Source organism: Sphingomonas sp. 7/4-4 (assembly GCF_027941955.1).
In the GTDB taxonomy this organism is placed as follows: Bacteria; Pseudomonadota; Alphaproteobacteria; order Sphingomonadales; family Sphingomonadaceae; genus Sphingomonas.
Map to the genome: position 1 here is coordinate 2,115,738 of NZ_CP115960.1, position 56,075 is coordinate 2,171,812.

The 56,075-nt window shown below is 66.4% G+C and carries 53 protein-coding genes, 1 tRNA gene and 6 pseudogenes (2 of these 60 cut by a window edge); 31 read left to right on the forward strand and 29 right to left on the reverse strand.

Annotated elements, in window-relative coordinates; all coding sequences use genetic code 11:
- From leuB to uvrC, 7 genes and pseudogenes are all read right to left on the reverse strand, one after another.
- Nucleotides 1-115, reverse strand: a pseudogene (gene leuB, locus PIB19_RS10620) (3-isopropylmalate dehydrogenase); it reaches 937 nt to the left of the window's first position.
- Nucleotides 116-174: 59 nt separating this feature from the next.
- Complete coding sequence (gene recO, locus PIB19_RS10625; RefSeq protein ID WP_271240788.1) at nt 175-906, reverse strand: DNA repair protein RecO; 732 nt, start codon at nt 904-906, stop codon at nt 175-177.
- Nucleotides 831-1,976 carry a GNAT family N-acetyltransferase gene (locus tag PIB19_RS10630; RefSeq protein ID WP_271240964.1) on the reverse strand — a complete coding sequence of 382 codons (1,146 nt, stop codon included), beginning with the start codon at nt 1,974-1,976 and terminating at the stop codon, nt 831-833. Before PIB19_RS10630 ends, recO begins: the two co-directional genes overlap by 76 nt.
- 5 nt (nt 1,977-1,981) lie before the next feature.
- Entirely contained in the window at nt 1,982-2,938 is a 957-nt protein-coding gene (locus PIB19_RS10635) for a polysaccharide deacetylase (protein ID WP_271240789.1), read from the reverse strand.
- 43 nt (nt 2,939-2,981) lie between these two features.
- Entirely contained in the window at nt 2,982-5,090 is a 2,109-nt protein-coding gene (locus PIB19_RS10640; protein ID WP_271240790.1) for a tetratricopeptide repeat protein, read from the reverse strand.
- Between the two features lie 131 nt (nt 5,091-5,221).
- Nucleotides 5,222-5,848 (reverse strand): annotated as a pseudogene (locus tag PIB19_RS23020) (DUF3857 domain-containing protein); the annotation flags it as partial.
- A 42-nt stretch (nt 5,849-5,890) separates the two neighbouring features.
- Nucleotides 5,891-7,811: pseudogene (uvrC, locus tag PIB19_RS10650) on the reverse strand (excinuclease ABC subunit UvrC).
- Nucleotides 7,812-7,906: 95 nt separating this feature from the next.
- Between uvrC and PIB19_RS10655 the strand changes: the two are divergent.
- Complete coding sequence (locus PIB19_RS10655; protein ID WP_271240791.1) at nt 7,907-8,641, forward strand: class I SAM-dependent methyltransferase; 735 nt, start codon at nt 7,907-7,909, stop codon at nt 8,639-8,641.
- A 27-nt stretch (nt 8,642-8,668) separates the two neighbouring features.
- Here the strand turns inward: PIB19_RS10655 and PIB19_RS10660 are convergent, their stop codons facing one another.
- From PIB19_RS10660 to PIB19_RS10700, 9 genes are all read right to left on the reverse strand, one after another.
- Nucleotides 8,669-8,908, reverse strand: a complete 240-nt coding sequence (locus PIB19_RS10660) for a hypothetical protein (RefSeq protein ID WP_271240792.1) — start codon at nt 8,906-8,908, stop codon at nt 8,669-8,671.
- 9 nt (nt 8,909-8,917) lie between these two features.
- Nucleotides 8,918-9,382 (reverse strand): vgr related protein, encoded by a 465-nt coding sequence (locus PIB19_RS10665; RefSeq protein WP_271240793.1) that lies wholly within the window; start codon nt 9,380-9,382, stop codon nt 8,918-8,920.
- A 49-nt stretch (nt 9,383-9,431) separates the two neighbouring features.
- Complete coding sequence (locus PIB19_RS10670) at nt 9,432-9,794, reverse strand: hypothetical protein (protein ID WP_271240794.1); 363 nt, start codon at nt 9,792-9,794, stop codon at nt 9,432-9,434.
- Nucleotides 9,795-9,827: 33 nt separating this feature from the next.
- On the reverse strand, nt 9,828-10,379 hold the full coding sequence (locus tag PIB19_RS10675) for a DUF3617 domain-containing protein (RefSeq protein ID WP_271240795.1): 552 nt from the start codon (nt 10,377-10,379) through the stop codon (nt 9,828-9,830).
- A gap of 73 nt (nt 10,380-10,452) precedes the next feature.
- Complete coding sequence (locus PIB19_RS10680) at nt 10,453-11,154, reverse strand: phosphocholine cytidylyltransferase family protein (protein ID WP_271240796.1); 702 nt, start codon at nt 11,152-11,154, stop codon at nt 10,453-10,455.
- A 7-nt stretch (nt 11,155-11,161) separates the two neighbouring features.
- Nucleotides 11,162-12,253: an inositol-3-phosphate synthase gene (locus PIB19_RS10685; protein WP_271240797.1), complete on the reverse strand. Its 1,092-nt coding sequence runs from the start codon at nt 12,251-12,253 to the stop codon at nt 11,162-11,164.
- Nucleotides 12,254-12,259: 6 nt separating this feature from the next.
- Entirely contained in the window at nt 12,260-12,985 is a 726-nt protein-coding gene (locus tag PIB19_RS10690) for a CDP-alcohol phosphatidyltransferase family protein (protein WP_271240798.1), read from the reverse strand.
- Between the two features lie 333 nt (nt 12,986-13,318).
- Nucleotides 13,319-13,861 (reverse strand): PH domain-containing protein, encoded by a 543-nt coding sequence (locus PIB19_RS10695; RefSeq protein WP_271240799.1) that lies wholly within the window; start codon nt 13,859-13,861, stop codon nt 13,319-13,321.
- 85 nt (nt 13,862-13,946) lie between these two features.
- Complete coding sequence (locus PIB19_RS10700) at nt 13,947-14,384, reverse strand: copper chaperone PCu(A)C (protein ID WP_271240800.1); 438 nt, start codon at nt 14,382-14,384, stop codon at nt 13,947-13,949.
- 176 nt (nt 14,385-14,560) lie between these two features.
- Here PIB19_RS10700 and dnaK point away from each other — a divergent pair, with 176 nt between their 5' ends.
- The gene (gene dnaK / locus PIB19_RS10705) at nt 14,561-16,474 is read left to right on the forward strand and encodes a molecular chaperone DnaK (protein WP_271240801.1); all 1,914 of its coding nucleotides are present in this window, start codon (nt 14,561-14,563) and stop codon (nt 16,472-16,474) included.
- A 118-nt stretch (nt 16,475-16,592) separates the two neighbouring features.
- Complete coding sequence (gene dnaJ, locus PIB19_RS10710; protein WP_271240802.1) at nt 16,593-17,708, forward strand: molecular chaperone DnaJ; 1,116 nt, start codon at nt 16,593-16,595, stop codon at nt 17,706-17,708.
- A gap of 132 nt (nt 17,709-17,840) precedes the next feature.
- On the opposite strand, the gene PIB19_RS10715 is transcribed toward dnaJ, so the two are convergent.
- Nucleotides 17,841-17,963, reverse strand: coding sequence for a hypothetical protein (locus tag PIB19_RS10715; RefSeq protein ID WP_271240803.1), 123 nt, complete (start codon nt 17,961-17,963; stop codon nt 17,841-17,843).
- A complete protein-coding gene (locus tag PIB19_RS10720; RefSeq protein WP_271240804.1) occupies nt 17,960-18,217 on the reverse strand; it encodes a hypothetical protein in 258 nt (85 codons plus the stop codon). Before PIB19_RS10720 ends, PIB19_RS10715 begins: the two co-directional genes overlap by 4 nt.
- A gap of 122 nt (nt 18,218-18,339) precedes the next feature.
- Here PIB19_RS10720 and PIB19_RS10725 point away from each other — a divergent pair, with 122 nt between their 5' ends.
- From PIB19_RS10725 to PIB19_RS10735, 3 genes are all read left to right on the forward strand, one after another.
- Nucleotides 18,340-18,975: a helix-turn-helix domain-containing protein gene (locus PIB19_RS10725; protein ID WP_271240805.1), complete on the forward strand. Its 636-nt coding sequence runs from the start codon at nt 18,340-18,342 to the stop codon at nt 18,973-18,975.
- Nucleotides 18,966-19,121: an MmyB family transcriptional regulator gene (locus PIB19_RS10730; RefSeq protein ID WP_271240806.1), complete on the forward strand. Its 156-nt coding sequence runs from the start codon at nt 18,966-18,968 to the stop codon at nt 19,119-19,121. The genes PIB19_RS10725 and PIB19_RS10730 overlap by 10 nt, the downstream gene beginning before the upstream one ends.
- Nucleotides 19,122-19,321: 200 nt before the next feature.
- Nucleotides 19,322-20,332 (forward strand): phage tail protein, encoded by a 1,011-nt coding sequence (locus PIB19_RS10735; RefSeq protein ID WP_271240807.1) that lies wholly within the window; start codon nt 19,322-19,324, stop codon nt 20,330-20,332.
- A gap of 10 nt (nt 20,333-20,342) precedes the next feature.
- Here the strand turns inward: PIB19_RS10735 and PIB19_RS10740 are convergent, their stop codons facing one another.
- Both PIB19_RS10740 and purB read right to left on the reverse strand, forming a co-directional pair.
- Entirely contained in the window at nt 20,343-21,257 is a 915-nt protein-coding gene (locus PIB19_RS10740; protein ID WP_271240808.1) for a peptidoglycan-binding domain-containing protein, read from the reverse strand.
- A gap of 33 nt (nt 21,258-21,290) precedes the next feature.
- Nucleotides 21,291-22,601: an adenylosuccinate lyase gene (gene purB, locus PIB19_RS10745; RefSeq protein ID WP_271240809.1), complete on the reverse strand. Its 1,311-nt coding sequence runs from the start codon at nt 22,599-22,601 to the stop codon at nt 21,291-21,293.
- A gap of 236 nt (nt 22,602-22,837) precedes the next feature.
- Here purB and PIB19_RS10750 point away from each other — a divergent pair, with 236 nt between their 5' ends.
- A complete protein-coding gene (locus PIB19_RS10750; protein ID WP_271240810.1) occupies nt 22,838-23,455 on the forward strand; it encodes a hypothetical protein in 618 nt (205 codons plus the stop codon).
- Between the two features lie 83 nt (nt 23,456-23,538).
- Here the strand turns inward: PIB19_RS10750 and radC are convergent, their stop codons facing one another.
- Nucleotides 23,539-24,222: a RadC family protein gene (radC, locus tag PIB19_RS10755; protein WP_271240811.1), complete on the reverse strand. Its 684-nt coding sequence runs from the start codon at nt 24,220-24,222 to the stop codon at nt 23,539-23,541.
- A gap of 164 nt (nt 24,223-24,386) precedes the next feature.
- Here radC and PIB19_RS10760 point away from each other — a divergent pair, with 164 nt between their 5' ends.
- From PIB19_RS10760 to PIB19_RS10780, 5 genes are read left to right on the forward strand one after another with little or no spacing between them, the layout of a single operon-like run.
- Nucleotides 24,387-24,704: an AtpZ/AtpI family protein gene (locus PIB19_RS10760; RefSeq protein ID WP_271240812.1), complete on the forward strand. Its 318-nt coding sequence runs from the start codon at nt 24,387-24,389 to the stop codon at nt 24,702-24,704.
- A 39-nt stretch (nt 24,705-24,743) separates the two neighbouring features.
- Nucleotides 24,744-25,526, forward strand: coding sequence for a F0F1 ATP synthase subunit A (locus PIB19_RS10765; protein ID WP_271240813.1), 783 nt, complete (start codon nt 24,744-24,746; stop codon nt 25,524-25,526).
- 52 nt (nt 25,527-25,578) lie between these two features.
- Nucleotides 25,579-25,806, forward strand: coding sequence for a F0F1 ATP synthase subunit C (locus PIB19_RS10770; protein WP_029936520.1), 228 nt, complete (start codon nt 25,579-25,581; stop codon nt 25,804-25,806).
- Between the two features lie 51 nt (nt 25,807-25,857).
- Nucleotides 25,858-26,349, forward strand: a complete 492-nt coding sequence (locus tag PIB19_RS10775) for a F0F1 ATP synthase subunit B family protein (protein WP_271240814.1) — start codon at nt 25,858-25,860, stop codon at nt 26,347-26,349.
- Nucleotides 26,342-26,923: a F0F1 ATP synthase subunit B family protein gene (locus PIB19_RS10780; protein WP_271240815.1), complete on the forward strand. Its 582-nt coding sequence runs from the start codon at nt 26,342-26,344 to the stop codon at nt 26,921-26,923. The genes PIB19_RS10775 and PIB19_RS10780 overlap by 8 nt, the downstream gene beginning before the upstream one ends.
- Nucleotides 26,924-26,947: 24 nt before the next feature.
- Here the strand turns inward: PIB19_RS10780 and PIB19_RS10785 are convergent, their stop codons facing one another.
- Nucleotides 26,948-27,871 carry a MauE/DoxX family redox-associated membrane protein gene (locus tag PIB19_RS10785; protein WP_271240816.1) on the reverse strand — a complete coding sequence of 308 codons (924 nt, stop codon included), beginning with the start codon at nt 27,869-27,871 and terminating at the stop codon, nt 26,948-26,950.
- Between the two features lie 307 nt (nt 27,872-28,178).
- Nucleotides 28,179-29,636, reverse strand: a complete 1,458-nt coding sequence (locus tag PIB19_RS10790; RefSeq protein WP_271240817.1) for a hypothetical protein — start codon at nt 29,634-29,636, stop codon at nt 28,179-28,181.
- Between the two features lie 289 nt (nt 29,637-29,925).
- On the opposite strand from PIB19_RS10790, the pseudogene uvrA reads away from it, so the two are divergent.
- Both uvrA and PIB19_RS10815 read left to right on the forward strand, forming a co-directional pair.
- Nucleotides 29,926-32,852 (forward strand): annotated as a pseudogene (gene uvrA, locus PIB19_RS23640) (excinuclease ABC subunit UvrA).
- 3 nt (nt 32,853-32,855) lie between these two features.
- Nucleotides 32,856-33,878, forward strand: a complete 1,023-nt coding sequence (locus PIB19_RS10815; protein WP_271240820.1) for a DUF4238 domain-containing protein — start codon at nt 32,856-32,858, stop codon at nt 33,876-33,878.
- A gap of 24 nt (nt 33,879-33,902) precedes the next feature.
- Here the strand turns inward: PIB19_RS10815 and PIB19_RS10820 are convergent, their stop codons facing one another.
- Both PIB19_RS10820 and PIB19_RS10825 read right to left on the reverse strand, forming a co-directional pair.
- Nucleotides 33,903-34,226 carry a DUF5615 family PIN-like protein gene (locus tag PIB19_RS10820; RefSeq protein WP_271240821.1) on the reverse strand — a complete coding sequence of 108 codons (324 nt, stop codon included), beginning with the start codon at nt 34,224-34,226 and terminating at the stop codon, nt 33,903-33,905.
- On the reverse strand, nt 34,223-34,378 hold the full coding sequence (locus PIB19_RS10825) for a DUF433 domain-containing protein (RefSeq protein WP_271240822.1): 156 nt from the start codon (nt 34,376-34,378) through the stop codon (nt 34,223-34,225). The genes PIB19_RS10820 and PIB19_RS10825 overlap by 4 nt, the downstream gene beginning before the upstream one ends.
- A gap of 183 nt (nt 34,379-34,561) precedes the next feature.
- On the opposite strand from PIB19_RS10825, the gene relB reads away from it, so the two are divergent.
- From relB to PIB19_RS10895, 14 genes are all read left to right on the forward strand, one after another.
- A complete protein-coding gene (gene relB, locus PIB19_RS10830; protein ID WP_271240823.1) occupies nt 34,562-34,738 on the forward strand; it encodes a type II toxin-antitoxin system RelB family antitoxin in 177 nt (58 codons plus the stop codon).
- Between the two features lie 584 nt (nt 34,739-35,322).
- On the forward strand, nt 35,323-36,651 hold the full coding sequence (locus tag PIB19_RS23025) for a DUF3597 domain-containing protein (RefSeq protein WP_336297309.1): 1,329 nt from the start codon (nt 35,323-35,325) through the stop codon (nt 36,649-36,651).
- 493 nt (nt 36,652-37,144) lie between these two features.
- Nucleotides 37,145-37,378: a hypothetical protein gene (locus tag PIB19_RS10840; RefSeq protein WP_271240824.1), complete on the forward strand. Its 234-nt coding sequence runs from the start codon at nt 37,145-37,147 to the stop codon at nt 37,376-37,378.
- Between the two features lie 252 nt (nt 37,379-37,630).
- Nucleotides 37,631-37,843 (forward strand): cold-shock protein, encoded by a 213-nt coding sequence (locus PIB19_RS10845; protein WP_077509887.1) that lies wholly within the window; start codon nt 37,631-37,633, stop codon nt 37,841-37,843.
- A gap of 72 nt (nt 37,844-37,915) precedes the next feature.
- The gene (locus PIB19_RS10850) at nt 37,916-38,128 is read left to right on the forward strand and encodes a hypothetical protein (RefSeq protein ID WP_271240825.1); all 213 of its coding nucleotides are present in this window, start codon (nt 37,916-37,918) and stop codon (nt 38,126-38,128) included.
- 132 nt (nt 38,129-38,260) lie between these two features.
- Entirely contained in the window at nt 38,261-38,410 is a 150-nt protein-coding gene (locus PIB19_RS10855; RefSeq protein ID WP_271240826.1) for a hypothetical protein, read from the forward strand.
- A 55-nt stretch (nt 38,411-38,465) separates the two neighbouring features.
- On the forward strand, nt 38,466-40,232 hold the full coding sequence (gene recJ / locus PIB19_RS10860) for a single-stranded-DNA-specific exonuclease RecJ (RefSeq protein ID WP_271240827.1): 1,767 nt from the start codon (nt 38,466-38,468) through the stop codon (nt 40,230-40,232).
- A gap of 63 nt (nt 40,233-40,295) precedes the next feature.
- Nucleotides 40,296-40,370, forward strand: a tRNA-Glu gene (locus tag PIB19_RS10865).
- Nucleotides 40,371-40,665: 295 nt separating this feature from the next.
- Complete coding sequence (locus tag PIB19_RS10870; RefSeq protein ID WP_271240828.1) at nt 40,666-42,345, forward strand: tannase/feruloyl esterase family alpha/beta hydrolase; 1,680 nt, start codon at nt 40,666-40,668, stop codon at nt 42,343-42,345.
- Nucleotides 42,346-42,607: 262 nt separating this feature from the next.
- Nucleotides 42,608-45,220, forward strand: coding sequence for a TonB-dependent receptor (locus PIB19_RS10875; protein WP_271240829.1), 2,613 nt, complete (start codon nt 42,608-42,610; stop codon nt 45,218-45,220).
- Between the two features lie 221 nt (nt 45,221-45,441).
- Nucleotides 45,442-46,323, forward strand: coding sequence for a glycoside hydrolase family 2 protein (locus PIB19_RS10880; RefSeq protein WP_271240830.1), 882 nt, complete (start codon nt 45,442-45,444; stop codon nt 46,321-46,323).
- Entirely contained in the window at nt 46,323-47,198 is an 876-nt protein-coding gene (locus PIB19_RS10885) for a glycoside hydrolase family 2 TIM barrel-domain containing protein (RefSeq protein ID WP_271240831.1), read from the forward strand. The genes PIB19_RS10880 and PIB19_RS10885 overlap by 1 nt, the downstream gene beginning before the upstream one ends.
- The gene (locus tag PIB19_RS10890) at nt 47,132-48,121 is read left to right on the forward strand and encodes a fibronectin type III domain-containing protein (RefSeq protein ID WP_271240832.1); all 990 of its coding nucleotides are present in this window, start codon (nt 47,132-47,134) and stop codon (nt 48,119-48,121) included. Before PIB19_RS10885 ends, PIB19_RS10890 begins: the two co-directional genes overlap by 67 nt.
- Before the next feature lie 23 nt (nt 48,122-48,144).
- On the forward strand, nt 48,145-49,779 hold the full coding sequence (locus PIB19_RS10895) for an FAD-dependent oxidoreductase (protein ID WP_271240833.1): 1,635 nt from the start codon (nt 48,145-48,147) through the stop codon (nt 49,777-49,779).
- An 8-nt stretch (nt 49,780-49,787) separates the two neighbouring features.
- Here the strand turns inward: PIB19_RS10895 and PIB19_RS23645 are convergent.
- From PIB19_RS23645 to PIB19_RS10915, 3 genes and pseudogenes are all read right to left on the reverse strand, one after another.
- Nucleotides 49,788-50,518, reverse strand: a pseudogene (locus PIB19_RS23645) (SDR family NAD(P)-dependent oxidoreductase).
- A 2-nt stretch (nt 50,519-50,520) separates the two neighbouring features.
- Nucleotides 50,521-51,729 carry an MFS transporter gene (locus PIB19_RS10910; protein WP_271240836.1) on the reverse strand — a complete coding sequence of 403 codons (1,209 nt, stop codon included), beginning with the start codon at nt 51,727-51,729 and terminating at the stop codon, nt 50,521-50,523.
- Nucleotides 51,730-51,740: 11 nt separating this feature from the next.
- A pseudogene (locus PIB19_RS10915) lies at nt 51,741-52,648 on the reverse strand (2-dehydro-3-deoxygalactonokinase).
- 198 nt (nt 52,649-52,846) lie between these two features.
- On the opposite strand from PIB19_RS10915, the gene PIB19_RS10920 reads away from it, so the two are divergent.
- The 3 genes from PIB19_RS10920 (at nt 52,847) to PIB19_RS10930 (ending at nt 55,790) form a co-directional block, all read left to right on the forward strand.
- Nucleotides 52,847-53,569: an IclR family transcriptional regulator gene (locus tag PIB19_RS10920; protein WP_271240837.1), complete on the forward strand. Its 723-nt coding sequence runs from the start codon at nt 52,847-52,849 to the stop codon at nt 53,567-53,569.
- Nucleotides 53,570-53,678: 109 nt separating this feature from the next.
- The gene (locus PIB19_RS10925) at nt 53,679-54,605 is read left to right on the forward strand and encodes a dihydrodipicolinate synthase family protein (RefSeq protein ID WP_271240838.1); all 927 of its coding nucleotides are present in this window, start codon (nt 53,679-53,681) and stop codon (nt 54,603-54,605) included.
- Nucleotides 54,606-54,620: 15 nt separating this feature from the next.
- Entirely contained in the window at nt 54,621-55,790 is a 1,170-nt protein-coding gene (locus PIB19_RS10930; protein WP_271240839.1) for a mandelate racemase/muconate lactonizing enzyme family protein, read from the forward strand.
- A 135-nt stretch (nt 55,791-55,925) separates the two neighbouring features.
- On the opposite strand, the gene PIB19_RS10935 is transcribed toward PIB19_RS10930, so the two are convergent.
- A protein-coding gene (locus PIB19_RS10935) for an AAA family ATPase (protein ID WP_271240967.1) crosses the window boundary here: on the reverse strand, nt 55,926-56,075 show its 3' end. It continues 351 nt past the right edge of the window; the window shows 150 of its 501 coding nt (coding positions 352-501); the start codon falls outside the window, past its right edge — the gene reads right to left on this strand; it ends in the stop codon at nt 55,926-55,928.

Sequence of the window (56,075 nt, forward strand, 5' to 3'; positions counted from 1 at the left end):
CGACCGGGGCCTCTTCGAACTGCAGCCCCAGATCGAGCGCTTCGAGCACCCGGCGCGCCTGGCTAGTGACTTCGGGCCCGATCCCGTCACCGGGCAGAACAGCAATCAGCGGCATTCGATTTCCTTCTTCGCCCTCGGAGGGAGTTCCGGGACGCAATGCCGACCCCTGCCGCGTTAGGCAACCGCCCGCATCAGCCGGTCGACCAATCGCGCGCGCGCCGCGCCGATTTCGGCGCCCTTGCCGATCAGCAGGTCGCGCTGGAGGAAATGCCCCGTGAGCCGCAGCCCGTCGACGATGTCGTCCCATTCCGCCGCGCCGCCGGCAGTCAGGAAAGGCGGCAACCGCAGCAGTTTCGCTTCATAGCCTTCGGCGCCCACCCGGCTGACCGCCACACCGCTCTTCGGGCTGACGAAAGCGAGATCGTCGTTGCGGCCAGTGGCGGCGCAATGTTCGAGATCGAGTCCGAAGCCGAGTTCGGCGAGCAGCAGCAGCTCGTAGCGCACCAACGCCACGGCCCAGCCCCGCGCCGCGGGTGCCGCCTCGATCGCCGCGAGCACCCCGTCGAGCGCCGAATAGAGCCGCGGATAAGGCTGCGCGTCGGGCAGCACCGTCGCGGTCAGCGCCGTCGCCCATTGCAGCGCGGCGGCGGGCAGCGGCTCGCCGAACAAGGGCGCGCGGCTGTGGATCAGCTCGACGGTGAGCCCCGCCAGTTGCTCCTCGGTCCGCGACCGCCATTCGCCGAGCACGAGGTTCGATGGCTGTAACACCGGGCGCAGCGCGCGCGAGCGACCGCCGCGGACATAGCCCGGCTGCAGCCCGTCGCTTTCGGTCAGCGCACGCACCACCGCCCCATGCTCGCCATGCGCGCGGACGCTGAGGAGAATGGCTTCGGCGCGCAGGTGCATGGGGTGGACCTAGACGATCCTCCCCCGGAGGGGAGGGGACCGCGAAGCGGTGGAGGGGTAGTCGCCACAAAGGCAGGACCACAACTTGCGGAGACTACCTCTCCACCAGCTTCGCTGGTCCCCTCTCCGGGAGAGGATTCAGGCGCCCCGCCGCAGCCGTTTCGCCAGGCCGCCCAACCCAGCGCCTTGCACCACCCGTTTGGCCAACGCCACCGCGCCATTGAATCCCCCAGCGCCGCCATCGTCAGCCGATTCGCCAGAGTCGGCCGCAGCAGCAGCAAATCGACGCATTCCACGCCGCTGGTCGCGAACTGGCGCTTGTGCTGCCCTTCGCCCTCGGTGAAGTCGAACGCGGCGAAGCGCGCCTCGCCGAACAGATCCTGCATCGCCTCGAGCTGGAGCACTGCGCCGGGCGACCAGTCGTTGAACTTCGGATCATGCCCGACATAGGCATAGATCACCGTATCGCCGTGGATCGGGCAATAGAGATACGCCGCCGGCTCCCCCGCAATGTTGAGCAGCCACGCGCGCACCTGATCGGCCGCGGCAAGCCTCGTCATCGAGCGCAGGAAATCCGCCCCTTCGGGAAGCCCCGATCCCAGCAGCCGCTCCTGATAGGTCGTCGCCGAGATCGCCCGCGCCACGGGATGGAACGCCGCCAGCTCCTCCGGCGTGCGGAAGCGGCGAACGTCGAGCGTGCCGCCCGATGCCGCAGCGATCTTCTTCGCCTTGCGCCGCAATCCCTGCCGCGCATTGGACGACAGGCTGGCGAACCACTCGTCATAGGTCCCGGCGAAATCGAGATAGTAACGGGTATAACGCTGCCGGACGAACGGCAGCATGCCCCCGGCTTGGGCCACGAGCGCCGCCATCTGGTCCTCGGGCAGCGAAGTCACGATATACCCATCGGCAGCGCGGTCTACCGGCGGCAGTGCCGGCGCCAGTCCGCTGCGTGCCTCCGCGAGCGTCAGCGGCACCCGCACCAGCGATCGCCGCACGCTCAGCAATGTCCGCGCCCCGATCTCGAACTTGAGCCGCACCGGCTGCGCCTCGGCCCGCACGTCCTGCATCGCGTTCACGCCGCGCGCTCCTCGACCCAATTGGACCAGAGCTGCTCGGCCTGGCGCAGCCGCGTTCGCAGCACGCTCGGCGCGAGCGGGCTATCGTCCTGCCCCAGCGCCATCTTCGGCCGATCGACGAAATGCGCGGTCTCCAGCGCGCCGCGCCGTTCCGCCAGCATCCGGCACAGCGCCTCGAAGCGCCGCACATGCACTGCATTCGCCCGCGTGCCGGCGCGGTTGGCGAGTTCGAAGCCGTGGCTCACCACCGTCACCGCGGCATGATCCTCGCGCACTGCATGATCGAGCGCAGCCTTCATCTCGGCGGCCGAGAGCGCGCAGATCTGGAAATGGCGAAGATGCCCCTTCTGATCCTCGATCAACGTCACCGGCACTTCGATCACGCCGCGATGCAGGACCGGGGCGATCCGGCGCGGTTCGAGGCCGATCGCGCTCGGCCAGGGATGCTCGGAGCCGTTGTGGCTCGAATCATAGACGAATTCGAGCTGCGCCAGCGCCCCCAGCGTATCGTCGCTCGCCGAATAGGAGCCAGATCGGAAGGCAATCGGATCGGGCGCGCCCGCTGCCGCCAGCATGTCCGCCGCGCCTGAGATCAGCTCGACCTGCTCGGCGAGGCTGTAATCGATCAGCTCGAACGGCCCATAGGTGGCGCCGCGATCGCCTGCGTGCGCGCCGGTCCAGTTCGGGTGAAGGTGCAATTGCACTTCCTGCCCCGCCTCGAGGATCGATCCCACCACGCGCTTGATCGGATCGAGCCCGTAGACCAGCGCCGGCATCGGATCGACGAAGAAGCACGCCTTGAGCCCATGTTCGGCAAGCTGCGCCAGCTGCCAGCCCACCCCCACCTCCGCCGGTTCGAGCGAGCGCTGGACGATCGTCGCAGCATCCAGCCCGGCGACGTGATGGCGCCACATCAGCTCAGTATCGACAGTCAGGAAGACGCGGGTCGGCATGCTGCCTCCGTAGCGCGCACGAGTGAAGAAACTCCCAACCGCGCTACGGCTTGATCCCGTAGCGCGCATAATCCTCGCCCACCCGCGGCCAGATCATCCGCGCCGCGGCGAGATCGGCATCGGCACCCTCCGCTCCGGTCTGCTTGCGGATCACCCCGCGCATGAACAGGCTCGCGGCCAGGTCCGGCGCCTGGTCGAGCGCGGCGTCGAAATCGGCGAGCGCTTCCTCCATGCGGCCCAGCCGGAAATAGACCAGCCCGCGGCTGTCGAGCACGCCGGAGGGCTGCTCGCTCAGCTCGATCGCCTTGGTGCAGTCCTTGAGCGCAGTGTCGAGCGCGATCCTGGCGGTGCCCTTGATCCAGCACCGGCTGTTGAGAAGCGTGGGATCGCCCGGCTTCGCCGCAATCGCCGCATCCAGCGCCGTGATCGCATCGGCGGGCTTGCCGTTCTCGGCGAGCAATTCGGCCTGCAGCATCAGGAAGCGATTCTTCTCCTTGCCGCCCGCCGCGACCTTGTCCTTGACGATCGTCAGCGCCTCGTCGACCGCGCCGCCATGCGCGCGCAGCGTCGCGAACTGGGCGAGCGCGTCGGCCGAGCCGGGGTCGAGCACGCGCGCCGAGTCGATATCGCCAAGGGCCTTCTTGTCGTCGCCGAGCGCCGACCAGAGCCGCGCGCGCCACAAATGATTCTCGGTGGTCGGGGCGATCGCGATCACTTTCTCGACATCGCGCATCGCCGCCTGGCGATCATAGATGCTCTCGAGGAAAGTCGCGCGGCCGGTATAGCCCTCCGCCTTTTTCGGATCCGCGGCGATGCGTTTGGCATAGGCGGCGAGGATCGGCTCGAACACCTTGGCCTGCTTCGCCGCGGCGATCTGTTGCCAGCGCGGCGGCGCGCTCGCCGGGGCCACCGCCTTGAGCAGATGGCTGCGCGCCAGCGTCACCTGCTGGCGCGTCGCGCCGATATCGGCAGGCGCGACTTCGTTGACGCCGGTGACCGCCCGGTCCTCGACGGCGAGCCATTCGCCTTCGATCCCTGCCTTGCGCGACAGCACCGCGCCGGCGAGCGTCGCGGGAAGCGTCCGGTCGCCTTCGAACGCGAAGCCCGTGCCGCCGCCCGGCAGCCGGATCCGAGTCGCGAGGCGGCTGCTCGCCAGATCGCCGGTGGAGACGGGGATGTCCTTCCACGCGGCGCGTGCGCGATCGGGATCGAAGCTGACGCTGTCGAGGGCGGTGTCGAGACCGAGCTTGAACCGGCCCTCCTCCTTCGACCAATCGGGCCTCGCGATACCCGAAGCGGTGACGATCATCGTTCCGCTCTCTTCGTCATAGCGCAGGTCGCGATCGACGATTTCGGCATTGGCGACATATTGGCCGGCCGTATGCTCGGCCATTTCGAGCGCCTTTTCCCGGCCCAACTGGGTCTGCGCCATGCGCAGCATCATCGCCGAGCCGCCGCGCAGCGCAGCGCGCAGCTTGAACGGCGCCGGAAAGCCGATCCCGGCGCGCGCGTCGATCTCGACATCGACATCCGCATCCGGTCGCGCATTCGCATGCATCGGCATCGGCAGCAGCTCCGCACCGGCCGCGCGGAGCGGAAGCGCGTTGCGGAAGGGCGGGACGTCGCCCAGATCGGCGAGCCGCGCGCCGCCGGCGGTCCCGTCGAGCCACAAGGTCTCGCCGCCGATCGTCGCACGGACGATGACATGATCGAACGCCCCCGGCATCGGCAGCCTCTTCGGCAGCACGTCGCCCGCATTGCTGTTGACCAGTGTCGCTTCTGCCTCGATCCCCAGCTCGTGCAGGATCGCGAGGAGCAGGAGCGTCTTGGCCTTGCAATCGCCATAGCGCACCGACCAGGTGTGGGCAGGCGCCTGCGGCACATAGGCGCCGTCGTCCATCCCGCGGAACAGATACCGCACCTGATCCTGCACAAGCCGCAGCGCCGAAGCCGCGCGTATGCGCGGATCCTGCGACGCGGCGGCGATCTTCGCGACTTCGCCGGCAAGCGGACTGCCCGGAGTGATCGTTCCTTCGGTGCGGTAAAGCGGCGCCATCGTCGCGGCGACATCGCTCCAGCTGGCGAAGGTCGCCGCCTCGAACAGCGGCAGCGGCTGGAAGCGCCCCGGCGCATCCGACGGCATCTCGGCCATCTCCGGGAAGGAAGCTTGACGCTCAATTCGTTGTAGCCGGCCGGAGTTTTGGTGACGACGAAAACGTCGCTCTGAAGATGCGCCTTCCAGTTGAGCTTCATCGACGCGGGCCAGATTACCCGCAGCCGCCCGAACTTGATCGGCATCGGCTTGAACAGCAAAGGCGCCAGCGACTGGAGCTGCCCCTTCAGCACCGGGTCCTTGCGCGTCATCGAGAACGAGACCTGGAGCACGTCGCCGATGCGCAGCCCCTCAACGGGCATGGTGGCTGTGAGCATCCCGCTCAGGAACGCGCGCTCGAGCATCTGCTCGCGCTGGAGGACCGTGAAACGCTGCCCGGATTTGAGCACGTCGATCCGCTCGCCACCGCGCAGGATCTCGATCGAATGGAAGATCAAATCGCCTTTGGACGGGTCCCAGGGCAGCGAGATCGTGCCCGCCTGGGTGAGCATCTCAGGCGAAGCGATCCGCATCGCGGTCGAAGCGTAGATCCACACCTGACCGTTCTCGAGTTTCTGCTGCTGGTCCATCACCAGGATCGCGGGATCGTCGTCGGTGAGCGCCGCGGCGTCGAGCTGCGGGCCGGGAGTGACCCAGGCCGGCGCCGCTTCGTAAAGCGGTTTGTCCCCTGCATGCGCCACGCTGCCGAAGCACAGCAGCGCAAGCGCCAACACCACGCGAAAAACCATCGATACGCCCCCGTTCAACTGCCTCAAACCTAGCGCCTTTCCGCACGCGCTCAATAGCCGATGAGGCATGCTTTCCGTGCTGTTTCGATGCAGTCCGCGGGGTCTGCGGAATCAGCGCGAATGGAAATAGTCGTAGAGCTGCTGCGCCACCGCAGCCGACACGCCCGGCGCCTTGCGCAGATCCTCGAGGCTCGCCCCGCGTACCGCCCGCGCGGTGCCGAAATGCATCAGCAGCGCCTTCTTGCGCGCCGGGCCGATGCCGGGGACCTCGTCGAGCGGGCTCGCGCCGATCGCCTTGGAGCGCTTGTCGCGGTGCGCGCCGATCGCAAAGCGGTGCGCCTCGTCGCGCAGCCGCTGGATGTAGAAGAGCAACGGCGAATTGACCGGCAAGGTCAGCTCGCGTCCGTCCATCAAATGGAACACCTCGCGCCCGTCGCGGCCGTGATGCGGCCCCTTGGCGACGCCGACCATGCACACATCCTCGATCCCGAGATCCTCGAGCACACCCTTCACCGCATTGAGCTGCCCGCGCCCGCCGTCGACCAGCACCAGATCGGGCCAGGTCCCGCTCTGCCGGTCCGGATCCTCCTCCTGCGCCCGCGCGAAGCGGCGCGAGAACATCTCGCGCATCATCCCGTAATCGTCACCGGCGATCGTCTCGGCACGCTTCATGTTGAACTTGCGATACTGGCCCTTGCGGAACCCCTCGGGCCCGGCGACGACCATCGCGCCGAGCGCGCTGGTGCCCTGGATATGGCTGTTGTCGTAGATCTCGATCCGGTCGGGCGGTTCGGGAAGTTCGAAGACGTCGGCGAGTTCGGCGAGCAGCCGCGCCTGCGTCGTGCTCTCCGCCATCCGCCGGTCCAGCGCCTCGACGGCGTTGCGCTGCGCCTGTTCGAGCAGCCGGCGGCGCGGACCGCGCTGCGGCATGCCCAGCGCCACCTTGTGCCCCGCACGCGCGGCCAGCGCCTCGGCCAGCAGCTTGGCCTCTTCGAGATTGCGGTCGACGAAGATCGTCCGCGGCGGCGGCACTTCCTCGTAGAATTGCATCAGGAACTGGCTGAGCACTTCGTCCTCGGGCACGTCGTTGGTGTGCGCGGGGAAGAAGCTGCGATGCCCCCAATTCTGCCCGCCGCGGATGAAGAAGGCCTGGATCCCCATCACCCCTCCCTGCATGCCAGCGCGAAGATGTCGGCATCGCCGACCCCTCGGCGTTGATTGCCTGGCTGCCCTGGATGAAGGTCAGCGCCTTGAGCCGATCGCGCAGGATCGCCGCCAGCTCGAAATCGAGATTCTCCGCCGCGGCCTGCATCTGCGCGCCGAGCTTGGCCTGCACCTGAGTCTTCTTGCCCTGCAGGAAATCGCGCGCGTCGCTCACCAGCTCGGCATAGGCCGTCTCGTCGATCCGACCCACGCACGGCGCCGAGCAGCGGCGGATCTGGTAGAGCAGGCACGGGCGATCCCGCGTGGAGAAGAAGCCGTCGGTGCAACTGCGCAACAGAAACAATTTCTGCAGCGCGTTGAGCGTTTTCCGGACCTGCCCCGCCCCCGCAAACGGCCCGAAATAATCGCCCTTGTAGCGCCGCGCGCCGCGATGGAGCTGGACGCGCGCGAATTCGTGATCCTGCCGCAGCAGGATGAACGGGAAGCTTTTGTCGTCGCGCAGCAGCACGTTGTACGGCGGGCGATAGCGCTTGATCAGCTGCGCCTCGAGCAGCAGCGCCTCTGCCTCGTTGTTGGTGGTGACGATCGTCATCGACCGCGTCTGCGCCACCATCCGCTGCAGCCGCTTCGAGAGCCGCTGGACCTGGGTGTAGTTGTTCACCCGGTTCTTGAGCGCCCGCGCCTTGCCCACGTACAGCACATCGCCGCGCGCATCCTGCATCCGGTACACGCCGGGCCGCACCGGCAGCGTCTTCAGCACGTTGCGGATCGCCGCCACGCCGGCGTCGAGATCGGGCGCCCCCTCGCCGCGAACGGCATAGGTGGCTTTTTCCTCGTTGAAGCGATTGGGAGAATTGGGATCGGACATGCGCGATCGGGATTTAGGCGCGCGCACGACTCGCGGCAACTTGAACCGTCACATCAACGTGTCATACTGCGCTCAAACACCATGGGAGAGTCGCCGTGAAACTGCTCGTGACCACTGCCCTGCTCGCGCTCGCCGCACCGCCAGCCGCCGGCGCACAGACCGTCCCCGCATCGATCCGGACCGCGCTAGCCGATCCTGCTCGCCCCGCCGCCGACAAGGAACGCGATGCCGCGCGCCACCCCGGCGAGATCGTCTCGATGCTCAAGGTCAAGCCGGGCGGCAAGGTCGCCGATTTCGTGATGGGCGGCGGATATTGGACGCGCATCCTTTCGCCGCTCGTCGGCCCCAAGGGCCATGTCTATGGCTTCCAGCCGGCCGAATTCTCCAAGGCCAAGCCGGGTGATCCCACCCTCGCCGACGAATATAAGAACGTCTCGGTCGGCGTCGCACCCTTCGCGGACGTCAGCTTCGCCGAGCCGCTCGACGCAATCGTGACGGTCCAGAACTGGCACGACCTGCATCTGGCGCGATTCGCACCTACGCTGGGCAAGACCGTCGCCGGCAAGCTGTTCGCCGCGCTCAAGCCGGGCGGCGTGTTGCTGGTGGTCGACCATGTCGCGGCCGCCGATCCCGGATTCGCGGTGCCCGACAACCTCCACCGCATCGACCCCGCCGCCGCGCGCGCCGAGATCGAGAGCGCCGGCTTCAAGTTCGACGGCAGTCTGCCGATCCTCGCCAATCCGGCCGATCCGCACACCGCCAAGGTCTTCGACCCGTCGATCCGCGGCAAGACCGACCAGTTCGTCTATCGCTTCCGCAAGCCGGGCTAGAGCCTGCCGTCCTGGCGAGGCGGTGCTCTATTGTCCCGCCTCGCGCTCGATCCGCGCTGCTTCGGCTTCGATCCGGTTCATCTCGGCCGCGACGCGCGCCTTCACGTCCTCGGCCGAACGCCGCTCGTCGGACGCGTGTTGCCAGGCGAGCAAAACGGCCAGCACCGCCAGCACCAGCGCGACTCCGCCGCCTATGCCCAGCCAGCGGCTGGGGTCCCTGTCCGATTTCGGCTGAGCTGCCGATTTGTCCCGCTGCTTCCACGTCATTCCGTCAGCCTAGGCTTTGATGGGGCGGAAGGGCAGCAGCGTCTCGTACTGCGCCAGCGCGGGCGCCGCGGCGATGACGCAGCGCTGGCGCAGCAGAAAGGCGTGGCGGACGATCTCCGCCTGCTGCTCCAGCCCGTATTTCTCGAAGCTCTGCCCGGGCTTGAGCGCATAATCATAGCGGCAGAAGGGGTGGCGCTTGATCGGCAGGAAGATGCCCTTCTGATGCTGCCAGACATGCGTCATCTCGTGGACGAAGAGGCCCTGCACGCCGAGCGGCGCGGCACTGAAGTCCTCGTGATAGATGCCGCTCTTCGGGTGGAAGTGGATCGTCCCGCGCGGCGCCATCGTGGTGTTCGCGGGCTGGAAGAAGATCCACTTGCTGTTGGCGACGCGCGCCTTGGCATAGTCGACGGCATCGCCGAAGACCGAAGCGCACATACGGATTTCACCTTCGGTGAGCGGGCGGACGGTCATTCCGGCAGCATGAACATCAGATGCGTATTTGTCACCGGAGTTTCCGGGATCAACACGGACCGTGCCAGAAGACGCCGTCGCGCAGATGCTCGTAGCATTCGGTGAGCATCCCAAGGTTTTCCTTTCGTGGAGTGACCTCATATCCCCAGCCACCGTCGAAGAATGGGACGACGATGATCCGGACCTGCTCCCGCTGGACGAACACGTTTTCAGGATGGACGCTCGCGATCGCGGGCGGCCATTCGCTTCGCGGTAGCTCGCCCCAAGGTTGCACCGGATCGACGACATAGGCGGCCATCAGGCGAGCGGATTCGGTCCTGATCGCCTCAAGTCTCCGCGACTCGTAGATCGGCCCCGGGCAGCCGCCGAGCAACAGGAATGCCGCGAGCACGGCGAATGTGCCGATCCGCATTTTCCGCTGTCTGGCCACCGGCGCGAAGCCAGGTCAGCTGTCCTCCTTGCCGGTGCATTCGCCGACGCGCTTCGATTCCATCTTCATCGACATCGTCATGTTCGTCATCGGCTGGCCCGGCGTCCCCTCGCTCTTGCTCGTCATGGCGAGCTGCATGCTGTCGCTCGAGAAACTGCCCTTCATCGTACCCTTCATCGTCCCGCCCGGGCCCTGGTTCTTGCAGGTCATCGCGGCGTCGATCTGGCCGTTGGTCATGCTGAAATGATCATAGACGCAGCTCTCGTTGCCGCCGAAGAAATTGGCGGCGGGCTTGCTGGCTTCCTCGGGCGTGAGGCAGTTGGAGAAGCTGTGGCCCTTGGCCATCTGGGCCTTCATCTTCTCGCCCATCTCGGCGGGCATGCCGGGAATCTGCATGTCGGTGATCGTCGCAGTGCCTTCCCAGCGTCCCGGAGACATATGCGGTGCGGTGCCGGCGGCGGCCACCTTCTCCGCGACTTGCTTGGCGGTGGCGTTGGTCGCCTCGACGGAAGGACCCGAATTGCACGCAGCAAGCGCCATCGGCGCGATCAGCAGCAGGTATTTCATCGCTATTCCCCTGTTTACGCGCAGCGGCTGCGCGTGCCGGGGGCCACCATATCGGCTCGGCGGAGCGATGCAATCAGGCGGCGCGGAGCCAGACCTCCGCCTTGTCGAGCGCCGCGGGATCGTCGACGTCGATCCAGTCGAGGTCGCTGCAGTCGATGGTCAGCGCCGTGCCGTGCGCGGCGAGGACCCGCATGCCTTCGGTGAGCGAAGGCGCAGGAAGGCTGTTCAGTGCCGCGAACAGCGCAGGGCCGATCGCGAAGACGCCGGTGTCGAACGCGTCGTAATCGGCGAGGTGCTTGCCGATCGCGACGATCGCGTCGCCTTCGGTGCGCACGCAGGTGACGTCGTCGAGATCGACGAGATCGCTAGTGATGCGGCGATCGATCGCGAGGCGCGCGCCACCGCCCGTGCCCGCCTGGGCGACGCGGGCGTAGAGCGCGGGCTCGACGAGATGGTCGCACATCGCGAGCACGGCGTCTTCGCCAGCGACGGCAGCCTCGGCAGCGAGCACCGACACGCCGTTGGGCAGGCGATGATCGCTGGTGCGCACCGTCTCGACTGCGATCGGCCAGTGCCGCGCGGCAAGGTGCGCCTCGATCCGGTCGGCCTCATAGCCGAGCACCACCACTACCCGTATTAGCCCGGCCTCGGCGAGGCCCGCGATCGCGTGCTCGATCAGCGGGCGCCCGCCGACATGGCAGAGCGGCTTGGACGGCGCCGCGGAACGAAGGCGGCTGCCTTCGCCCGCGGCGAGCAGGATGGCGGTGGTGATCATTGCAGCCTCAGGCAGCGGCGATGAACGCCTCGACTGCGGTCTGTGCCAGATCGTCGGTCATCTGCGTGCGCGGATGCTTGCAGAAATAGGCCGAGGCGGCGTCGATCGGGCCGGCGATGCCGCGGTCCTTGGCGAGCTTGGCGCAGCGGATCATGTCGATCGCGACGCCGGCGCTGTTGGGCGAATCCTCGACCGACAGGCGCAGTTCGAGATTCATCGGCACGCCGCCGAACATCGAGCCTTCCATGCGCAGGAAGCAGACCTTGTTGTCGTTCTGCCACGGCACGTAATCCGACGGGCCGATATGGACGTTCTCGTCCTCGAGCCGCTCGGCGGCGACCGACTGGACCGCCTCGGTCTTCGAGATCTTCTTCGAGGCGAGGCGGCGATGGTTCGACATGTTGAGGAAGTCGGTGTTGCCGCCGGTGTTGAGCTGATAGGTGCGATCGAGCTTGACGCCGCGCTTGGCGAACAGATCGGTCAGCACGCGGTGGACGATCGTCGCGCCGAGCTGCGCCTTGATGTCGTCGCCGATGATCGGCACGCCCGCCGCGGTGAAGCGATCGGCCCATTCGGGGTTGCTGGCGATGAACACCGGGATGTTGTTGACGAAGGCGACGCCGGCTTCGAGCGCGCATTCGGCGTAGAATTCGCTGGCTTCCTGGCTACCGACGGGGAGGTAGTTCATCAGCACGTCGGTCTGGGTCTCGCGCAGGACGCGGATGACTTCCTCCTTGGTCGCTTCGCGGTCCTTGGCGACGACGAAGGTGCGGTCGTCGTTGAAGTCGGCCATGTGCTCGGCGACGCCGTCGAGGATGCGGCCCATCTGGACCGTGGTGCCGGTCGGCTCGATGCTCTCGCAGAACACCGCGGTGCAGTTGGGCTTGGCGAAGATCGCATCGGCGACGTCCTTGCCGACCTTGCGCGCATCGACGTCCCACGCCGCAACGACATGGATGTCGCTGGGGCGATAGCCGCCGAGATCCCAGTGCATCAGGCCGACCGTGTCGTTGGCGCCGTCGCGGTAATGCGAAAGCCCCTGGACGAGCGAGCTGGCGCAGTTGCCGATGCCTACGATCGCGATGTTGATGCTCTTCATTGGAGTTCAGGTCCTCTGGATATGTGATTGCGACGAATGTTCGGATGCCGTCTCCGCGTTGCGGAGAAGGCGGGACTCGACAGTGCGGTGCCAGGTGAGGCCGACGACGAGGATCGCCGTCAGCGGAATGAGTTCGAACCAGAAAAAATAGCGCGGATTGCCGGCGAGACAGGCGAAGAAGATCGCGTAGACGCGGACATTCGCGCTGAGCAGCGACATCAGCCGCATCGGCTTCGCGGCCCGCGCGCCATAGGCCTGGCCGAACGCGGCCGGATCCGCCTCGCGCTGGAGCACTGCGTCGAACACGAAGGCGATGCGATCGACGCTGCCGGCGACGCCGTCATAGAGCCGCACCAGCGGGTTGCGACTCGGCACGGGCGGCGCGGAGACCAGCCCCTTGCAGCGGCGATGGAAGCGGGCGCGCTCGCCCTCGTAGAGGCTCGACTGCACGGCGTGGAGCACACCGGCGGCGACGGCGAGGGCCCAGATTTCGAGCGTGCCGATCGAGGCGGCGATGAGGATGTAGATCAATGCGAACACGCCGTGATCGCAGATGCCGTCGAGCGTGCGGCCCAGCGCGCTGGCGGTCCCGGTCGCGCGCGCGACCATGCCGTCGAGCCCGTCGGCAATCAGCCAGCCGATCGAGAAGAGGAGGCCCAGAAACGCGAAGGGCCAGGCGTGCCAGTTCGCATAAGCGAGCGCGGCGAATCCGCCGAGCAGCAGCCCGATCACCGACACCGCATTCGCAGAGATTCCGCGCGCGACGAACCAAGGAAGCAGGGCCCGCCCTGCAGGGTGAATGATCCAGAGGTTGGTCGGATCCTCGATCCGGCGATCCCGCGATCCGTCCGGGGAGGAGATGTCATCGGCCCGTCACATACAGCGCGGGGAACACAATCATCAAGTCATTTGCGCCGAAACCGCCAGGGATTCGGAACCGTGGGAGGGAAAATGCGTTGTTCGGCGCCTCTCCCGCGCCGGTTGGCGGCTGGATTTCGCGCCTAAACCGTTATGCCGCCAGCAATTATGACACTGCGATTCGCGGGATCGGACGCCGTTACGCGGTTATCCGGTCGGTCCTGCGATGTCGCCCAGATCCTCATGGACCATGTCGATCTCGCGGACGCCGCGGCTGCGGCGGGCGGCGTTGACGAGCGTGCGCAGTTCTTCGCGCCGGGTGCGGGCGCGCTGGACGTCGCGGATGATCAGCGGCCCGTCGCGCGTCGTCTCGTCCGACGAAGTGATGCTGATCGTGCCGAGATCGGCGGTCTGGTTGATGATCGTGAAATCGATGCGCACGTCCTTGACGCGATAGAGCTCGATATCGTCGATCGACTTCACGAAGATCCCCTTGTGGAGGATCAGCCGGTCCTCGGTCACTTCATAGGTGGTCGCGAGATTCTCGAACCAGCGGGCGAGCAGGAGCAGCAGCCCCGCGGCGAGCATGATCGGGAACAGCCATGCCCAGCCGCCCACCGGCCGCTGGGCGAGCGCCCAGATCGAACCGATCAGCCCGGCGAGCATCAGCAGGATCGTCCCCCACCCCGCGAGCGTGCCGCGAAGCCAGCCCAGAGTGGACGAACGGAAACGATCGACGGCTTCAACCATGCAGGCCTCCCTTTGGGGGAGGATAGCGGATGCGCGAGGGTGGGGAAGTCGAAAAATCCTCCCCGCTGCGCGAGGGAGGACTGGATTAATTCGGCGGCGGATCGCCGGCGCCGACGACCTGGGCCTGCAGTTCCAGCTTCCTGCCGCTGGCGAAGGCCAGAGCGAGCGGAATGCGGGTGCCCGGCTTCACATTGGGGCCGAGATCGAACAGCATGACGTGGCGGCCGCCGGGGGCGAATGCGACTTCGCCCTTCGCCGGGACGGGAACGTCGCGGCTGGGCTGCATCGATTTCACGCCCTGATGATCCATCGTTTCATGGAGCTCCGAACGCAGCGCCGCGGGTGTCGAGACCGCGAGCAGGGTATCCGCCTGTGCCCCGCCGCGGATCGTGAAATAGGCCGCGCCGGGGCGTCCGGCGACCGCGGGCAAGCGGACCCAGGCCTTGTCCGCGCCGAGTTCGGCGGGCTTGCCGCATCCGGCGAGCAACAACGCCGCCGCAACGATCCCTGAAATTCCACGCATCCGCTTAACTCCCGTTTCGGGAAAGTTCCTAGAATTCCACCCTTCTTGCGGCAAGCGGAAGCGCACCTATATCGCTTTCGGACATGGCTCCCACGCCGCCTGATTCTGGGGCAAGGGCAGCCAAGGTTTTGATTTTAAACACTGAGCAATTTGAACACTGGGGGCCACGAGGGACCATGGCAAAAGTAATCGGTATCGATCTGGGCACGACCAACAGCTGCGTTGCCGTAATGGAAGGCGGCAAGCCCAAGGTCATCGAGAATGCGGAAGGCGCGCGTACTACGCCTTCCATCGTCGCCTTCGCCAAGGACGGCGAGCGACTGGTCGGCCAGCCGGCGAAGCGCCAGGCGGTGACCAATGGCGACAACACCATCTTCGCAGTCAAGCGCCTGATCGGCCGCCGCTTCGACGATCCGGTGACCAAGAAGGACACCGAACTGGTGCCCTATTCGATCGTCCGCGGCCCGAACGGCGACGCGTGGGTCAAGGCGGGCGGCGAGGAATATTCGCCGTCGCAGATCTCGGCGTTCATCCTGCAGAAGATGAAGGAAACCGCAGAGTCGTATCTCGGCGAGACCGTCAGCCAGGCGGTGATCACCGTTCCCGCCTATTTCAACGACGCCCAGCGCCAGGCGACCAAGGATGCCGGCAAGATCGCCGGCCTCGAAGTGCTGCGCATCATCAACGAGCCGACTGCGGCCGCGCTGGCGTACGGCCTCGACAAGAACGAGAACAAGACGATCGCGGTCTATGACCTTGGCGGCGGCACGTTCGACATCTCGGTGCTCGAAGTGGGCGACGGCGTGTTCGAGGTGAAGGCGACCAACGGCGATACCTTCCTCGGCGGCGAGGATTTCGACTCGAAAATCGTCCAGTTCCTCGCGGACGAGTTCCGCAAGGCCGAGGGCATCGATCTCACCAAGGACAAGCTGGCACTTCAGCGGCTCAAGGAAGCCGCCGAAAAGGCCAAGATCGAGCTGAGTTCGGCGCAGACCACCGAAGTCAACCTGCCCTTCATCACCGCCGATGCCAACGGGCCGAAGCATCTGGTGAAGGCGATCAGCCGCGCCGACCTCGAGCGCCTGGTCGACGACCTCATTCAGCGCACGCTGGAGCCGTGCCGCAAGGCGCTGGCCGATGCGGGCCTGAAGGCGAGCGCGATCGACGAAGTCGTGATGGTCGGCGGCATGACCCGCATGCCCAAGGTCCGCGAGATCGTGAAGCAGTTCTTCGGCAAGGAGCCGCACACCGGCGTGAACCCCGACGAAGTCGTGGCGATCGGCGCGGCGATCCAGGCAGGCGTGCTGCAGGGCGACGTCAAGGACGTGCTGCTGCTCGACGTGACGCCGCTGAGCCTCGGCATCGAGACGCTGGGTGGCGTGTTCACCCGGATGATCGACCGCAACACGACGATCCCGACCAAGAAGAGCCAGGTCTATTCGACTGCCGACGACAATCAGCAAGCCGTGACGATCCGCGTCTTCCAGGGCGAGCGCGAGATGGCGGCGGACAACAAGATCCTCGGCCAGTTCGATCTGGTCGGGATTCCGCCGGCGCCGCGCGGCGTGCCGCAGATCGAAGTCACCTTCGACATCGACGCCAACGGCATCGTCAACGTCAGTGCGCGCGACAAGGGCACCGGCAAGGAGCAGCAGATCCGCATCCAGGCCTCGGGTGGGCTCAGTGACGCCGACATCGAGCAGATGGTCCGCGACGCCGAGCAGTTCGCCGAAGAGGACAAGAAGCGGCGCGCGGGGGCCGAGGCGAAGAACAACGCCGAGAGCCTCGTCCACACGACGGAGCGCCAGCTCGCCGAGAATGGCGACAAGGTCGATGCCTCGCTGAAGGGTGAGATCGAGGCGGCGATCGCCGAGACCAAGACCGCGATCGAGGGCGGCGACGCCGACGACATGCAGGCCAAGGCGCAGAACCTCGCCCAGGTGGCGATGAAGCTGGGCCAGGCGATCTACGAGAAGCAGGCCGCCGAGAACGCGTCGCCGAGCGCGGACGGCGCGGCTGCCGGAAACGAGGCGGGCGACGAGGAAGTCGTCGATGCCGAGTTCTCCGAAGTGGACGACAACAAGGCGTAAGTAAAATGCGTACCAACGTCACCCCGGCGGAAGCCGGGACCCGGAGCCCCAGGCGACATCGCTTGCGACCCTGGGCCCCGGCGCTCGCTGGGGTGACGGATTGGGGCGGGGGCCGGGCATGACCACCGAAGTCGATTATTACGAACTGCTCGAATGCGAGCGCAACGCGGACGAGGCGGCGCTGAAATCGGCGTATCGCAAGCTCGCGATCAAATATCACCCCGACAAGAATGGCGGGTGCAAGGATCACGAGGCCAAGTTCAAGGCGATCAGCGAAGCCTATGAATGCCTGAAGGATCCGCAGAAGCGCGCCGCCTATGATCGCTTCGGCCATGCCGCGTTCAAGAACGGGATGGGCGGCGGCCCGGGGCACGGCGCGCAGGATTTCGGCGCGTTCAGCGACATCTTCGAAAGCGTGTTCGGCGAGTTCATGGGCGGCCGCGGCGGGCGCCCGAACCTGCGCGGCGCGGACCTGCGCTACGACATGGAGATCAGCCTCGAGGATGCCTGGCACGGCACGACCAGCGAGATCACCGTCGACGTGTCCGGCCTGTGCGACAGCTGCTCGGGCACCGGCGCAAGGCCGGGGACGCAGGCGCACCAGTGCAAGCAGTGCAACGGCCACGGCAAGGTGCGCGCGCAGCAGGGCTTCTTCATGGTCGAGCGGACCTGCCCGGTCTGCCACGGCGCCGGTGAAGTGATCGCCGATCCGTGTCGTGATTGCCGCGGCGAGGGACGCACCGACAAGACCAAGACGCTCAAGATCAACGTGCCGCCGGGCGTCGACGAAGGCACCCGGATCCGGCTCTCGGGCGAAGGCGAAGCGGGCGCGCGCGGCGCCCCGGCGGGCGACCTCTACATCTTCCTCCACGTCGCCAAGCATGCGATCTTCGAGCGGCAGGGCACGACCCTGTTCGCCAATGCGCCGATCAGTTTCACCACGGCGGCACTGGGCGGCGAAATCACTTTGCCCGGCCTCGACGGCGAGAAGCACGTGATCAAGATCGCGCCGGGCACGCAGCCGGGCCGCGAAGTCCGCCATCGCGGCGCCGGCATGCCGGTGCTGCAGGGGCGCGGACACGGCGATCTGGTCGTGCGGCTCGAAGTCGAGATGCCGACCAGGCTGACCGCGAAGCAGCGCGAACTGCTCGAGGAATTCCGCTGCACCGAAACGGGCGACGAATGCCCGCAGACGAGCGGCTTCTTCGCCAAGATCAAGTCGGCTTTGGGATGAAGATTTACCCTCCCCCGCCAGGGGAGGTGTCGCCGAAGGCGACGGAGGGAGTAAGCACGCCGCGAGGTTAGTGCTTCCTCCCCTCCGCGATGCCGCGCATGCCACCTCCCCTGGCGGGGAGGATTGACGCTCTCAGATGCGGACGCGCGTTTCGCCGAGCGCATGGAATTGCAGCGCCGCAATCGCCCCGACCGCCAGCGCCTGCACGGCGACGAACGCGATGCCGAGCCCATTGGGCTGCACCCATGCAATCACGCCGAAGCTCGCCGCGACCCATGCGAGGTTGAGCCCCGCCACGAGCTGCACCTGCCAGCCGCCCCCTGCCGCGCCGCCCACAGCACGAACAGGGCGAACGGGAACAGCAGGATCCCGGCCTCGCGGAGCAACGGCACGGGCAGTTCGGTCAGCCCGGCGATCGGACCGGCCGCGGCGACGAGAAGGCCGCCCATCGCCAGGCAGGTGGCGGCATCGAACAGCATCACCGGGCAGAGCAGTTGGTTGCGTGTCATGATCGTATCTCCCTTGCTTGAGTGTCCCCAAGCATGGCGATCGGCGGACGCAGGTCGATTACCCGACAGGTAATGGAATGCGTGCGCGCCCCGCGATACCAGCGACGCGAGGGAGAAATGCGATGAACACACAGCAGGTCCGGCCGCTGGGCGAGCAGATCAAGCATTGGCGCCAGCAGCGGCGGCTGAGCCAGATGGAGCTCGCGCTCGACGCGGAAATCTCGACCCGGCATCTGAGCTTCATCGAAACCGGGCGCGCGCAGCCGAGCCGCGAGATGGTGCTGCTGCTCGCCGAGCAGCTCGAAGTGCCGCTGCGCGAGCGCAACGCGATGCTGCTCGGCGCCGGCTATGCGCCGGTCTATTCGGAGCGGCCGCTCGACGACCCGGCATTGGCCCCGGCCCGGCGCGCGGTCGAGCTTGTGCTCAAGGGGCACGAGCCCTTTCCGGCGCTGGCGGTCGATCGCCACTGGCACATGGTCGCGGCCAATGCCGCGGTGGCGCCGCTGCTCGCAGGTGTCGCGGAACATCTGCTCGAAGGCCGCGTCAACGTGTTGCGGCTGAGCCTGCATCCCGAGGGGCTGGCGTCGCGCATCCTCAATCTGGGCGAATGGCGGGCGCATCTGCTCGAGCGGCTGCGGCGCCAGGCGTGGCTGACCAGCGATCCTACGCTGGCGGCATTGCTCGACGAGCTTTGCGGCTATCCCTCCGCGGAGGGAGCGGCGATGTGGACGGTTTCGGCGAGGTCGTGGTGCCGCTGAGGCTGGACTCGCCGCTGGGCGAATTGCGTTTCTTCAGCACCACCACGGTGTTCGGCACGCCGCGCGACGTGACGCTCGACGAACTGGCGATCGAGGCGTTCTTCCCGGCCGACGAAGCGACGCTGGAGCGCCTCACTGCAAAGTGATCAAGACGGTTCATAGTCAAGCGACTGTCTCGGAAAGATAAAATTGGCGCCTGCGCGGGGTGGCCAATCTCAGCCACGGCGTACGCCGAGATTGTCCTCCGAAATGGTTGCATCCCGTCTTGGGCGATATTGGACGGATAGTGCGCGGCGGCGTATATCGACTCCCCGGAGGCGGACGACGCCTCCGGGGGACATCGTCCATGCTGGCACGACTCATCGACGCGCTGCGGCGCCTGCTCCGCATATTCGGCTTCGGCACTCCTGCGCAGCGAGACGATTCTCCGCAGCCCGAACCGCGCTTGGCCCAGCCGGCGCCCGAGCCCGCACCCGTCGATCCCGCGGCAGCGCCACCGGTGCAGCCGGCGCTGGCGCTTTTCCAGCTCGTTGCGACCAGCGGCGAGGTTCCGATGCGCGCGGGCGACGATCCCGCCGGCTTCACGCTCGGCATGATCCAGAGCTTCGCGGGCACGGGCGCCGCTTTCGGCGCGCCGGCCGCGGACGGGCGAATGGTGCCGGTCGCGACCAACCAGCCGCTGATGGCGGTGTTCGGCTTCAGCTTTGGCGGCGACGGCATGCATCTGGGATTGCCCAATCTGACCGGGCGCACGCCGGTGGGCGGAGCGCAGCCCGGCATGTTCGGCCCGCAGACGCTGACGCTGACCTATCTGATCGCAACCGAGGCGGGCAGCGGGGCGCCATTGCTGGGAATGATCGCGGCCTTTGGCGGCAATTATGCCCCGCCGGGCTGGATGCCGGCCAGCGGACAGATGCTGCCGATCTCGGCCAATGTGCCGCTCTATCAGCTGATCGGCCAGACCTATGGCGGCAACCCGGTGGGGTTCACGCTGCCGGATCTCGACGGATTCGCGGCGATCGGCGCGGGCGCCGCGCCGGGATTGCCCGCAGTGGCGCTCGGCGGGCGCGTGGCGACGCCGGTGCCGGCGATCGGGCTCAATTATCTGATCTGCGTCACCGGCGCGGCGCCGCCCGCCGGCGGGACCGGGGCCTTCCCGCAGTCCGAAGGGTTTCTGGGCCAGGTGATCGCTTATGCCGGGCCCGAAGCGCCCGACGGCTGGATGCTGTGCGACGGATCGCTGCTCGATGCGGGGCTATATCCGGCGCTCTTCGCAGTGATCGGCACGCGGTTCGGCAGTTCGGGGCAGAATTTCGCATTGCCCGATCTTCGCGGACGGATCCTGACCGGGTTCTGACGGCCCGCGATCAGTGGCCGTTGTCGCTCCAGTGCGGCGGATCCGACACGAGCTTGATCACGCCATAGGTCTTGCCGATCGCGTGCAGGTCCTTGTTGGTGTTGCCCGAACGCGGCGTCGAGACCGTGCGCGGGCTGCCGGACTTGTCGCGGACCTTGATCGTGCCGGTCCAGCCGATCGTCATGTCGATCGCCCTGCCCTCGATATGGAGCGATGTGAGCGAGGGCTGGAAGGCGATGCCGAACAGATCGACCATCTCCTGCGCGCCCTTTTTCGATCTTGCCAGATCGCCATGATCCCATTGGATCGCGCAGCCCGCGATGGCGGGAACGTCGCGCGGGGCGACCGAGCCGTTGGCGACCCGGAAGCAGAAATGCATCAGCTGCGCGCGGCTGCGATTGCGGCGCGTCGCCGAGATCCTGACATCGGCGCCGGCGTCCCGGAGCGCCTTGACGAACGCAGTGACGTTGTCGCGGAACGGCGGCACGAGATCGCCGATCGCGGCGCTGTTGGGGAAAAGCGCCTGATTGGCATGCCACCACGCCGCGCCGCTCAGCGATGTCGGAGCGCTCGGCGGGGGTGCAGGGGTCGGCGCGGGCGCCGGAGCGGGCGATGGTGTCGGCGTTCCGGCCGCGAGCTTCTGCCACGTCCTGCCGCCGGGATCGATGCGCCCGTCGGGGCTCGCGGCGCCGAGCACCCGTGACTGGAAGGCCTTGATCGCGTCGATCGTGAGCGGTCCGCAGACCCCGGTGGTCGGGATCAGCTCCTGCCCGGTGGCTGCCAGCCAGCCATTGAGCAAATGCTGGACGACGAGCACGTCGGCGAGTTCGTTGACTCCCCTTTGCCCACCGATGCACCGATCGCCATGGCATGCCCCCTTGTGCCCGCGCCGAGGATAAACCCGATCGCGCGCAGTGGAAAGCACTCTACTTCCCTCCCTCTTGGGGAGGGGAACAAATCAGGCGAAGACGCGGGCGAAGATCGTGTCGACCTGCTTGAAGTGATAGCCGAGGTCGAACTTGTCCTCGAGTTCCTCGACCGAAAGCGCCGCAGTGACTTCGGGGTCGGCCTTAAGCAGTTCGAGCAGCGAGAGTTCGCCGTCCGATTCCCACACCTTCATCGCGTTGCGCTGGACGAGGCGGTAGCTGTCCTCGCGGCTGACTCCGGCCTGGGTGAGCGCGAGCAGGACGCGCTGCGAATGGACGAGCCCGCCCATGCGATCGAGATTCTTCTGCATGCGCGCGGGATAGACGAGCAGTTTGTCGACGACGCCGGTGAGGCGGGCGAGCGCGAAATCGAGCGTGATCGTCGCGTCGGGGCCGATATAGCGCTCGACCGAGGAGTGCGAGATGTCGCGCTCGTGCCAGAGGGCGACATTCTCCATCGCCGGGATGGTGGCGCTGCGGACCATGCGGGCGAGGCCGGTGAGATTCTCGGTCAGCACCGGGTTGCGCTTGTGCGGCATCGCCGACGAACCCTTCTGGCCGGGCGAGAAATATTCCTCGGCCTCGAGTACTTCGGTGCGCTGCAGGTGGCGGACCTCGACGGCGAGGCGCTCGATCGACGAGGCGATCACGCCGAGCGTGGCGAAGAACATCGCGTGGCGATCGCGCGGGATGACCTGAGTCGATACCGGCTCGACTGCAAGACCGAGCTTCTCCGCGACATGCGCTTCGACGCGCGGATCGATATTGGCGAAGGTGCCGACCGCGCCGGAGATCGCGCAGGTCGCGATGTCTTCGCGCGCCGCGACCAGACGCTTCCGGGCGCGCTTGAACTCGGCATAGGCCTCGGCGAGCTTGAGGCCGAAGGTCACCGGCTCGGCATGGATGCCATGGCTGCGGCCGATCGTCGGCGTGAACTTGTGCTCCTTCGCGCGCCGCTCGAGCACTTCGAGGAGCTTGTCGAGATCGGCGATCAATATGTCGCTGGCGCGCACGAGCTGGACCGCGAGGCAGGTGTCGAGCACGTCCGAGCTGGTCATGCCCTGATGCATGAAGCGCGCTTCCTCGCCGACCTGCTCGGCCACCCAGGTGAGGAAGGCAATCACGTCGTGCTTGGTCACTGCCTCGATCGCGTCGATCGCCGCGACGTCGATCGCCGGCTTGGTCGCCCACCAGTCCCACAAGGCCTTGGCCGCCGCCTTGGGCACCACGCCCAGTTCGGCCAGCGCCTCGGTCGCGTGCGCCTCGATCTCGAACCAGATCGCGAAGCGGGTTTCGGGCGACCAGATCGCGGTCATCTCGGGCCGCGAATAACGGGGGACCATGCTTATAACTCCGTGGACGGGCGTTGCGCGAACGCAACACGGCAATCGAAATGCGACGAGGCGCCACCTAGCAGGGGTGAGCTGTGGCCGCAACGCCTGAAATTGGGAACAACAGCCCCAGTTTAGAAGTTCATAAACGCGAATAGCAACAGTTTCGTGCTTTGCTGCCTCAGGTTCCGCGAAGCAAATAACAGGAGATGAAACAGATGTTGAAGGCAGTTCTTCTAGCGACGTCTATGCTTGTTGCTGCGCCCGCTTTTGCGCAGGACAAGCCCGCGACCGAAACTACGCAGCCGCAGCAGCAAACGCCGCCTGCGACACAGTCCAAACCCGAGACGCCGGCGACGACCGACGATTCCGCGCCGGGCACGCAGGGCTCGGGCACGGTCGAGGAAGCGCCGGCTGCGGCGCCTGCACCGGCGACCGAAGCCGCCCAGCCCACGCCGACCCAGCCGGCGACCCCGGCGCAGCCCGCGACGCCCGGCACTGCGCCGGCCGACTCAGCAACGCCAGCCACCCCGGCCCAGCCGGGCGCCACCCCGCCGAACGATGCGACCGCCGGAACCACGGGCGCGGGCAGCACGGCAACGCAGCCGGCGACCACGCCGGAGCAGGTCACGCAGGCAGTCGGCCGCGATTTCGGCACCTATGACAAGGATTCCAACGGCTCGCTGAGCCAGGCCGAGTTCGGTGCCTGGGTGGGCACGCTTCGCAAGGCTTCGGATCCGGCTTTCGCTCCCGGCTCGCCCGAGGCCGACGTCTGGGCCGGCCAGGCATTTGCACAGGCCGATGCGGACAAGAACAAGTCGGTCAGCCAGGCCGAAGTGGCGACGTTCCTGACGCCCAAGCCGTAAGCGTTCCGCGCCCCACGCATGGCGCACCTCCCGAACGGCCGCCGGATATCCCCCGGCGGCCGTTTTCGCATACCTAAAGGTGACTAAATCAGCCCCTGCGCGCGCAGGCTGACATGGCCCTCCGCGCCCATGATGATGTGATCGTGCAGGGCTATGCCGAGGCGCTTGCCGGCTTCGGCGACCTGGCGGGTGATGTCGATATCGGCGCGGCTGGGCGAGGGATCGCCCGAGGGGTGGTTGTGGACGAGGATGATCGCCGCCGAGCCGAGATCGATCGCGCGGCGGATCACTTCGCGGACATAGACCGGGGCCTCGTCGATCGAGCCTTCGTTCATCAATTCGTCGCGGATCAGCATGTTGCGCGCATTGAGATGGAGCACGCGGACACGCTCGATCGCGTGGTGCGCCATGTCGGCGCGGAGATAATCGAGCAATGCCTGCCAATTGGCGAGGATCGGGCGCTCGGCCACTTCCGCGCGCAGCAGCCGTAGCGCCGCGGCATGCGCGGCCTTGAGTGCGGCAACGCTGGTCTCGCCCATGCCGGGCACGCGCGCGAGCGCTTCGGCATCGGCAGTGAGCAGCCCGCCGATGCCGCCGAATTCGGTGAGCAACGCCTTGGCGAGCGGCTTGGTGTCGCGGCGGGGAATGGCGAGGGCGAGCAGATATTCGATCAGCTCGTGATCGAGCAATGCATCGGGCCCGCCTTCGAACAGCCGCCGGCGTAGCCGGGCGCGGTGTCCATTATTGTCGGGAGCATCGACGGGCATGGCGTGGTGTTCCTCAAAAGCCCCTCCCTTTCAAGGGAGAGGCTTGAGGGAGGGTTCGCAATAGTTGACTCAGCCGCCCCCCATCCTAATCGGCCCCTGCCTTGGCGGGCTCGCCGCTCGGCACATGCGTCTGGCCTGCCGGAAACGGCTTAAAGGAGAGGCAATTGGCCGAGAACGAGCCCGGACTGGACCCCTTGCCCGAGGATGTTCGCCTTAACTCGCTGGACGAGCGACTGAAGCGAGCCAAATCGGAAGAGGCGATCAGGACCGGCGCCGTGGATACCAAGGGCGATGCCAGCTATCGCCTCGGGAACCGCGTGCTGGCCGAACTGATCGGTTCCATGATCGGAGGAGCAGTGATCGGCGGTACGCTCGATTGGCTGCTGGGAACCTCCCCGTGGCTCCTGCTCGTGCTCCTGTTCCTCGGAATAGGCAGCGCTTTCAGGAACATCATCAGGATTTCGAACCAGCGCTCGAAGTAGCTCTTCGGGCGCTTTGGCTAATGAAGCGGATCAACAAGCGTGGCGGCTGAATCAGGCAAGATCGACCCGATGCACCAGTTCGAGGTGCAGACGATCTGGAACGGCTTCAACATTGCCGGACACCAGATCGCCTTCACGAACTCGGCGCTGTGGATGTGCGTCGCGGCCTTCGTCCTCTGGGCATTCATGCTCGGCGGCATGAAGCGCGCTGTGGTGCCCGGCCGCTGGCAGATGCTGGTCGAGAACTTCACCGGCTTCATCGATTCGATGCTGGCGGCGAACATCGGCAAGGAAGGGCGCAAATACCTTCCCTACGTGTTCTCGCTGTTCATGTTCATCCTGTTCGCCAATGTGCTCGGGCTGCTGCCTCTGGGCCTGGTGGGCATCCATCCGTTCACCTTCACCAGCCATTTCACCGTCACCGGCGTGCTGGCGATCATGAGCTTCTCGATCGTGCTGATCGTCGGCTTCTGGAAGCACGGGATCAAGTTCTTCAAGCTCTTCATTCCACACGGCACGCCGCTACCGATGATCATCGTGATCTTCCCGATCGAGCTGGTGTCGTTCCTGTTCCGGCCTTTCAGCCTCGGCCTGCGACTGTTCGTGGCGATGATCGCCGGACACATCCTTCTCAAGGTGCTCGCGGGCTTCGTCATCAACGCCGCCAATGCCAGCCCCGTCTGGGCGGGTGTGGTCAGCGTCCCCAGCTTCGTGCTGATGGTCGGCGTGTCCGCGCTCGAGATCCTCGTCGCCGGCATCCAGGCCTATGTCTTTGCGCTGCTCACGTCGCTGTACATCAACGACGCCGAGCATCTGCACTGAGTTTTTCCGTAAACCGTACCAACCAACAAGTTCGAAGCAGGAGTTTAGAAAAATGGATCCAGCAGCAGCCAAGCTCATCGGTGCAGGTCTCGCGGCGATCGGCGCCGGCATGGCCGCCATCGGCGTGGGCAACGTATTCGGCAGCTTCCTCGAAGGCGCGCTGCGCAATCCGGGCGCGGCCGACGGCCAGCAGGGCCGCCTGTTCATCGGCTTCGCGGCCGCCGAGCTTCTCGGTCTGCTCGCGTTCGTCGTCGCGATGATCCTGATCTTCGTCGCGTAACTTCTCCGGTACGGGCCGGGGCGCGTCCCCGGCCCGCTGGATAGGAATCCAATGCCCCAGATCTCCCAGCTCGCCGAGACCTTCGCGTCCCAGATCTTCTGGTTGCTCGTGACGTTCGGCTTCGTCTTCTTCGTCGTGGGCAAGATCATGCTGCCCAAGGTGCTGTCGACCGTCGACGCGCGCGACCAGTCGGTCGCCGGCGACCTCGCCGCCGCCGAGGCTGCGCGTGCCGCTGCCGACGATGCGGAAGAGAAGTGGCGGGCTGAAGAGAATGCCGCGCGCGAAGGTGCCCAGAAGCGCATCGCCGAGGCACGCGCGCAAGGCACTGCTGCTTCCGAGAAGCGGCTCGCCGCGGCGCATGCCGAGACCGATGCCCGCATCGCGGCAGCCGAGGCGCAGATCGCCGAAGCTAGCGTTGCGGCAGGCGCGGAAATCGAAGCAGTGGCAGCCGAAGCGGCACGCGACATCGTCGCGCGCTTCTCGGGCGCCAAGGTAACGGCCGCGGAGGCCAAGAAGGCAGTGAAGGCGGCGCTCAATGGCTGAGGCAGCACATCCCGCAGCGGTCGATCCCGCCGCCGAGCACGCCGTGACCACGGCCGAGGGCGGTGTCGCGCATCATGCCGATCCGTCGATCTTCGGGCTCGACGCGACTGTCTGGGTGTCGATCGCGATGGCGGCGTTCCTCCTGATCCTCGTCTGGAAGAAGGTCCCGGGCCTGGTCACCCGCGGGCTCGACAACCAGATCGCCGCGATCCGCAACCGGCTCGACGAGGCGAAGCAGCTTCGCGCCGAGGCCGAGGCGCTGCGCGACGAATATGCGAAGAAGATCGCCGGCGCCGAAGCGCAGGCCCAGGCGATGCTCGCCCATGCCGACGAGGAAGCCAAGGGCGTCCTCGCCAAGGCCGAGGCCGACGCCGCCGAGCTGACCGCTCGCCGCGCCAAGATGGCCGAGGACAAGATCGCCGCCGCCGAGCGCGCCGCGATCCAGGCCGTCCGCACCAAGGCCGCCGAAGCGGCGACCCGCGCCGCCGCGGCGATCATCGCCGAAAAGCACGATGCCGGCGCCGACAAGGCACTGGTCGACAAGACCATATCGGGGCTCGGCCGGCTCAACTGAGCCGCCGGCGCTGCGCGCGCCCGGCTATGCCACCAGATCGTCCTGTATCTCCGCACGGAAGCGTGCGGTGAGGAAGATGCGCGTGAGCACATATCCCTGGATCACGCCGACCGCCCAGAAATAGACGATCAGGCCGAGCGCATATGCGTGGGTCCGGCCGATATCCTGACCGAGCTGGGTCGCGAGCCCATCGACGAAGCGGCCGATCGACTGGAAATTGACCAGTCCGACGCCGACGAGGATCTTGGTCAGCCAGTCCGACACCGCCTCGACATTGGCATTGGGGATCAACCGGCTGCGGATCTTCACTTCGGGATTGATCCGCGGCACCGCGAACAGGAAGCCGATCAGCGCGCCGACCGCGATGCTCGCCATCGCCCACAACACCGCGGCGCCGGTGTCGCGGCTGGGCCAGCCCGCGGCGAGGAAACCCGCGCAATTGGCCAATAATAGCAGCAGGGCGATCATCGGCGTCCCCATGTCGCCGGATGCCCACCAGCTCGGGCGGGGCTCCTGTGCTTCGACGCGCGCGCGCGGATCGGCGAGGCCGAGATGCGGATTGCGCCATAGATAGACCGAGCAGATCGCGAGGAAGATGTTGTTGGGCACCAGCACGGCACGCAGCCAGCCGGGAACCTGGCTGGCCGGATCGAGCCCGCTCTCGAGAATGTGGTACATCGCCGGCAGCAGCAGGACGAGCAGCACAAGCGATCCCAGCGCGGCGGCCTTCCGCGTCTCGGGAATGAGGATCAGGATTCCCGCCGCCACTTCGGCGATGCCGGTGACGATGACGATCGGCACGCGGAAGGGATCGTGGAAATAACCGGGAAGCTGCAGGAGCGTGTCGGAAAGATACGAGAAATGCATCGAGCCGAAGACGATCCACTGTATCGCGAGGACGAGGATGCTGATCCTTCCGAACAGCGTATAGGCGCGCTCTTCCGACATGCGGTCGCCCCCCAGATCTTCGGCTATTGTTTCACATGCGTGAGGAATGTCCAGTCTGGGCAGGAATTGACGGTCGGGAAGCGCGCACAATCCGGCTTAGGGCGTATCGATATTCAAATCCTCCCCCGCCAGGGGAGGTGGCGCCGAAGGCGTCGGAGGGGAGGTAAGCAGCGCACTCTCCTATTGAGCGCAGTGCTTCCGCCCCCTCCGTCACGCTGCGCGTGCCACCTCCCCCTTGCGGGGGAGGATTGAGAGCCTCGCTCGCCTGAATGTCGATACAGCCTGGCCCTCCCGGCAGGGAGAGGGGTCAGGTTGAATGTCGATACGGCCTAATTGTCGCTCTCGACTCGGCTGGGCCGGCCCTTGGGTCCCGATGACGGCGCGGGACGCGGCGCCGTCGGCGGAGAAACGCGCGGTGCCGGTGGCGCAGCGCGCGGCTCGCTCGAACGCGGCGGTGCACTGCGCACGGGCCGCGGCATATCCGCCGGACGAGAGCGGTTCGGCGCAGGCGTGCCGGGCGTCCCCGCATCCGGACGACGCCAGCCCCAACCCCTGCCGCCTTCAGGCCGCGGCGGACGCGGTGTCGCGCCTTCCGTCGGCGCAGGCGCACCGGGCGTAGCCGCGCCCGCGTCCGGGCGGCGCCAGCCCCAGCCCCTGCGTTCTCCTTCAACCCGTGGCGGGCGCGGCGTGGCGCCTTCCGGCACCGGCCGCGCCGAGCCCTCGGGCCAGCGCTGGCCGCGGTCGGGACGTGGGCGTCCGCCCCAGCCGGGGCGCCTTTGCACCCCGCTCCCGGCACCGGTGTGGGAGCCGTCTGCGGCGTATCCGTCACGGGTGGTTCCGGAGCGTCCACACCCGGCTTGTTCGGCCACCGCGGACCACGCGGGATCGTCGGTGTCGCCTGGCCAGCGCCCGGACGCCCCGCCCAGGGGCGGCCCGGCCTGCCCCATTGGCCCGGCTGGCGCGGCGGTCGCGTTCCCGGCTCGCCCGGCCGGCCCGGCCTCCCCGCGCCGGGGCCATGCTCGCCCGGCCGATGGAAACGGCCTGGCGGCGGCCCCTGGAATCCGCCCTCGCGCCAGCGCCGGAACTGCTCGGCCAGCGCGCGGCGCCGCAATTGCTCGGCCTCGGACCTGCGGCGCCAGTCCGCGTCGCGCCATTGCTCGTGATGGCGCCGCCAGCCCGAATGGCGCGAGCGCCCCTCACCCCAGATCTGTATGCTGCTCCAGATCAGCGGACCCGTGTCGATCCACGCCTGGCTGTCGACTTCGCGCCATTGCCGCTGCTGCATCGCCCGCCGCAGCTGCCGGCCGCGCGCATAGAGCGCCACGCCTTCCTCGAGATTTGCCGCCCCTTCCTCGCGCGGCAGTGCACCGCCGTCGGGGCCATAAACCACCGCCACCGTCTCGCCGGAAAAGCCGAAGCTCATCCCCGGCCGCACCGCGAGGAACGGTCCCTCGCCTTCGGGGCCGAAATAATAGCTCTGGATGCCGTCGGGCGTCTCTTCGACGATGATCGAATCCCCGTCCTGCAGTTCCCACGCCCAGGGTTCGGCATCCTCGAAGGAAAAGGCGTAGTCGGGCGGTGCGTTGCCGATCACCTCCCACAGCGAGTCCGCGCGATCGATATAGGAATAGGCGTCGGGGCTCTCGTCGGCGCTGTAGACGGGCGGCGGCGCTTCGTACGGCCCGCCGTCATACGGCATCATGCATGCCGAAAGCGCCAGCGCGCCGCTCATCGTGCCCAGCCGCGTGACGCGCTTCCATTGCATGCCCGTCTCTCCCCATGTTCTCGAACAAGAACATCCGCCCCGATCGCTGAACGAAAGATGACTGTCGCTACAAGGGCAAAGTCAACGAAGCTCCTGTTCGCGCCGCGGCAACGACTTGTTCTTTTCGTTCTCCAATCCGGTTCTGCGCGCCGGGGAGGGCGCGATCCCGGGCTTGTCCGGCTTCCAGCACCCGGCAACGACTTCCGGCGATCGGAAACTGGCGCATCGAGCGATGCGTTCCTATCTCTACCTCTGGAATTTCCAGCAGAACGAAGATAGAACGACCGGCATGGCACTTACCACCATTTCCGTTCGCGGCGCGCGCGAGCATAATCTCAAGGGCGTGGACATCGACATCCCGCGCGACACGCTCACGGTGATCACCGGCCTGTCCGGCTCCGGCAAGTCGAGCCTCGCCTTCGACACCATCTATGCCGAGGGCCAACGCCGCTATGTCGAGTCGCTCTCGGCCTATGCCCGCCAGTTCCTTGAGCTGATGCAGAAGCCCGATGTCGATCATATCGAGGGCCTCTCCCCCGCCATCTCGATCGAGCAGAAGACGACGTCGCGCAATCCGCGCTCAACGGTCGCGACGGTCACCGAGATCTACGATTATATGCGCCTGCTCTGGGCGCGCGTCGGCATCCCGTACAGCCCGGCGACTGGCCTGCCGATCGCCGCGCAGACCGTCAGCCAGATGGTCGATCGCGTCCTGACGCTCCCCGAAGGCACCCGCCTGCTCCTCCTCGCCCCTGTCGTCCGCGGCCGCAAGGGCGAGTACCGGAAAGAGCTTGCCGAGTGGCAGAAGGCCGGTTTCCAGCGCGTCCGCATCGATGGCGAGACCTATCTGATCGAGGAAGCCCCGCGCTCGACAAGAAGTACAAGCACGACGTGGAAGTCGTGGTCGACCGCCTGGTCGTCGGCGGCGAAATCGCCACGCGGCTGGCGGAGTCCTTCGAGCAGGCGCTCAAGCTCGCCGAAGGCCTCGCCTATGTCGACCTGGTCGACGCCGTCGCCCCCGGCCGCGAGAACGACACGCAGGACGCCGGCGCGATGAAGAATGCCGGCATCCCCGCCAACCGCATCGTCTTCTCCGAAAAGTTCGCCTGCCCCGTCTCGGGCTTCACCATCGCCGAGATCGAGCCGCGCCTGTTCTCGTTCAACGCCCCCCAGGGCGCCTGCCCGGCATGTGACGGCCTCGGCGAGAAGCTCGTGTTCGACGAGGATCTCGTCGTCCCCAATCACGATCTCACGATCAAGAAGGGCGCGATCGTCCCCTGGGCCAAGTCCAACCCGCCGTCGCCTTATTACATGCAGGTGCTCGGCTCCCTCGCCCGCGAGCTCGGCTTCAGCCTCGACACCAAATGGGCCGACCTGCCCGAGGAGCATCGCGACGCCATCCTCTATGGCACCAAGGGCAAGCCCGTCACGCTCACCTTCGTCGACGGCAAGAAGTCCTACGACGTCCGCAAACCCTTCGAAGGCGTGATCGGCAACCTCAACCGCCGCATGCTCCAGACCGAATCCGCCTGGATGCGCGAGGAGCTCTCCAAATATCAGGCGAGCCACCCCTGCGAGACCTGCCACGGCGCCCGCCTCAAGCCCGAGGCGCTCGCGGTCAAGGTCGCGATGCGCGACATCTCCAGCGTCACCCGCCTCTCGGTGGTCGACGCGCTCGCCTTCTTCGCCACCCTCCCCGCGCAGCTCACCGACCAGCAGAACGAGATCGCCCGCGCGATCCTCAAGGAGATCGACGAGCGGCTCGGCTTCCTCAACAATGTCGGCCTCGACTATCTCAACCTCAACCGCACCAGCGGCACGCTCTCGGGCGGCGAGATCGCAGCGCATCCGCCTCGCCTCGCAGATCGGCTCCGGCCTCTCGGGCGTGCTCTACGTCCTCGACGAGCCGAGCATCGGCCTCCACCAGCGCGACAACGACATGCTGCTCGTCACCCTCAAGCGCCTCCGCGATCTCGGCAACACCGTCCTCGTCGTCGAGCATGACGAGGACGCGATCCGCACCGCCGACTATGTCATCGACATGGGCCCCGGCGCCGGCGTCCATGGCGGCGAGATCGTCGCGCACGGCAGCCTCGAGAACGTGCTCGCCTGCAAGGACAGCATCACCGCCGACTATCTCACCGGCCGCCGCGAGGTCCTGCTCCCCGCAAAGCGCCGCAAGGGCTCGGGCAAGAAGCTCACCGTCCACAATGCCACCGCGAACAACCTCACCGGCGTCACCGCCAGCATCCCGCTCGGCACCTTCACCTGCATCACCGGCGTCTCGGGCTCGGGCAAGTCGAGCTTCACGATCGACACGCTCTACGCCGCCGCCGCGCGCCAATTGAACGGCGCCCGCATCCTCGCCGGCAAGCACGACCGGATCACCGGGCTCGAGCATCTCGACAAGGTGATCGACATCGATCAGTCCCCCATCGGCCGCACGCCCCGGTCGAATCCCGCCACCTATACCGGCGCCTTCACCCAGATCCGCGACTGGTTCGCCGGCCTGCCCGAGGCGCAGGCGCGCGGCTACAAGCCCGGCCGCTTCAGCTTCAACGTCAAGGGCGGCCGCTGCGAGGCGTGCACCGGCGACGGCCTGCTCAAGATCGAGATGCACTTCCTCCCCGACGTCTACGTCACCTGCGACGTCTGCCACGGCCAGCGCTACAATCGCGAGACCCTCGAAGTGAAGTTCAAGGGCCGCTCGATCGCCGACGTGCTCGACATGACCGTCGAGGACGCGCACGAATTCTTCAAGGCCGTCCCCCGATCCGCGACAAGATGGCGATGCTCGCCGAAGTCGGCCTCGGTTACGTGAAGGTCGGCCAGCAGGCGACCACCCTCAGCGGCGGCGAGGCCCAGCGCGTCAAGCTCGCCAAGGAACTCGCCCGCCGCGCCACCGGCCAGACGCTCTACATCCTCGACGAGCCCACCACCGGCCTGCATTTCGAGGACGTCCGCAAACTCCTCGAAGTCCTCCACGCACTGGTCGAGCAAGGCAACACCGTGGTGGTGATCGAGCACAATCTCGACGTCATCAAGACCGCCGACTGGATCCTCGACCTGGGGCCGGAGGGCGGCGTCAAGGGCGGCGAGATCGTCGCGGAAGGCACCCCGGAGGCGGTCGCGAAGGAGCCGCGGAGCTTCACCGGGCGGTATCTGGCGCCGTTGCTGGAGCGGGGGAAGGTCCGGGAGACGGTGGCGGCGGAGTAAGGCATGGCGGCACAAAATCAGCACTTTGTTCCCAAATTTATTCTCCGGCAGTTCACAATAAACGAACGCGACGAACGCGTGCGGGTGTACGACAAGCACACCGGCAAGGAGTTCACTACTTCAATAAAGAATATCATGGCCGAGCGTCGATTTAACGAGTTCATGTTCGACGATGATTACATCGCATCATTTGAAGAAATAGCCGGAAGAATAGAAGATACCGTAATTCCAGTTTATCGCCATGTCATAAAAACTGGCGTTCTCGAAAACTCTCCTGAGCAGCAAGCAACGCTCGCCTTTTTCATTGCCTTCCAGTTTGTTCGGACCAAAGCAAGTCGAGACATGTGGAGGCAGATGGAAAAATTGCTCCGCGAACATGTGGAGCGCATGGGAGGAAAGGTGGAGGACATAGAAGGATACGAACCAGCCACCGAAGAAAATATTAAAAAACGGCATCTCCTTAATATGAGAGGATTTATTGAAGAGTTTACTCCTTTAATAGCTGCAAAAAACTTCATGCTGATGAGAGCGCATCCCTCAAGAGCTTTCTATATTGGCGACCATCCCGTTGTCCTCCATAATGCCGAGGATCATGGGCCCTACGGCAATCTCGGCTTAGGTGTTCATGGTATCGAAATTTACATGCCCCTTTCTTCGAATCTTGTGCTGTGCGCGATGTGCCCAAGTGTTGCCGCTCGACTCCGAAAAGAATGGAATGATGGAGTAAGCGAGCGCCAGAAAGAAATGGTCGCCGCCATTACTTCAGGGAAAATAACTATTTCAGATGCCATTAGGATTCGCGAGTCTTTGCGACCGTTAAACGATAAAGCCGAAATCGCGATAAACCAGTTTGAGGCTGGAGGAACGATCGATGGTGGCGTAGATCAAGTTGATTTTATCAATTCCTTACAAGCAATGTATGCGTCACGTTTCGTGATATGCAAGAAGGCAAATCTTGCTCTTGCCAAGAGGCATAACGAAGAATTTCCTAAGTTTCGCTCCGGAGTGTTGATGCAAACAAGTTAGCAAGCGTCTTACTCGTGGACTACATTATCTTGCTTCTACAAACAGTTCTCCTGCCTCCAGCAGCGCCTCAACCTGCTCCCATCGCGCCTCCAGCCACGCCGCCAGCGCCCGGTTCGTCGTATTCCCACACCGCAACCAAACAAACATAAACCGATCCGGCAGTCGCAGCGTCACGAAGTCTTCATCCTTGCTGACCAGCACTGCGCCATCGGCCTCGGCCCGCGCCGCAATCTCCGCATCGCTCGCCGCTACCATGCCGATCTCGAACACATGCACCGCCTGATGCCCGCGCTCGCGCAACCACCCGCACAAGGCCGGCGGCAATTGCGCGTCGATCAGGAAGTTCATTCGGCGGCGAGCACCACCGGATGGTCCGCCTGTGCCGCCGCATAGGCAAGCACTGCGCGCACATCATCCTCGCTGAGATACGGAAAGTCGCCGGCGATCTCGGCCGGGCTCGCGCCGCCTGCCAGCATTTCCAGCACGTCGGTCACGCGCACGCGGGTCCCGGCGACGACAGGCCGCCCGCCACATATAGCGGGGTCGACCGCAATCCGGGGAAGCCTGCCAGCGTCATCACATCAAGATGTGCCTAATATGCGAAAATCGCAACTTCTGGCTTCGCCCTCGAAGGATCACGCCGCGTCCTTCCTACCGGCCTCCACCGACGCTATATTCTCCGCATGGCCAAGCTCTCGCCCATTGAGTCCGAGTTCGCCACGACCGAAGACGCCGAGGCGCATGACGCGTGGTTCCGCGCCAAGGTCGAGAAGGCGATGGCGTCCAAGGAGCCCGGCATCCCGCATAACGAGGTCATGGCGATGGCGCAGGCGATCATCGACAAGCACAAGGCGAACTGACGCCGCCGCGTCTAACGGCCAGCCTCCGCGTCCTCCGCGCGAACCCACTCTTTCGCGTCTTTGCGCCTTCGCGTGAATCCATCTTCTTCTTCGTCACCCCGGACTTGTTCCGGGGCCCACTGCGCCGCCAGCGAAAGCCAAGCGCTCCAGCTTCCCGCCCAGCTGCACAGTGGATCCCGGCACAAGGCCGGGATGACGTATGTTGCTGATACGCCACGCACCTCCCGAAAAAGAACAAACACAGAACAAACCACTTTCCTACAAACCCCGCCCCGGCATATCTGGCGAGTCCTCCGAGTCGAACGCACGAAGGACCCGCCCATGAACGCCCAGACCGAGACCCAGCCTTACGCCTACGATCCCTCCACCTTCGATCACGCCGCCTTTCACGGCTTCTCCCCGCCCCCGGCGCCACGCGCCACGAAGGCTGGACGCCCGACAAGCAGCGCTGCTTCCTCGAAGCGCTGTCGGAGGGGCACAACGTCATCCGGGCCTGCGCGATCGTCGGGCTGTCGCGGCAATCGGCCTATGCGCTGCGCAATTCCCCGCGCGGGCAGAGCTTCGCGCTCGGCTGGGACGCGGCGGTGCTCAAGGCGCGTGATGCGCTCGCCGACGATCTGATGGACCGCGCCTTCAACGGCGTCCGCGACACCGTCACCCGCGACGACGGCAGCATCGTCACGCGCCATCGCCACGACAATCGCCACGCCATGGCGGTGCTCAACCGGCTCGATCGCATGGCCGATGCCGCCAAGGGGCCGGGCATCGCCGCCGCCGCGCGGCTGATCGCCGCCGATTTCGCCCAATATCTCGACCTGATCGGCCGCGACGGCGGGCCGGCGCGCGCCGGCGCGTTCCTCGCCGCGCGGAGCGAGCCCGCGAGCGAGGACGATCTCGCCCCGATCCGCGCGCTCGCCCGCGCCGACAGGTGGCTGCGCACCCATACCGACATCGCCGAGCCCCTCGACACCGCCGATCTCGATCCCGCCGAGCGCGCGCACTGGACCGCCGAGCAATGGATCCGCGCCGAGGCCTGCGGGCTGGTCGCCCTCGCCCCTGACACACGTGACAACCGCGCCCCTGACACGCGTGACAACCGCGATTCGTGTCAACCGTGTCAACCGGCGGCGGCGTTCGAGGACGCCCCCGTCTGGTGGGACGAGGACCTCGAGGAATGGCGCACCCACTTCCCGCCGCCCGCGGATTTCGACGGCCTGGAATCCGGCTATTATGGCGACCCTGATTATTCGCGCGCGCTGAGCCCGGCCGAACAAGACGTCTACGACGCCGACGACGAGGCCGAGCTCGCCGCGCGCGAGGCCGTCGAGGCCCGCCAGCGCGACCTTCATTTCGGCTTCTCCGTCGATCCCGCGGACGAAGCGCCCGCCGACGAACCCGCCGATGCGCCCGCCGAGCCCTCCGATGCCGCGTCCGGGCACATTGTTACGGGTTCGTGCGTTGAGCCGCGGTCCGCGCAACTTCGCGCCGATATGGGAGGATCAACCATGAGCATCTTCGGCAAGATCAAGGACGCCATTTTCGGCAAGGCCGCCGCCGCCGCGCCCGCCGCTCCGCAGGCCCCGGCCCCCGCCCAAAGTCCCGGTGCGGCGCAGGCCCAGCCCGCCCCGGCCGCCGCCCCCGCCGCGCCGGAACCGGTCGATGTCGAGAGCGCGCTGATCGTCTTCGAGACCGAGCGCGGCACCGCCGACCTCAACTGGCGCACGTCGATCGTCGACCTGATGAAACTGCTCGGCCTGGATTCGAGCCTCGACAACCGCAAGGAGCTCGCCACCGAGCTCGGCTATACCGGCGCGAAGGACGGGTCGGCGGAAATGAACATCTGGCTCCACAAGGCCGTGATGCAGGAGCTCGCCAAGAACGGCGGCAACGTCCCCGCCAGCCTGAAGGATTGAGGCTCTCTTCTCCTCTCTCCGCTCGCGGGGAGAGGGCCGGGGAGAGGGGAGTCTCAGCAAGCGATCCGCTCGCGGAGCACGCCCCTTCTTCGTCACCCCGGCGAAAGCCGGGGCCCAGAGCCACAAGCCACGTCGCCCATGGCTCTGGATTCCGGCCTCCGCCGGGATGACGAACAAGAAATGGTTCACGCGAAGGCGCGAAGGCGCGAAGAAAGAATGGAGCGAAAGCTATTCGGCGCGCCGTGCGTGAAACATCTTGGCCGTCTTCCGCTGGCGCGGCGGCGAACCATGCCGCTTGGGCCGTCTTCTTCGCGCCTTCGCGCCTTCGCGTGAACCCGTCACTTCTTCTTTATCGAGCCCCACGCTTGTTAAATCACGCTCGCCATCCTACATTACCCTCAGGCGCCCGCCGCATTGCGGCTGTTCTCCCCGGAAATCCGGACGGAACCGCGGCGCCCTTCGTCCTTTCCGCAGCATGGGATGCAGCAGGCCAATGGCCGCGTCGCATCTCCGCATCCGGCATCCCGCCGGTCGCTGCAGTCGGGACGATTTCGAAAACCCCAACAGGAACCAGAATGAACTTTTTACCAATATCGAAGACACCCAGATTACCCGCGGCGGGCGCAAGGCGTTCGACGCATTCATCCCCGCTCACCGTCGTCTCTTCCCGATCGAGCCGTGCCCGCGCGAAGTCGCCCGCGCCGCCGTTCGCGAAGTGCTCGGCTGAGCAAGCCTACAGGGCGCGGCTGTTGCCGTGCCCTGCATTAGGGCATGCGTGGCTTTTGCCATGCCCTGACCGGCCTGCGGGCCAAGTCGATTGGCACTCGATTTGTAATTTCGGGCCAAAGCGCCCATATGCACCTCGCTACAGTCGCAATCAGACGGTCACTTGGCGCTTTGCGGCTCCTTTTCCTTCTCCTCGCCTCCGCAGCACGAGGTCCGCCCGTACGGGGCGCGCCGATCACAGAAGGAATAAGTTATGACCCAGCAGGGCACCGTCAAATTCTTCAACGCCGACAAGGGCTATGGCTTCATCGCCAGCGACAATGGCGGCCCGGACGCGTTCGTCCACATCACCGCCGTCGAGCGCGCCGGTCTCAGCACGCTGAACCAGAACCAGCGCGTGACCTACGATCTCGAGCCCGACAAGAAGGGCAAGATGGCCGCGGTCAACCTCCAGGCCGGCGAATAAGGAACGCTGCGGCGCCCCGCCCGTTTCTCGGGCCGGGGCGCCGCGCTCCCTTTCTCGTTTCCGGAGCTTGTGATGGCCGATCTCGTCAATACCTATCGTGCCCAGGCCGAAAAGGCCCAGGCCGAAGCCGACAATGCGACGCTCGCCAATGTCCGCGAGCGCAATCTGCGCGCCGCCCAGGCGTGGACCCAGATGGCCGAGCGCCAGGAACGCACCGAGCGCGGCCGCGCCGTCCGTGAAGGCGCCGCCCAGGCCCGCGCCGCCATCGCCCTCGGCGTGGAATAGCTTCTTACCGACTCGGCAAAACCCGGCTCTCATGCTAGGGTGCGACTCACCATCGGCACGCTGACTTTCGTAAGCGCCGGTGGCTGAGAGACAGGACTGCGCTCCCGCTTACCAGCACCCCAGGAGCTTGCCATGGACCTCGACTATCTGAGTCGCCGTCACGCAGACGCAACCGCCCGCGCCGCCGCCGCCGCATCCACGCCGGCTCGCATCGCCCATCAACGCATGGCACGCGGCTATGCCGAACGCATCGCCGCCGAGAAACGCGCGCCGCCCGAATAGGCCTGCCGGGGGACCGGCTCTCGACAAGCGGCATCGCGGCGACCAGAACGGCCGGATGTCTCCGGTCCTCAACATCCATCGTTCGATCCTCGGCCAGCCCTGGCGCTGGCGCGGGCTGGCGGCGGATGCACGCGACCCGAATTTCGCGCCCGACGATCTGGTGACCCAATTGCTGCTCACCCGCGGCTGCCCCCGCGAGGCGATCGACGACCACCGGGCACCCAGCATCCGGGCATTCATGCCCGATCCGTCGATCTTCCGCGACATGGACAAGGCCGCCGAGCGCCTGGCCGACGCAGTCGAAGCGGGCGAGCAGGTCGCCATCTTCGGCGACTATGACGTCGATGGCGCCACGTCCGCGGCACTGCTCGTCCTGTTGCTCCGCGATCTCGGGCTCGAGGCGCGGCCCTATATCCCCGACCGGCTGATGGAAGGCTATGGCCCCTCCGGCGAGGCGCTGGTGCGGCTGCACCGCGAGGGCGCGGGCCTGATCGTCACCGTCGATTGCGGCGCCATGGCCTTCGAGGCGCTGGCGATGGCGCGCGACGCGGGTGCCGACGTGATCGTCTGCGACCATCACAAATGCGCCGCCGAACTCCCCGTCGCTTATGCCGTGATCAATCCGAACCGGCTCGACGAGACCGAGGGCGCGGCGCACGGGCATCTCGCGGCAGTGGGCGTCGCGTTCGTGCTCGGTGCCGCGCTGATCCGCACCCTGCGCGCTCGCGGCTATTTCAAGGCGCGCGCCGAACCGCGGCTGCTCGACCTGCTCGATCTCGTCGCGCTGGGGACCGTTGCCGATGTCGCCGCGCTGAAGGGGCTCAACCGCGCCTTCGTCGCCCAAGGGCTGAAGGTAATGGCGCAGCGCCGCAATATCGGCATGAATGCGCTGATCGAGGCATCGCGCCTCACGCGCGCGCCGACCTGCACCGATCTGGGCTTCGCGCTGGGGCCGCGCATCAACGCCGGCGGCCGCGTCGGCCGTTCGGATCTCGGCGTCCGCCTGCTCACCACGCGCGATCCCGACGAAGCCCGTGCGATCGCCGAGGAGCTCAATATCCTCAACGAGGAGCGCCGCGCGATCGAGGCACAGGTGCAGGCCGCCGCCGAGGATCTCTGCATGGCGAAGGGCAATCGCGCCGTGGTGATCGTCGCGAGCCGCGGCTGGCATCCCGGCGTGATCGGCATCGTCGCGGGCCGCCTCAAGGAGAAGCTCGGCCGCCCGGCGATCGTCATCGCGCTCGATGAGGACGGGGTCGGCAAGGGATCGGGGCGCTCGATCCCCGGCGTCGATCTCGGCGCGGCGGTGCTCGCCGCCAAGGATGCGGGCCTGCTCCACGCCGGCGGCGGCCATGCAATGGCGTGCGGCGTCACCATCGCCGAGGATCGGCTGGAGGCCTTTGCCGACTTCCTCGAGGAGCGTTTGTCGGAACGTATCACCGCGGCGATGGGCGAGCGCGCGCTGCTGCTCGACGCAGTGCTGGCGCCCGGCGGGGTCAATCCGGAACTGGTCAATGCGATGGAAGCCGGCGGCCCCTATGGCATGGGCTGGCCCGCGCCGCGCGTCGTCGCCGGGCCGATCACCGTGCTCAAGGCCGATGTCGTCGGCACGGGCGGGCACGTGCGGGTCATCGTCGCGGGCGATGACGGCCGCAGCCTCAAGGCAGTCGCCTTCCGCCAGGCCGAAACCGAACTGGGCGCGGCCCTGCTCTCCGCGCCGCGTCACCGCAAGTTATGGCTCGCCGGCCGGGCCAGGATCGACGATTGGGGCGCCCGCCCCGCGGCCGAACTTCACATCGAGGATGCGGCCTGGGCCGATTGAAGCGCTTGAGGTGCTTGACCCGCGCCCCATCCTTCCCTAACCGGCGCTTCCACGCTCCGGCATGGCCCCTTCGTCTAGCGGTTAGGACGCGGCCCTTTCACGGCTGAAGCACGGGTTCGATTCCCGTAGGGGTCACCATCGTCAAGCGGAAGTGGCGCAGTTGCGCCGTGTGAGACGGTCGGTTCAGACTCGCTCCCTCATTTCGTCCCACATATTTTCTCGGCTCCAGCGGCATATCTTGGCGCGCCTTGAACAGCCGACAGCGATTCTGAGCTCGCGAGCATCGCTGGTTTCAATCGCCTGATGACGGCTCTTGCGTTTGATCGAAGCAGGCCCAGGGGTCACTTGAATTGAATATGTCGATGCTATTAAAGCGACACAAAGCCGACGACAGGGTAAACTGCATCTCTTTGGTGCGCATGGGACAATGCGATTGATCCGTATCTTGCCTCGCGCAGTGCCCTGGGTAATCGCCGCTCTTTTCGGGCCGGTTGCGTCGAATGCGACGGCGCGTACCCTCCCGGCCTCCCACCTCGGCAAGACCTCAGGCGTCGCCAAATGTGACGCGATGCGCAATTTGCGGCTCGATCGAGCAACCGTCACATCGGCCGTGTTCACGCAGGCCGGCAAAGCGATATTGCAGGATCGGGACGGCAAGGCAGTACCCGCGCCACAGCTCCCCACCTTTTGCCGCATCAACCTGACGATGCGCCCTGAAAGCGGGTCGGCGATCGGCGTGGAGCTCTGGTTGCCTGCCGCTGGATGGAATGGGCGCTTCCTGGCGACGGGTAATGGCGGCGGCGGGGGCCGGCTTTCGCTTGGAAATCCGATGATGCAGAATCTCAGGCGCGGCTTCGCGGTTGCGAACTCCGATCTTGGGACTGCGCCGAATGTTCTCACTACGATGGGGCAGCCGGCACGATGGCGCGACTTCGGCCATCGCGCCAACCACGAGATGACCCGCGCGGCGCGAAGGTTCATCAAGGCCTTTTACGGCAAGCCGCCGCAATATTCCTATTTCATGGGGTGCTCGACGGGAGGCCAGCAGGCGCTGGTCAACGCGCAGCTTTATCCCGCCGATTATGACGGGATCCTGGTGGGAGCCCCGGCGCAGGACCGGACGCACATCCATATGTCGTTCGTCTGGAACTGGAACGCTCTCGTGGAGACGCCCGGCAGCAGGCTTTCGAACATCAAGCTGGACCTTGTCCACCGCGCGATCATCAAGGCGTGCGGGCGTGGCAAAGACGGCGGCGCGCCGAGTGACACGTACCTCACCGATCCGCGCGGGTGCAGGTTCGAGGATGTGGATGTCCCCCGCTGCAACGCCGGCGATCAAGAAGATTGCCTGACGGATGCGCAGTTCCTCGCCCTTCGCAAGGTCTATGGCGGCGCAGTCAATCCCCGCAGCGGCGAGCAGAATCTATGCGCCTGTCGCGATCGGCAGCGAGGCGACGCCGCCGGGCCTCGGGACGCAGCAGCTCGACACCTGGCCGCTCACCCAATTCTACCCCTTTACTGGGTTTTCGGCCGCGACACGTTCAAGCCGGCCTTGTTCGATTTCGACCGCGACGTCGATCGTGTCGATGGCGCGCTGGCCGGGATTCTCAATGCGAACAGCACGGATCTGGTCCCTTTCCGCCGGCACGGAGGGAAGATTCTCTGGTACCATGGCCTCAGCGACCCGGTCATTCCGTTCGACACTTCGATCGACTATTACGAGAGACTATTGCGCGCGAGCGGAGGCGATCTTGCCGATGTGCAGGATTATATGCGCCTCTTCCTCGTGCCGGGCATGGCGCATTGCGTGCGTGGGCCCGGGGCGTGGAACATCGGCCAGGATGTGGCGCCGGGTACGGAGACGTCGGCCGACCGCGACGCGCTCATCGCCCTCGTGCAATGGGTGGAGAGAAGCCGCGTGCCGGCGCAGCTGACGGGCACGCGCTTCGAGGACGACGACGTGCGCAAGCCGATCGTCGCACAGCGCCCGCTTTGCCCCTATCCCGCATTCCCATATTATGCCGGCGGCGACCCTGCCCTCGCGACCAGCTTTCGCTGCAAGGCGCGGACGCGGGGCAATGTCCACGCCAGTGCCGTACGCTATCTGAACTGAGCCCCGCCCTCGTCTCGATCGGTGCCTATTTTCGTAACGATTCTAGCAAGCATTGCTGGCGAGCGGGCCCCGAGCGCCGCTCGACATCCTGCACATAGATGCTGCCCATCATATTGTATTTCAAAAGAAATATATCAGACTTCTCCGGTTGGATCAGGCGCTTGCCACGAATATGATGGTGCTATATAAGCGACATAAATAAGCCAATTGGCAGGGAGAGGGGAAATATGCGCGCATTGGGACCAATCTGGCTCGCCGGTACATGCCTCGTCGCGCTGGCAGCGCCCGCATTCGCGCAGGAGGTGCCCCCGCGGACACCGCGAACGAGACCCTCACGCCGGAGCAGGAGATCGTCGTCACCGGCGTCCGCCAGAGCCTCGACAAGGCCCGGGCGATCAAGCGCGATTCGACCCAATTCGTCGACGCCATCGTCGCGTCGGACATCGGCAGCCTGCCGGATACCAATGTCGCGGAATCGCTGGCCCGCGTCTCCGGCGTGCAGCTCGACCGCGGCATCGGCGAAGGCACGAGCATCGCCATTCGCGGCCTGCGCCAGAACGTCACCCTCTACAACGGCCGCGAACTGTTCGACCCGACCGGTCGCGGCGGATCGGGCATCGACGAGCTGGGCGGATCCACCTACGGCCTGCTCGCCCTGATCCCGTCGGAGCTCGTTTCCAGCCTGCAGGTGACCAAGCTCGCCGGATCCGACCAGATCGCGGGGGCACTGGGCGGGATCGTCGACATCAACACCCGCAAGCCGCTCGACAATAAGGGGTTCCACGTCACGGCGAGCGGCGGCGTCATCTATGACCGCATGTCCGGGCGAAGCGGCTACGAGGCGTTCGGGCTGGTTTCAAACACGATGGCGAACGACACGTTCGGCTACCTGTTCAGCGTGTCGATGAGCGAGCGGCACATCGCCGAACAGGGGCTCAGCACCTTTTCCGGCTACACCGCCTTCACCAATGGCGGCATCCGGCGCACCGGCGATGCCGACATGCGCGCGCAGCAGATCAGCGACGACCGCAAGAAACTGGGCGCGACCGGGGTGCTGCAATGGCGCCCCGGCAACGGCCTCGAAGTGACCGCCGACGCATTCTACAGCCGCCTGACATCGGATCGCGACCGCTACTGGATCGCCTTCGTGCCGACCGCGGGCCTCTCCAATCCGATCTTCTCCCCGAATAACGTCCTGCTCGCCGGCACCTCGACCACCACGCCCAATACCAACATGTCGTTCTACGACATCGAGAACGAAGTCTGGTCGACGGCGATCACGGCGCGATATCAGGTGTCCGACGCGCTCACGCTGTCGGGCCAGGTCGCGATCGGCGATTCGGTCGCGAATTCGACGCGCAACTATGTGCGCCTGACGCTCCCCGCCTCCGCCGCCAGGCCGATCCGGTTCGATTTCCGCGAAGGCGATTTCGGATCCTTCGACTTCTCGAACTTCAACCTCAGCGACCCCGCCGGCATGACGTTCGGGCTCTATTATGACGACGGGCGAAGGGCGGCCACGAAGAACACGCAGGCCCGCGGCGACGTGGAATATGCTTTCAATTCGTCCTTCCTCTCCTCGCTCGAGATCGGCGGTCGCTACGAGCGGCTCGAATCGAGCGTGCGCCCGCACAACGCGTTGCTGCGGCCGAACCTGCCGGCATCCGCGCTGACGGGATATCTCAGACTGTTCTCGAACTCGGACTTCCTGCCCGGGCAATTCGCCGGCGTGCCGCGCTCCTATCTCGGCGCCATCGAATCGGCGGTCGGCTCCTGCCACGCCTTCACGGCTTTCCCGACGGTCTCGCAGGATCCGGCATGCCTCAACCCCTCGCAATCGGTCAGCAGCCTCGGCTCCACCTACGACATCAACGAGACCTTCTGGAACGGCTACGCCAAGCTGAACTTCAAGTCCGATCTCGGCTTCGCGCAGCTGGAGGGCAATGCCGGCGTGCGCTATATCGGCCGGAAGCTGGAATCGATCGGCAACATCCTTGCCGGCACCACCGTCACGCCGACCATTTTCCGCCGCGACGATACCGACTTCCTTCCCTCGGCCGTTGCCAAGCTCACCTTCAGCGACGATCTGGTGGTCCGCCTGGGCTATGCGAAGGTGCTCTCCTTCCCCAGCACTGCCTCGCTCAACAACGGCATCGCGCTCAACAACGATCCGGTTTTCGCGAACGGCGTGCAGATCCAGGCCGGCACGGGCAGCGGCGGGTCGCCGAATCTCGATGCCTTCTCCGCCACGCAATATGACGCGTCGATCGAATATTATTTCGGCAAGGAGAGTTTGATCTCGATCGGCGCGTTCTACAAGGACGTGGGCAGCTTCATCGTCTCGGCCCTGTCGCCCGAGCGGTACAACAATATCGACTATGTGATCGGCCGCGCGACCAACGGCCAGAACGGCACCGTGAAGGGGTTCGAAGTGCTGTATCAGCAGCCTTTCACTTTCCTGCCCGCGCCGTTCGACGGCTTCGGGGCGCTGGTCACCTATTCCTACATCGCCTCCCAGACGCCGCTGAAGGACCCCAACGGGCACAGCTTCACCTTCCCCGGGCTATCCAAGAACAACGTCAATCTCGTCGCATATTTCGACAAGGGCCCGCTCAACCTGCGCGTGGCGTACAATTGGCGCGACGCCTATTTCGTCTCGCTCAACGGATCGAGCGGCAACGGCGTGTACAATGACAGCTACCAGGATCTCGCCGTGACCTTCAAATATGGAGTCACCAAGAATCTGGAATTCCGCCTCGAAGGGATCAACCTGTTGGACAGCCAGCAGCGCTCCTATGACGGGTTCAGCGAAGCGCTCGTGACCAACGTACAGTTCGGCCGCGTCTTCAAGTTCGGCGCATCCTTGAATTTCTAGGACCCCCGGGTTGCGAATGGGGCAGGATCCGGGGGCGGCCGGGACGCAAGGAGAGGCGAATGCGATCGACTGATTTCCCGATCCCGCGGATTTCCCGGCGCGGCTTGCTCCTGCTTGCCGCGGCCCCCGCGGTTCTGTCCGCAACCACCGCAGCAGCATCGGAGCCTCGCCCTTCCCGGCTCCCGCCGCAGGACTGGACGGCACGCCATTCGCTGGACGGAGTGTGGAAGTTCCGAACCGATCCCTATTCGGAGGGCGAGGACCGCACCTGGTTCGCGCCCTCCTTCGATGCGTCCGCCTGGGAAGACGCGACCGTGCCCGGGGTCTGGGACGTGATCAACGAGCATTCCGAATATGCCGGCGCCGCCTGGTACCGCACCGGATTCGCGACCGATCCGGGCTGGTCCGGCAAGCTGGTCCGGCTGGTGTTCGAGGCGGCCTATAACGACGCGACGGTCTGGCTGAACGGCCGTTTGCTGGGCACGAACGACAATGGCTTCCTGCCCTTCCATTTCAACCTGCGGAACCTGGCGCCGCCCGGCCAGCGCAACCAGCTGACCGTCCGCGTCGACAATCGCCGCAGGCTCGGCGCGGTATGGAATTGGGGCGGCATCCGCCGGCCGGTTTGGCTGGAGATCACGGACGAAACCCGGATCGAGCGCGTGAAGATCACGGCCGAGCCCGATCTCGAAACCGGACGCGCCAAGGTCGCGGTGCGGGCGTTGGCAATCAGCCATGACGGCCCTGCGACAGACATCAGTGCGCAGGTGACGCTTCGCCGGGATGGTGTCGTTATATGGACTTCGCCGGTCCTGGCCGGCACCGGTGACTTCGCTTTCGAGACCGTATTGGAGCCCGCACAGGTCCATCTCTGGCACCTGAACTCGCCCCAACTCTACGAGGCCGAGGTCAGCCTGATGCGGGGCGGCGCGACGATCCATTCGCAGGCCAGCCGTTTCGGCATCCGCAAGGTGGAGATTGCGGGCGAGCGGCTCCTGCTCAATGGCGAGCCGATCCGGCCGGTGGGCTTCAATCTGGTCCCCGAAGACCGCCGCACCGGCTCCGTCCTGCTCCCTCACGCTACCGCGCCGATATCGACCTGATGAAGATGCTCGGCGCGACGATGAGCCGGATTTCGCACTTTCCGCTCCCCGCGGAGGTTCTCGACTATCTCGACGAGGTCGGCATCCTCAGCATCAGCGAGCTGCCGATCTGGGGCAAGAGCGAGCTGGTCGACGCACGCTCGAAGGTGGCGGCGGACTGGCTGGAACGGCTGATCGACACCCAGTTCAACCATCCCTCGATCATCGGCTGGAGCGTCGGCAACGAAATCGGCCGGTACGATCGCAACCCGGGCGCGAGGGAATATGTGCGCACCGCCATCACGCGCGCCAAGGCATTGGATCCGAGCCGCTTCGCCGTCTACGCGACGAACACCGCCGGCAATCAGCAGGACGATCCGATCGCGTTCGCCGATCTGATCACGATGAACGCCTATGGCGACCTCGCCGCCGCGGTCGAGAAGACGCGGGCGCTCCATCCCGGAAAGCCGATCTTCCTGACGGAATATGGCGGCGGTGGCGAACTCGACAGCGAGGATCCGAACCAGGCGAAGGACACGGGCGACGCCTTCCTGAACCAGTTGCGCGGCAAGCCCTATGTGATCGGCGGCTCGCGCTGGACGCTGAACGACTATCGCAGCGACTGGGCCGGCTGGCCGTTCAGCCCGCCGACCGGTCCGTCGCAGAATCGCAGCTGGGGCATATTGACCAGCGACCGCCGGCCGAAGCGGAGCTACTTCTCCTACCGCGCGGCGCATGCGCCGGTGGCGAAGATGGCGCTGCAGCGGCGCGGCGCGGATTGGTCGATCACCCTCGCCCCCGCGGCGTCGACGATTTGCCCGCTTATGCGATGCGGGGATACCGGATCCTGTGGCGCGTGCTGGACGCGGCGGGCGACCCGATCGACGCCGGCCTGATCGATCTGCCCCCGCTCGACCCCGGCGCTGCGCCGGTGACCCTAAAGGTGCCGGCGAAGCGCGGCGGAGCGACGGTCCTGGCCGATCTGATCGATCCGCTCGGTTATTCGGTGCTCACGGTGAAGAACGACCTGGCGCCTCCCGCGGCACCCGTGATCCGCCATGTCCATGCGTCGAGCAAGACCGCGCGGGTCCTGTTCGATCCCGTCGCCCGGGCCGACGGCTATCGCCTTGCCTATGACGGCCCCGGCGGCCCCAAACAGGCGGCGCCGACAATCAACGATTTCGTCGATGTCGCCGGGCTGGAGCTCGATCAGCGTTACGCGTTCCGGCTCGTGGCATTCAACGAAGCGGGCGAGAGCGCGCCCAGCGCCGCCGTCTCCGCCATGACCACCCGCGACGACCTTCCGCCGATCCTGTGGTCCATCCAGTCGGCCGACCGGGCCCTGTTCGTGAACTATTCGACCGAGGCGACCGATTATCTCTACGAGATCGAGCTGACGCTGCCCGGAACCGAACGGGTGCGCAGGATCAGCGTCACCACCCGCGGCGCCACACGAATTCCCGGGCTGGAGAACGGCAAGACCTATCAATTGCGCATGCGCCGCCGGAACGGGATCGGCTTCGACAGCGCCTGGTCCGAACCGCACGCCGCCACGCCGCACGGGCCCGGCGATCTGCCGGCGCCGGCGAGCGGCTATCTCGTGCCCGGTCCGGGCGATCTCACCCTGCTCGTCTTCGATCCGGTTCCCGATGCCGCCGGCTATGAGGCCCGCTTCGGTACGCGGACCCTACCCATAGGATCGGCTGCGTCAGGCACCGTGTTCCTGCGCGGCATCGGGCGCGCGCAAGCGGTGTCGCTGCGCGCGGTCGACGATTCCGGGCAGCCGGGCCAGGCGCTCGAACTCAGGCGCCTGCACTGATGCCAGGGATAGGAGAAAGTCACATGTTCCGAGCCGCGAAGTTGCTCTGCGCCGTATTGCTGGCCTCCGCCTCCGCCGGGCATGCCGCCCCCGCGCCGGACTTGCGCGCGCAGGTCGTGATCTATGGGTGCACGCCGGCCGGCATCACCGCCGCGATCGCCGTGAAAAGGCGCGGGCACAATGTCGTGCTCGCCTGCCGCGACGGCTGGATCGGCGGGATGAGCACCAACGGGCTCGGCTATGCCGATGCCGGCGACCACAAGGCGATCGGCGGCCTCGCGCGGCAATTCTACCGCGACGTCAAATCCTATTACGCCGAACGCCACATCACCGACATTCCCGCGCCGCAGCGCCATCCCGGCATAGCGAACGACGATCGCGACACCCAATGGGTGTTCGAGCCCCATGTCGCCGAGGCGATCTACCGGAACTGGCTGACGCGCAACGGCGTGGTTCCGGTCTACGACTTCAAACTGCGGCTCGATCGATCGGGCGTCGTCGTGCGTGGCGGCAAGGTCCGGGAAATGATCGCGGAGGACGGCCGCAGGATCGCGGGCGATCTGTTCATCGACGCCAGCTACGAAGGCGACCTGATGGCGATGGCCGGCGTGTCCTTCACCATCGGCCGCGAAGCCAATGCCCAATATGGCGAGACGCTCAACGGCAATCAGCCGCGCAACTCGGTCTCGCACAATTTCACTCGCGACGTGGATCCCCATGTCGTGCCGGGGAAACCCGAAAGCGGGCTGCTGCCGCGGATCGAGCCGGGGCCTGCCGGCGTCGAGGGCGCGGGAGACAAGCGCATCCAGGCCTATACCTATCGCCTGTGCATGACGAAGCGGCCCGATATCCGCGCGCCGTTTGTGAAGCCGGCGCACTATGATCCGCGCCAATATGAGCTGCTCGCCCGCTATTACGATACCGGCTGGCGCGATCCCTTCACCAAGTACGACGCCATTCCGAACGGCAAGACCGATACCAACAATTTCGGCGGCTTCTCCTTCGACAATATCGGGATGAACTACGGCTATCCGACCGGCTCCTATGCCGAGCGCGAGCGGATCCTCGCCGAGCATCGCGACTATCAGCAGGGCCTGTTGTGGTTCATGCAGAACGACCCGCGCGTGCCGGCCGACGTCCGCGCGGCGATGGCGCCCTGGGGGCTGTGCGCCGACGAGTTCAGGGACAATGGCAATTGGCCGCGCGAGATCTATGTGCGCGAGGGGCGCAGGATGGTCTCAGATTTCGTGATGGCCGAAAAGCACCTGCGCGGCCAGGCGCCGACCCCGCAATCGGTCGGACTGGGCTCGTACAACATGGATTCCCACAATGTTCGTCGCTACGTCGACGCCCGTGGCTTCGCCCGCAACGAGGGCAATATCGAAGTCAGCCCGGGCCGCGTCTATGAGATCAGCTACCGGTCGCTGCTGCCCCGGCGGGGCGAGGCACGCAACCTGCTGGTGCCAGCGGCGATCTCGGCATCGCACATCGCCTATGGCTCGATCCGCATGGAGCCGGTCTTCATGATCCTGGGCGAGTCCGCCGGCATCGCAGCGAGCCTGTCGCTGCGCTCGCAGGGCGACGTGCAGGATGTGCCTTACGAGGCGCTCGAACGCGAGCTGGTCGCGGCGGGCCAGGTGCTCCACCAGCCGAAATAGCCGGCGGATCAGCGTCGGGTGATCCCCGCCCCGCCGTCGATTCCCACCACCGTGCCGGTGATCCAGGCGGAGGCGTCGGAGGACAGGAAGAGGATGAGCTCGGCCACTTCTTCCGCGGTGCCGAGCCGGCCCAGCGGATGCCGGAGCACATTTGCCGCACGCGCCGCCGCCGGATCGGGCGCACGATCGAACGAGGCCTGCAGCATCGGGGTATCCACCGACGCCGGCGCGACTCCGTTGGCGCGGATGCCGCTGTCGGCGACTTCGAGCGCGAAGGTCTTTAGGAAAGTCTCGAGCCCGCCCTTGGAAGCGGCATAGGCAGCGAGCCCGGGCGCGCCCATCCGCGCGTTGATCGAGGAAACGAAGGTGAACACCCCTTCCCCGCGCGCTGCATGTCCGGCGCGAACGCCTGCACGAGCCTCAGCGCACCGCCGACGTTCACGTCATAGACGCGCAGAAATGCGGCGGGCGACGATTGCAGCGTGCCGGCGAACTCGGTCGTCGCGGCGGCATGGACGACGATCGTCGGCGCGCCGAGCCGGGCCCGGATCGCGTCGGCCGCGTTCGTCACCGCACCGTCGTCGGCGAGATCGCAGGCAAGCGCCATATCGCCGTTGGACGGCACCTGGAGGTCGAGCGCGGCGACGCGCGCGCCGGCGGCGGCGAACCGCTCGCATACCGCCGCGCCGATCCCGCCCGCGGCGCCGGTCACCACCGCAATCTCTCCGTCGAGCCGCATCTCTATCCTCTCAGCTCCACCGCCGGCTTGCCCGCGGTCGCGCGGGCGATCAGCCAGCCGATCGGGTGCAATGCCGCCATCATGAGGAAGATAGTGCCATAGTCGCGCGTCGCGGCGAAGGCGCCGACGAGCTGGGTCGAGAGGATGCCGCCGATCCCGCTGCCCGCCGCGATCAGCCCAAAGATCGTCGCCACCCGCGCCTGGGGGAAGCGATCCACCGCCAGCGTAGTGAGATTGCCGAGGAACATCATGTGCGAGAGCGCGACGAGCCCGGCGAGCGCGTAGGTGACCGGCAGCGACGGCTGGAGCGCGATCAATGCGCCGAGCGGAGCCAGGCAGGCACCCATCCCCATCACGCGCAGGCGGGCGGCGATGGGCGTGGTGCCGCGGCGGACGAAGCGACCCGAAAGGAGGCCGCCGCCGATGCTGCCAAGGTCCGCCGCAAGATAGACGACCCACGCGGTCGCGGCGATCGCGGCGAGCGGAAGCCCGCGCGCGTCGCCCAGATATTTGGGAAACCAGAAGAGATAGAAATACCAGACCGGATCGGTGATCGTTCGTGTGAGTGCGAGGCCCCAGACCGACTTGTCGGTGAGGATCGCGCCGATCGAGGGCTTTTCGGCCGCCGCGCCGGAGGCGACCTCGCTTGGCTGGCCGTGGCGCAGCGCAAGCCACGCCGCCATCCACACGAACCCCAGCGCGCCCGTCGCCACGAACGCCGAGCGCCAGCCATAAGTGAGCGCCAGCCAGCCGATCAGCGGCGGCGCGATCGTCGCTCCCACCATCGCCCCCGCGGTATAGACGCCGACCGCGAAACCCCTTTCGTGCGGCGCATAATGCTCGGAAACCACCTTGGGCGCGGCGACGTAATTGCCCGCCTCGCCGAGCCCGAGCGCGAAGCGCGCCGCGCCGAGCTGGCCGGCGCTGTGGACCAGCCCCGTCATCATATTGGCGATCGACCACCAACCGACGAACAGCGCCAACGCCAGCTTCGAGCCGAGCCGGTCGGTGAGCCAGCCGACGACGAAATAAGCGAGCGTATAGGCGATCAGGAAGAGCTGGACGACATGGGCATAGCCGATGTCGTCGATCGCCAGATCCTTCTGAATCGTGGTCGCGAGGATCGAGAGCGTCTGCCGGTCAACATAGTTGAGGACGGTCGAGAAGAACAGCAATGCGAGGATCGCCCAGCGCACGCGCGGCCGCGGCATGCTCACGGAACTCACGCAGACACCTGCTGCGCATGCGCGGTGAGCGCGGAGAGGCCGGCAAGGCTCGCGGCATGGCCGTCGACCATGTCATGGCCAACCCCGAGCCGATCGAGCACCGCGCCATACAGTGCCGAAAGCTCCGGCGCGCCGATGAGCGTCACATGGTCCACCGGCTCGCCCGCCTCACGCAGTGCTGCAATCGCGTCGCGCACCTCACACCCGATCAGCAGGCCGGAGAGATAGGACCGTGCCGTCTCCGCAGAGAGGTTCCCTTGACGAGGAGACTGCGCGCCGAGAATATCGCATGCTCGAACGCCAGCCGCGGCTCGGCGAGCACGGTATCCACGCCGCGGACGAACGCCGGGTCGTGCGCGGCGATCGGCACGCCCGGCTCGGCAGGCGCCATGCCGCGCCCGACGAGGCTGTGGGTCACGAGGATCTCGAACATCTCGCCCGTCATGCTGGTGAAGAAGCGCGTCACGCGTGCGTCCGCGACGCTGCACCATTTGGCGTGCGTGCCGGGCAGGCACAATGTTCGGCGCCCGATACTGTCCGCCCGCGCCAACCATCCGAAGACCTGCGCCTCCTCGCCGCGCATCACGTCGGGCAGGCCGAAGAGGTTGGTGCAGGAAATACCCGGCACGATCGCGACCGGCACGCCGCGCACTTCGAACCGCGTCATCCGCGCCGCGAGATCGTCGAGGTTCGCCGGGCAATCCGCATAAGGGCAGTCGACCCAGCCGACATTCGACCCCACCATCCCGGCGAGCACGACCGGCAACGGACCTTCGCGCGCGATCCATGCTCCGGCGACTTCGAAAAAGGCGGCTTCGGGATCGTCGCAGAATTTGATGCCGCGACCATTCGCCGTCTCGATCACGCGCACCGGCGCGCCGGGCTCGCAGAGATGCAGGCGCATGAAGCTCGAGCCCCAGTCCCCCGCGATGAAACGTCCACTCGCCACGCATACCTCCCCGCACGCCGACCTCAGGCCCCGGCTTGCCCAAAATGTTGCGTATTTAGCGACAAGTCAATCGACACCTGCCATAGCCGATTGCGCTCGGCAGTCGCATGGATCATGTCTGTCGCGCGAGCGACAACCGGAGGAAGCGCCCACGTGCGGCCCAAACCAAATGCCCAACCCAATCAGAGCCTGATCGACGGCATCGCCACGCTCCAGGCGCTCGCCGTGTCGCCAGAGCCGATCGGCAACCGCGAGCTTGCCCGCAAGCTCGGCTTCAATCCGACCCGCGTCAATCGCCTGCTCAAGACGCTCGCTTATCTCGGCATCGCCCGGCAGACCGCCAATCGCAAATACACCGCCGGCCCCGGCATGCATGTGCTTGCCGCGCAAAGCCTTTTCGCCTCGCGCTTCGTCCAGAATGCGATGCCCGCGCTCGAACAGCTGCGGCGCTTCGGCCTCACCATCGCGATGGGTGTGCTGTGGAACCATGACGTCAGCTATCTCTTCCACGCGCCTCCTGGGATGGAGACGGCGCAGGCGCTCGGCCGCATCGGGCTGCTTCCGGCGAGCGAGAACGGGATCGGCGTCGCATTGCTCGCGGAGCTCGACGACGGGCATATCGCCGAACTCTACGAAGGAGAAGACGTGCCCGGCTATCCCGGCGGGCTGGACGCCTTGCTCGGGGTCCTGGCCACGACGCGTGCGCAAGGTTACGCGCGCGTCCGGGTCGGCGAGAACCAGGATCGGCACACGATCGCGATCGGCGTCTCCAGTCCCGCCTTCGCGGCGATCGGCATGTCGGGCTGGATTCCGGAAGAAGCCACGCCCGAAATCGTCGCCGCCCTGCGCAAGGCCGCCGCCGAAATCGCGGAATGACGCGAGCGCTGTTGCGGTCATAGAAACATTTTTATTGCTAGTTTAGCAATGATATGATTGGACATCCCGGGTGCCCCGAGGGAGGGGTGCGCGTGACGAAGGGATGAACATGTCTGTGATCAGCGGCGCATTTCCGGTCCTGCCGACCATCTTCACCGACCAGGGTGCAGTGGACGAGAAGGGGATCTGCGCCGTTACCGACTGGGCAGTCGATTGCGGCGTCGACGGCGTCGTCTTTCCCGGGCTGGCGAGCGAATATGATCATCTCACGCTGGACGAGCGGCTCCATCTGATCGCCCTGATCGGCGGGCGCGTGGCCGGACGGGTCGCCTTCATCTGCGGAGCGGGCGGCAAGAGCGATGCGGAAAGCGAGGCAGTGATCGCCGCCGCCGCACAGGCCGGCGCCAGCGCCGCGATGGTGGTGACCCCGAGCCGCCATGCCGACGACCTGGACCGCCTCGCCGGCTTTTATCGCCGGCTTTCCGCCGCGGCGGACGTGCCGCTCATGCTCCAGAACGCCCCGAGACCGATGGGGCTCGGCCTCTCGCCCGCGGCAGTGATCGGGATCGTCCGCGCGGCGCCGGGCATCCGATATGTGAAAGAGGAAACCCTTCCCTGCGGCCAAAGGATCACCGCACTTCGTGAACAGGGCGACGGGCTGCTGGACGGCGTGTTCGGCGGCGCCGGCGGCCGCTACATCACCGACGAGCTCGCGCGCGGTGCGGTGGGCACGATGCCTGCGGTCGAGATCGCCGACCTGCATGTCCAGCTGATCGCGGCGCACCGTGCGGGCGACTGGGCCCGCGTGCGCCGGCTGTTCGAACGCACGCTGCCGCTGCTCAACATGCAGGCGATCTACCGCTGGCGCCTCACCAAGGAAGTGCTCCGGCGCCGCGGCCTGATCTCCAGCGCTTTCGTGCGCGCACCGGGGCCGGCGCTCGATGCGCATGACCAGCGCGAGCTCGACGAACTGCTCGAGGGCCTGGCGGACTTGTTGACGCCTGCTGAGCCCGTAGTTCAACGTCACACCAGCTGAACGGAGGCTGCTGCGATGGACGACCGGATCGAGCGCATCGAAGCCTTTGTGGTCACCATTCCGCGCGACACGCCCTATCTCGGGCCGCTCGGCGCGGGCGAGGAAGTCAATGCGCGCGGCTATTTCGTGCGCAAGTCCAACCGCACCCTCTATCCGACCCAGGACCGTTCGGTGGTCGTTCGCGTCACCACGCGCAATGGCGTCGTCGGCTGGGGTGAAACCTACGGCCTCACCGCGCCGCAGGTGATCGGCACCTTCATCGAGGATCTGATCGCGCCGATCGTCACCGGACGCGATCCGTTCGACGTCGCCGTGCTGTGGGAGGATCTCTACGACATATTGCGCGTCCGCGGATATGGCGGCGGCTTCTATCTCGACGCGGTCGCCGCGGTGGACATTGCATTGTGGGACATTTGCGGCCGCATCGCGGGCCTGCCCATCCGCAAGCTGCTCGGCGGCGAGCGGCGCCAGGCGATCCCCGCTTATATCTCGGGCCTTCCCTGCGCGACGCTCGACGAGCGTGTGGCGCTGGCGAAGCGCTTTGCCGACCAGGGCTTCACGGCGTTCAAGATCGCCGCGGCGGTGAGCTGGGACGGGCTCGACCGCGAGCTCGGCGCGCTGCGCGAGGCACTGGGTCCAGAGGCGCGGCTGATGGTCGACTTTCACTGGATGCACGGGCGCGGTGATGCCGCCCAGCTGATCCGCCGGCTCGAACGGCATGATCTCGCCTTCGCCGAAGCGCCGGTGAAACCCGAGGATGTGGCCGGGCTCGCGCATGTGGCGCGTTCGGTGACGACGCCGATCGCCGCGGGCGAGGAGTGGCGGACGGTCCATGATGCCGAACCCCGGCTGGCGGCGGGCGCAGTCGCAATCGTCCAGCCCGAGATGGGCCATACCGGCATCACCCAGTTCCTGCGCATCGCGCAGCTCGCCGGCGCGCACCACATCCCCACCATCCCGCATGCGACGATCGGAACGGGTATCTTCCTCGCCGCCAGCCTACAGGCATCGGCGGCGATCCTCGATTTGCCGATGCACGAATATCAGCATTCGATCTTCGACCGGAACGCCGCTTTGCTCGACGGACTACCGGCATGCGCGGCCGGCGCCTATCGCCTGCCCGAGGGTCCGGGGCTCGGCGTCATGCCCGGCGAGGACTTCTGGCGTTACGCCGAAGCGATCTGAGGGCCTCGCCCGGCGAGGCGGCGGATCGGCTCGAGCCGCTGCGCAGCAATGATGCTAGGGCGCCGTGCCGGCGCGTAGCGGCGCACCTGAAGCAAGCTGACGAAGATGAGTGGGTCCCGCCTGGCCCCGCATCCTCTACCCCTGCAATTGCGATAGAATGAAGTCAGCACGGGCAGCGACCGTGTCGCGAGGCAGCATGACGGGATGGTATCCAGCATCAAGGTACGCCCGCCGTACGCGTTCATAGTCGACCAGAGCCTTTTCGAGGCTGTGACGCCGATCGGC

What these genes read in the sequence shown, in the direction of transcription:
- recO (WP_271240788.1), bottom strand. Translation starts at nt 906, where the DNA reads ATGCACCTGCGCGCCGAAGCCATTCTCCTCAGCGTCCGCGCGCATGGC.
- PIB19_RS10630 (WP_271240964.1), bottom strand. Translation starts at nt 1,976, where the DNA reads ATGCAGGACGTGCGGGCCGAGGCGCAGCCGGTGCGGCTCAAGTTCGAG.
- PIB19_RS10635 (WP_271240789.1), bottom strand. Translation starts at nt 2,938, where the DNA reads ATGCCGACCCGCGTCTTCCTGACTGTCGATACTGAGCTGATGTGGCGC.
- PIB19_RS10640 (WP_271240790.1), bottom strand. Translation starts at nt 5,090, where the DNA reads ATGGCCGAGATGCCGTCGGATGCGCCGGGGCGCTTCCAGCCGCTGCCG.
- PIB19_RS10660 (WP_271240792.1), bottom strand. Translation starts at nt 8,908, where the DNA reads ATGACGTGGAAGCAGCGGGACAAATCGGCAGCTCAGCCGAAATCGGAC.
- PIB19_RS10665 (WP_271240793.1), bottom strand. Translation starts at nt 9,382, where the DNA reads ATGACCGTCCGCCCGCTCACCGAAGGTGAAATCCGTATGTGCGCTTCG.
- PIB19_RS10670 (WP_271240794.1), bottom strand. Translation starts at nt 9,794, where the DNA reads ATGCGGATCGGCACATTCGCCGTGCTCGCGGCATTCCTGTTGCTCGGC.
- PIB19_RS10675 (WP_271240795.1), bottom strand. Translation starts at nt 10,379, where the DNA reads ATGAAATACCTGCTGCTGATCGCGCCGATGGCGCTTGCTGCGTGCAAT.
- PIB19_RS10680 (WP_271240796.1), bottom strand. Translation starts at nt 11,154, where the DNA reads ATGATCACCACCGCCATCCTGCTCGCCGCGGGCGAAGGCAGCCGCCTT.
- PIB19_RS10685 (WP_271240797.1), bottom strand. Translation starts at nt 12,253, where the DNA reads ATGAAGAGCATCAACATCGCGATCGTAGGCATCGGCAACTGCGCCAGC.
- PIB19_RS10695 (WP_271240799.1), bottom strand. Translation starts at nt 13,861, where the DNA reads ATGGTTGAAGCCGTCGATCGTTTCCGTTCGTCCACTCTGGGCTGGCTT.
- PIB19_RS10700 (WP_271240800.1), bottom strand. Translation starts at nt 14,384, where the DNA reads ATGCGTGGAATTTCAGGGATCGTTGCGGCGGCGTTGTTGCTCGCCGGA.
- dnaK (WP_271240801.1), top strand. Translation starts at nt 14,561, where the DNA reads ATGGCAAAAGTAATCGGTATCGATCTGGGCACGACCAACAGCTGCGTT.
- dnaJ (WP_271240802.1), top strand. Translation starts at nt 16,593, where the DNA reads ATGACCACCGAAGTCGATTATTACGAACTGCTCGAATGCGAGCGCAAC.
- PIB19_RS10720 (WP_271240804.1), bottom strand. Translation starts at nt 18,217, where the DNA reads ATGACACGCAACCAACTGCTCTGCCCGGTGATGCTGTTCGATGCCGCC.
- PIB19_RS10725 (WP_271240805.1), top strand. Translation starts at nt 18,340, where the DNA reads ATGAACACACAGCAGGTCCGGCCGCTGGGCGAGCAGATCAAGCATTGG.
- PIB19_RS10735 (WP_271240807.1), top strand. Translation starts at nt 19,322, where the DNA reads ATGCTGGCACGACTCATCGACGCGCTGCGGCGCCTGCTCCGCATATTC.
- purB (WP_271240809.1), bottom strand. Translation starts at nt 22,601, where the DNA reads ATGGTCCCCCGTTATTCGCGGCCCGAGATGACCGCGATCTGGTCGCCC.
- PIB19_RS10750 (WP_271240810.1), top strand. Translation starts at nt 22,838, where the DNA reads ATGCTTGTTGCTGCGCCCGCTTTTGCGCAGGACAAGCCCGCGACCGAA.
- radC (WP_271240811.1), bottom strand. Translation starts at nt 24,222, where the DNA reads ATGCCCGTCGATGCTCCCGACAATAATGGACACCGCGCCCGGCTACGC.
- PIB19_RS10770 (WP_029936520.1), top strand. Translation starts at nt 25,579, where the DNA reads ATGGATCCAGCAGCAGCCAAGCTCATCGGTGCAGGTCTCGCGGCGATC.
- PIB19_RS10775 (WP_271240814.1), top strand. Translation starts at nt 25,858, where the DNA reads ATGCCCCAGATCTCCCAGCTCGCCGAGACCTTCGCGTCCCAGATCTTC.
- PIB19_RS10780 (WP_271240815.1), top strand. Translation starts at nt 26,342, where the DNA reads ATGGCTGAGGCAGCACATCCCGCAGCGGTCGATCCCGCCGCCGAGCAC.
- PIB19_RS10785 (WP_271240816.1), bottom strand. Translation starts at nt 27,871, where the DNA reads ATGTCGGAAGAGCGCGCCTATACGCTGTTCGGAAGGATCAGCATCCTC.
- PIB19_RS10790 (WP_271240817.1), bottom strand. Translation starts at nt 29,636, where the DNA reads ATGCAATGGAAGCGCGTCACGCGGCTGGGCACGATGAGCGGCGCGCTG.
- PIB19_RS10815 (WP_271240820.1), top strand. Translation starts at nt 32,856, where the DNA reads ATGGCGGCACAAAATCAGCACTTTGTTCCCAAATTTATTCTCCGGCAG.
- PIB19_RS10820 (WP_271240821.1), bottom strand. Translation starts at nt 34,226, where the DNA reads ATGAACTTCCTGATCGACGCGCAATTGCCGCCGGCCTTGTGCGGGTGG.
- relB (WP_271240823.1), top strand. Translation starts at nt 34,562, where the DNA reads ATGGCCAAGCTCTCGCCCATTGAGTCCGAGTTCGCCACGACCGAAGAC.
- PIB19_RS10840 (WP_271240824.1), top strand. Translation starts at nt 37,145, where the DNA reads ATGGCCGCGTCGCATCTCCGCATCCGGCATCCCGCCGGTCGCTGCAGT.
- PIB19_RS10845 (WP_077509887.1), top strand. Translation starts at nt 37,631, where the DNA reads ATGACCCAGCAGGGCACCGTCAAATTCTTCAACGCCGACAAGGGCTAT.
- PIB19_RS10850 (WP_271240825.1), top strand. Translation starts at nt 37,916, where the DNA reads ATGGCCGATCTCGTCAATACCTATCGTGCCCAGGCCGAAAAGGCCCAG.
- PIB19_RS10855 (WP_271240826.1), top strand. Translation starts at nt 38,261, where the DNA reads ATGGACCTCGACTATCTGAGTCGCCGTCACGCAGACGCAACCGCCCGC.
- recJ (WP_271240827.1), top strand. Translation starts at nt 38,466, where the DNA reads ATGTCTCCGGTCCTCAACATCCATCGTTCGATCCTCGGCCAGCCCTGG.
- PIB19_RS10875 (WP_271240829.1), top strand. Translation starts at nt 42,608, where the DNA reads ATGCCTCGTCGCGCTGGCAGCGCCCGCATTCGCGCAGGAGGTGCCCCC.
- PIB19_RS10885 (WP_271240831.1), top strand. Translation starts at nt 46,323, where the DNA reads ATGAAGATGCTCGGCGCGACGATGAGCCGGATTTCGCACTTTCCGCTC.
- PIB19_RS10890 (WP_271240832.1), top strand. Translation starts at nt 47,132, where the DNA reads ATGCGGGGATACCGGATCCTGTGGCGCGTGCTGGACGCGGCGGGCGAC.
- PIB19_RS10895 (WP_271240833.1), top strand. Translation starts at nt 48,145, where the DNA reads ATGTTCCGAGCCGCGAAGTTGCTCTGCGCCGTATTGCTGGCCTCCGCC.
- PIB19_RS10910 (WP_271240836.1), bottom strand. Translation starts at nt 51,729, where the DNA reads ATGCCGCGGCCGCGCGTGCGCTGGGCGATCCTCGCATTGCTGTTCTTC.
- PIB19_RS10925 (WP_271240838.1), top strand. Translation starts at nt 53,679, where the DNA reads ATGTCTGTGATCAGCGGCGCATTTCCGGTCCTGCCGACCATCTTCACC.
- PIB19_RS10930 (WP_271240839.1), top strand. Translation starts at nt 54,621, where the DNA reads ATGGACGACCGGATCGAGCGCATCGAAGCCTTTGTGGTCACCATTCCG.